Here is a 57,092-nt window from a genome sequence, read left to right as displayed (position 1 = left end):
GCCGGCATCGCGGGCCGCGAAGACGGCTTCTACGACTTCGCCACCAAATACCTGGACGACGGCGCCGAACTCGACGTCCCCGCGAAGGTCGACGAAGACGTGGCAGAGGAACTGCGGCACTTGGCAATTCGGACCTTCAAGGCTCTGGACTGCCAGGGTCTGGCGCGAGTGGACTTCTTCCTCACCGAGGACGGCCCGGTGGTCAACGAGATCAACACGATGCCCGGGTTCACCACGATCTCGATGTATCCGCGGATGTGGGCGGCCAGCGGCATCGACTACCCGACGCTGGTCGGCACCATGGTGGAGACGGCGTTGGCGCGCGGAACCGGTCTTCGCTGACTCAGCGAGGCGGGTTGGGGTCGATCGGAACCGAAGGCAACGTCCGCGCGATCACATCCGACAACGCCTGAATGGGCGTGGGGCCAGACTCTTTCGGCAGGGTGAGTGCCAGGTAGACCGGGCGGTCCACGGTGACCCAGGTGCTGCGGTCGGTCTGGGGATCCTCGAGCTGGAACCATTGAACCGCGTTGACCAGCTGGATGGGGGAGCCCACCATGAACTCCGCGGGCCGGTCGATGCCACATCGCAGGATGACCGGGTAATTGTCGGCCGCCCCACGCCAGGCCGCTGCGCCGGGCGGCACCGGGTCGGCCGCCGCCACCCGATGGAATTCACCGAGGTTCTCCGGCAATGCGCCCATCAGACTCCGGCAGCTCGGTGAATCCGCCTGCGGCGCTGGGGCGGCGGCGATGACCACGGGCTGGACCGGAGCTTTGCGGGTGGCCGCGATCGCGAGCACGGCGCCGATCGCCACCACCGCCACGATCACCGCGGCGATCAGGAAGGCGCGGGGCGGTCCGTCCCCGGTGCTGTCCTCGCTGGCGATGGGAAGTGGCTCAGTCGGCATCGGCGATAGGGCAGGTGAGGGTCCGGGTGATCCCCGCGATCTGCTGAACGCTGGGCACCACGGAGGCGGCCAGATCATCCTTGGTGGCCGAGGCGACTCGGACCACCACGTCATAGGGACCGGTCACATACTCGGCGGACAGTACGCCCGGCAGTGCGGCCACCTGCTTGGCGACGACCTCGGCGCGGCCGACCTCGGTCTGGATCAGCATGTACGCCTCCACCACCCGTCGCCTCCTCTCGATGGCCGCCCGCATGCGGCGCCGCCCTAGACTGGCATGTCCGGGTGCCGGCAAGGCCCCAACGTACCGCAGGTTGCCGTGCCGATCAGCCTGGGCGACGGGAGGAGGGCAGACCTCGTGGCCGACGGTGGCGACCCCACATTGCGCCAGCTCGGCGAGTTCCCGGTGATCGACCGCCTGGTCGCCGGACGTCGTCAACCCGCGATCGTGACGGTTGGGCCGGGAGACGACGCCGCGGTGGTGGCGATGCCGGACGGTCGCGTCGTCGTGAGCACCGACATGCTGGTCGAGGGGCGCCACTTCCGGCTGGATTGGTCCACTCCGCAGGAGGTCGGCCGAAAAGCCATCGCGCAGAACGCCGCCGACATCGAATCGATGGGCGCGCGGGTCAGCGCGTTCGTCGTCGCGTTCGGCGCCCCGCCCGACACCCCGGCGGTGCGGGCGCAGGAGTTGGCCGACGGAATGTGGCTGGAGGCCGGTCCGCTGGGCGCCGGGATCGTCGGCGGTGATCTGGTCGCCAGCCCGCAGTGGGTGGTCTCGGTGACCGCGTTCGGTGATCTGGCCGGCCGGCCACCGGTACTGCGCAGCGGCGCGCGAGCGGGATCGGTGGTTGCCGTCAGCGGTGAGCTGGGCCGCTCGGCCGCCGGATATCTGCTGTGCCACAAGGGGATTGCCGGTTTCGGCGAGCTGCGGGAGCGGCACCTGGTGCCGCGTCCACCCTATGGGCAGGGCATTGTGGCAGCGGACGCCGGCGCGCAGGCGATGACCGACGTCTCCGACGGGCTGCTCGCCGATCTCGGCCACATCGCCCACGACTCCGGTGTCCTCATCGACCTCGCCGCGGACGCGCTGCGACCCGACGTCGACGCCGTCACCGCCGCGGCCGCGGCGGCCGGTGCCGATCCGCAGGCGTTGGTGCTCTCCGGTGGCGAAGATCACGCCCTCGTCGCGTGTTTCCCCGCAGCCGTTCCGCCCGGCTGGCGGGTGATCGGCACCGTGCGAGACGGCACGCCCGGCGTGCTGGTCGACGGGCTCAGATGGGAAGGCGCGGCGGGTTGGCAATCCTTCGACTGACGGCTCGCGTTAGGTTACGTCGGTGACGACCACCGCCCGGCCGCTGGCCGAACTCGTCGACGAAGGCTGGGCGCAGGCGCTCGCCCCGGTCAGTGACCAGATCACCCAGATGGGCCAATTTCTGCGCGATGAGATCGCCGCCGGCAGAAACTACTTGCCCGCAGGCCAGAACGTGCTGCGCGCCTTCACCTTTCCGTTCAGCGAGGTGCGGGTGCTGATCGTCGGCCAGGACCCGTACCCCACGCCGGGACACGCGGTGGGTCTGAGCTTCTCGGTGGCCCCCGACGTGCGACCGGTGCCGCGCAGCCTGGCCAACATCTTCACCGAGTACACCGCGGACCTCGGCCACCCACCGCCGTCGACGGGTGATCTGACGCCGTGGTCGCAGCGTGGTGTCATGCTGCTGAACAGGGTGCTGACGGTGCGGCCGGGAACCCCGGCATCGCATCGGGGGAAAGGTTGGGAGGCCGTCACCGAATGCGCGATCCGCGCGCTGGTGGCGCGCGATCAACCGTTGGTGGCGATCTTGTGGGGACGGGATGCCTCGACGCTCAAGCCGATGCTGGGTAGCGCGCAGGCGATCGAATCTCCGCATCCGTCGCCGCTGTCGGCGTCACGGGGGTTCTTCGGATCACGGCCGTTCAGCCGGGCCAACGAACTGCTGGCCGGGATGGGTGCCGACCCGATCGACTGGCGACTGCCTTAACGCACGGCCAGATCGAGGTTTCGCGGGGAACGTCTCGAACTTCTCCGCCCACACGTCGGTGTGGGCGCACGAGCGGGATTAACCGCGGCTGACCTTGCCGGCCTTCAGGCAGGAGGTGCAGACATTCACGCGGTGCTTGTTGCCGCCGGGGCGGCTCACGGCGCGCACGGTCTGGATGTTCGGGTTCCAGCGACGGCTGGTCCGGCGATGGGAATGCGACACCGACTTGCCGAAGCCGGGGCCCTTTCCGCAGACGTCGCACACGGCAGCCATGTAGAACTCCTCTATCGAACGTGTTCCTGGGGGCCAACGACCGAAACGGGTGACCCGACAACCTGACTAGGATAGCCGTCCGGTGAACCGAACGCCAAAATGCGCCGCTGCAACGCCCGGACGACGCCCTCTGCGGCCAGCTGACCTGCAGTGATCCGGCCATCCCACGGTCCTGCGCCGCGGCGGCATCGCGGTGTCGGGTGGACTGGATAGGCTGGCGCGACGACGCCGTGTGGTGGCCAGGGATCGCGAGGAGGTGCCGATGCCGGACCGGCGGCTGGACGCATCTGCCCTGCGCGACTGGGCCTCTACCGCGGTCGGCGACCTGATCACCCACACCGACGAGATCAACCGGCTCAATGTGTTCCCGGTCGCCGACTCCGATACCGGGACCAACCTCTTGTTCACCATGCGGGCGGCGCTGACCGAGGCGGAGTCGGTGACCGGCTCGGGCGGCGTCGGTGAGTTGACCGCCGCGCTTGCCGAGGGTGCACTGCACGGCGCCCGGGGCAACTCCGGGGTGATCCTGTCCCAGATCCTGCGCGGACTGGCCGACGTGACCGCCGCGGCCGCCACCGACACCGACGGTTATCTCGCCGACATCGACGCGGTACTGCTGGGCGCGGCCCTTCGGCACGCCGTCGGGCTGGTGGTGTCGTCGATGGGTGGGCAGCTGGTGGCCGGCACCATCGTCTCGGTCCTGCAGGCTGTCGCCGACACCGTTCAGCAGTGGGCCGCCGACGGCGCGAGCCTTGCCGAATCGCTGACCGCAGGTGGCGAGGCCGCGGTCACCGCGCTGGACCGCACGCCCGAACAGCTCGACGCGCTGGCCGAGGCAGGGGTGGTCGACGCGGGCGGGCGCGGCTTCCTCGTCCTGATCGACGCGCTGACCGCCACCGTCACCGGGCATGCGCCACACCGGCACGCCTACGAACCGGGCCCGCCGCGGATCGAGACCGCGGCCGCGGAACCGGCTCCGCCGCAGTTCGAGGTGATGTATCTGCTCGCCGGCTGTGACCCGGCCGCCCTCGACCCGCTGCGCACCCGGCTGGAGCAGCTCGGCGATTCGGTCGCGATCGCCGCGTCGGCCGAACGCTATTCGGTCCACGTCCACACCGACGACGCCGGCGCCGCCGTGGAGGCCGGGATGGCGGCCGGCGCGGTGAGCCGAATCCAGATCTCGGTGTTGAGCACCGGGCCCGCCCGGGTGTCCCCGGGCAGCTGGAGTCGGGAGCGCGCGGTGCTCGCCGTCGTCGACGGAGACGGTGCCGCAGAGCTTTTCAGCCAGGAGGGCGCCTGCGTGCTGCGGCCCGAGGCTGAGCTGGAAGATCCGGTCAACGGCGTGAGCGCCCGTGAACTGCTTCGCGCGCTGGTCGATACCCGGGCCGCGCAGGTGATGGTGCTGCCCAACGGATATGTGGCGGCCGAGGAGTTGGTCGCCGGCTGCACGGCCGGAATCGGTTGGGGCATAGACGTTGTCGCGTTGCCGACCGGTTCGATGGTGCAGGGGCTGGCCGCGCTCGCGGTCCACGATCCGGGCCGCCACGCCGTCGACGACGGGTACTCGATGGCCAGGGCGGCGGCCGCGGCCCGGCATGGTTCGGTGCGCACCGCCACCGAACAGGCGCTCACGTGGGCGGGTAGCTGCGAACCGGGTGACGGGCTGGGCATCGCCGGTGACGAAGTCCTGGTGGTCGCCGACGATGTGACCGGTGCGGCCGCCGGGCTGATCGACCTGCTGCTGGTGGCCGGCGGTGAGCTGGTGACCGTGTTGACCGGTGCCGGCACCGATCCGGCCGTCGCCGAGGCGCTCGCCGCGCACATCCACCGGCGCCATCCCGGAATCGAATTCGCCACCTACGCCACCGGTCACCGCGGCGATGACCTGTTGATCGGGGTGGAGTAGTCGTGGTCAGTCTCACCGACCGTCTCGACGGAATCGTCGGCGGCAAGGCCGCCGGTCTGCTCGATGATGTGTTCGGCATCCGCACCGTCGACGGCCTGCTGCGGCACTACCCGCGCAAGTACGTCCACGGGATGTCGGTGTGGGGTGAGGACGAGGTGCCGCCGGAGGAGGGCGAGCACATCACGCTGGTCGGCGAGATCGAGAGTGCCGTCACCCGCCTGCCTCAGCGAGGACCCAAGCGCGAGTATCTGGTGATCACGCTCGGCAAGGGGCGGCGCAAAGTCACCGCGACGTTCTTCAACGCCAAGTGGCTCAAGAAGGAATTGATCGAGGGCGTCCGGCTGATGCTGTCCGGGGAGGTCGGCTTCTTCCGGGGGGCCATGCAGCTGACGCATCCGGATTTCCTGGTTCTGGAGTCGCCCAAGGGGCGAGTATTCGGCAGCAAGTCGTTGAAGACGATCGCCGACACCTCGACGTCACAGAGCGGCGAGTTGTCGATGTCGGCGTTCGAGCGCGACTTCTTCCCGATCTACCCGGCCAGCTCCAAGCTGCAGAGCTGGGACATCTACGCCTGTGTGCAGCAGGTACTCGCGGTCCTCGACCCGATACCCGATCCGCTGCCCGAAAGCGTTGTGCGCCAACGGGGTCTGATCTCCGAGGATGAAGCGCTGCGCGCCATCCACGTGGCCGAACGGGAACCCGAGCGCGAGGCAGCCCGCGAGCGGCTGCGGTTCGACGAGGCTGTCGGGATGCAATGGGCGCTCGCGCAGCGCCGCCACGGCGAGCTCTCCGAATCCGGCCCGGTCGCGCCGCGTCGCGAAGACGGCTTGGCCGCCGCGCTGATCGAGCGCCTGCCCTTCGCGCTGACGGCGGGTCAACAGGAGGTGCTCGACGTCGTCTCCGGCGAACTGGCCGCGAGCAAGCCGATGAACCGGCTGCTGCAGGGCGAGGTCGGCTCCGGCAAGACGATCGTGTCCGTGGTGGCCATGCTGCAGATGGTCGACGCGGGATACCAGTGCGCGTTGCTGGCGCCGACGGAAGTCCTTGCCGCCCAACATGCCCAGTCGATCCGCGGTGTGCTCGGCCCGCTGGCGATGGCCGGCCAACTCGGCGGTGAGGACGGGGCGACCCGAATCGCACTGCTGACCGGGTCGATGTCGGCGGCCCAGAAACGTCAGGTGCGCGACGAGGTGGCGTCCGGGGAGGCGGGCATCGTCGTCGGCACCCACGCGCTGTTGCAGGACGCCGTCGAATTCCACAAGCTCGGCTTCGTCGTCGTCGACGAGCAACACCGGTTCGGCGTGGAGCAGCGAGACCGGTTGCGCGCCAAGGCACCTGCCGGACTGACCCCGCATCTGCTGGTTATGACGGCCACCCCGATCCCGCGCACCGTCGCACTGACGGTCTACGGCGACCTGGAAACTTCGACCCTGCGCGAACTTCCGCGCGGGCGTCAGCCGATCACCACCAACACAATCTTCATCAAAGACAAGCCGCAGTGGCTGGCGCGGGCCTGGCAACGGATCACCGAGGAGGTCGGCGAAGGCCGACAGGCCTACGTCGTGGCCTCCCGCATCGACGAGGACGACAAGGCGGGTGAGCAGGAGGGCGGCCCGCCCGCCGAGACGGTCGTCAACCTGTTCAAGCATCTGGGTCACGGGCCGCTGGCCGGGCTGCGGTTGGGCCTGATGCACGGCAAGCTGCCCGCCGACGAGAAGGACGCGGTGATGGCCGCGTTCCGGGCGGGCGACATCGACGTCCTGGTGTGCACCACTGTCATCGAGGTGGGTGTGGATGTGCCGAATGCGACGGTGATGGTGGTGATGGACGCCGACCGGTTCGGCATCAGCCAGCTGCACCAGTTGCGCGGGCGGATCGGGCGCGGTTCGCACGCCAGCCTGTGCCTGCTGGCCACCAAACTCCCGGAGGGATCCAAAGCCGGCGACCGGTTGACCGCGGTGGCGAGCACGCTGGACGGCTTCGAGCTGGCGGATCTGGACCTGCAGGAGCGCCGCGAGGGAGACGTGTTGGGGCTCAACCAGTCCGGCCGTCCCATCACGCTGCGCTTCCTGTCTCTGGCGGAGCACCTCGAGGTCATCGTCGATGCGCGTGAGGTGGCCCAGTCGATCTATGCCAGGGATCCTGCGAACCCCGGCATGACGGTCCTGGCCGGCCAATTCACCGGCGGCGACCGGATCGACTACCTGGACAAGTCGTGAGACGGCGGCCCCTGATCTGGCTGGCCGTAATCGCGGCGCTGGCGGTGATCGTCTCCGTGCAGGTCACGTCCTCGACCAGTCATCCCGATGCGATGATCGCCCGCGCCGACGTGCCGACGGTGGCACCGGGAACCGACGTGCTCGACGGGATCGTCGTCATCCCGCAGCGGGTGCGCGGCAACGACTATCGGCGCGCGGCCTTCGGCGATGCGTGGGACGACAACAACTCCGCGCCGGGCGGGCACAACGGCTGCGACACCCGTGACGACGTGCTGGACCGCGACCTCGTCGACAAGACCTTCGTGTTCACCAAACGCTGCCCGCAGGCGGTCGCCACCGGCGTCCTGCACGACCCGTACACCAGCGCGACGATCCCGTTCACCCGTGGCGCGAAGGTCGGGGCGGCGGTGCAGATCGACCACCTGGTGCCGCTGGCGTACGCGTGGGACATGGGCGCGCGAAACTGGCCGGACGACATGCGGATTCGATTCGCCAACGATCCGGCCAACCTGCTGGCCGTCGACGGTCAGGTCAACCAGGACAAGGGCGACCAGCCTCCTGGCAGCTGGATGCCGCCCAATCATGCGTTCTGGTGCCAGTACGCGATGCAGTTCATCGCGGTGCTGCGAGGGTACGCACTGCCGGTGGATCAGTCCTCAGCCGACGAGTTGCGCTCGGCCGCGGGTACCTGCCCCAGTCGCTAGCGGGGCGGTCGGTTACCTCGAGATCGGGCTCACGCGGTCGTCACCGCAGGTCAAAAATCCGCACCGATTCGTGTATTCAAGCCCACACGCAGAAAATACGCATCTGCGATGCCGAATAAACTAGCGTCGGGTTTATGCAGCTCACGAGGTTTACCGACCTAGGTCTTCGGGCCATGATGCTGCTCGCCACCGGTCAGGCTCGCGAGCAGCGGGTCACCACCAGAACGGTCGCCGCCGCGGCCGGCGCGTCGGAGAATCATGTCGCCAAAGCGGTGTCGCGGCTGACCGAGCTGGGGCTGGTGCACGCCCGCCGCGGCCGCGCCGGCGGCCTGGAACTCACCGACGCCGGCCGCGAGGCATCACTGGGCTGGCTGGTGCGCCGGCTCGAAGGGGATCGCGAAGTCGTCGACTGCACCGGCCAGCCGGCCTGTCCGCTGATCGCGGGCTGCCGGCTGCGTCGGGTGCTCGCCGATGCCAAAGAGGCCTTCTACGCCGAACTCGATCGCCACACGATCGCCGATCTCGTCGGCAGCCAGATGCTGCCCGTCGTTCTGCAACTCACAACCGAAGGGAATCTGACATGACCACCACCGCAGTCGGCGCGGCCGAGGTTCAGGAACTGGAGCCGCACCACGCCGAGATCATCACGGCGACACTGCCGCTCGTCGGGGCGCACGTCGACGAGATCACGTCGGTGTTCTACCGGCGGATGTTCGGTCGTCACCCGGAGCTGCTGCGCAACCTGTTCAACCGGGGCAATCAAGCGCAGGGAGCGCAGCAGCGTGCCCTGGCCGCCTCGATCGCGACTTTCGCCACGCACCTGGTCAATCCGGACCTGCCGCATCCGAGCGAACTGCTGTCGCGCATCGGCCACAAGCACGCGTCGCTGGGCATAACCCCCGACCAGTACCCGATCGTGCACGAGCACCTGTTCGCCGCGATCGTCGAGGTGCTGGGCGCCGACACGGTGACCGCCGACGTCGCGGCGGCATGGGACCGGGTGTACTGGATCATGGCCGACACCCTGATCGCTCTGGAACGCGATCTCTACGCCGGCGCCGGGGTCGCCGCCGGAGACGTCTTCCGTCGGCTGCGGGTCACCGCCCGCGAAGACGACCCCTCCGGGGCCGTACTGGTGACGGTGGGAGCCGACGGTGTGGCCGGAGCTGGTGCGGCGCAATATGTTTCGGTAGGTGTGACACTACCCGACGGCGCGCGTCAGCTGCGGCAGTACAGCTTGGTGAACGCTCCGGGTGCGTCCGAGTTGACCTTCGCGGTCAAGCCGGTCGACGCCGTCGGGCACAACCCGGCAGGTGAAGTGTCGAGCTGGATCCGCGACTGCGTCCGGGTCGGTGATCTGCTCGACGTCACGGTGCCGTTCGGCGATCTGCCCGAGCCGCGCAGTGGCGCGCCGGTCGTGCTGATCTCCGCGGGCATCGGCATCACGCCGATGATCGGAATTTTGGAATACCTTGTCGGCCAGTCACATGCGGCACCGGTGCAGGTGCTGCACGCCGACCGCAGCGCGGTAACCCACCCGTTGCGTAAGCGGCACCGTGAACTCGTCGACATCCTGCCCGACGCCAGCCTGGACCTCTGGTACGCCGAGGACGTCGACGGCGACAACCCCCGAATCCACGAGGGGCTGATGAACCTCGACGACATCGACATCGACATCGACATCGCCGACGGCGCAGAGATCTATCTGTGCGGGAACGACGGTTTCGTGCAGGCGGTGCGCGCCCAGCTGACCGGCCGCGGCATCGCCACGGATCGGGTGCACTGCGAGTTGTTCAGCCCGAACGACTGGCTGCTGGACGCCTGAGCCACAGCGGGCTCGGCGGCGGGGCCTAGCCTGCCGGATTCGGCAGGAAGCGGGTCCCGTCGTCGAGACCGTTGAGGGTCTCGATCTCCGCTGCGGTGAGTTCGAAGTCGAACACATCGGCGTTCTCGGCGATGTGTGCCGGAGCCGACCGCGGAACGACGATATCGCCCTGCTGCAGGCTCCAGCGGATCAGCACCTGTGCCGGTGACTTCCCATGCGCTGCAGCCACTTCGGCGATCGCCGGATTGCCCGTCAGCTTCCCCTCATCGGTCGGGATGTAGGCCCCGGTGAGGATCGAACGATCGCTGTGTACCGCGCGCAACTCGGTCTGGTTGAGCAGCGGGTGCAGTTCGATCTGGTTGACCACCGGCGAGAAATAGCTCAGGTCGATGATGTCCGACAGGTTTTCTGGGGTGAAGTTCGCGACACCGATCGACTTGATCAGACCGTCCTGGCGGGACCGCATGATGCCGCCCCAGGCGTCGATGTACTTGCCGTTCTGCTCGGCCGGCCAGTCCATCAGATACAGGTCGACATACTCCAGCCCCAGCCGTTCGAGGCTGGCCCTGATGGCGTCCTGGGACGACTGGAAACCCTGGTCCTCGGTGGCGAGCTTGGTGGCGATGAACAGTTCGTCGCGGGGCAGACCCGACGCGGCGACTGCGCGCCCGACGGCCTCCTCGTTGCCCTTCGCGGTTTGGATCAGCCGATAACCCGCCGCCAGGGCGCTGGCCACCGCGCTCTCGGTCTCCTCGGCGGACAGCTCGGCGACGCCGAGGCCCAGCACGGGGAGGGTGTTGTCGTCGTTGAGCGTGACGGTGGGGATCGCGGCCGCCGGCATCGTGTCACCTGTCTGTGGAGTCGAATGAGCCGGGGACAGGACCCGTCGCAATCGGCTCCGGGGTCAACCGACTTCGGGTGACGATAGTACCCAGCGCGACATGTCGTTTGAGCAGGCCCGGCGCGCCGCCGCCGAGAACAGGTCGAATTGTCGGATTCGTCAACCGCTGATTGCGGGCGGGGCCGACAGGCCGCCGACAGTCGAGGTCCCGTACGCTGCGGCGATACCGGTACTGCGCACCAGAACCGAGGACTATCAATGACAGACACCGTGTCTGGGACCGCGCGAAGCCGGTTCCTGAAGAGGGCCTTGCCGGTCGCCAACCGCGCCGGCGTCAAAGCCATCCCGCACCTGCCGGGCGTCGTGAAGAGACTGTTGTCGGGTGGCCGCGCCATCACGATCGACGGGAACACTCTCGATCCGTCGATCCAGATGATGCTGGCCGCCCAGCGCGCGGTCGGCTTGAGCAGCCTCGCGGTCACCGGCGATCCGATCGCCACCCGCCGTCAGAACCGGGAAGCCACCGACAGCCTCGACGAGGCCGACATCCACGTCGCTCAGATCTCGCCGCTGGAGATTCCCGGCCCGGCCGGCATCATCCCGGCCCGGCACTATCGCCCCGCCGACGGCGACGGCGCGCCGCTGCTGGTCTTCTATCACGGCGGCGGGTTCGTCTTCGGCGACCTCGAAACCCACGATTCGGCCTGCCGGTTGATCTGCCGCGATGCCGGTGTGCACGTTCTGTCCATCGATTACCGGCTGGCGCCCGAGCACAAGGCGCCCGCGGCCGTCGACGACGCCTACGCCGCCTACCTGTGGGCCGTGTTGAACGCCGCGGAGTTGGGTGCCGACCCCGACCGCATCGCGGTGGGCGGCGACAGTGCCGGCGGCTGCCTGGCCGCAGTGGTGGCCCAGCTGGCCCGCGACGGTGGGGGCCGCCAGCCGAGCCTGCAGTGGCTGATCTATCCGGCGACCGACCTGCGCGGCGGAACCCGGTCACGCACCCTGTTCGCCGACGGATTCCTGCTGTCCAAGGCCAACATGGACTGGTTCGCCGACGCCTACGTCGAGGGATCCGAAGTCGACATCACCGATCCGCGAGTGTCGCCGCTGCTGGCCGACGATTTCAGCGGGCTCGCACCGGCGTTGGTCGTCACCGCGGGGTTCGATCCGCTGCGCGACGAAGGCGAGCAGTACGCGGCAAAGCTGCAGGCAGCGGGCGTACTGACCGATCTGCGGCAGATGGGTCCGATGACCCACGCATTCCTCAACCTGAATGCGCTGGGCGGCCAGGTGAGCCGGTGCAATGCCGAGATGATCTCGGCGCTGCGCGCCCACCTCGCCCGCGCCTGAAATTCGGCGGGCAGGCGCGCCGGTACTCTAGAGGCGCCAACACCGAGTCTTGACAGCGAGGATCAGCCGAGCCGTGGCCACCAACAAGAAATCCACCCCCCGCTACGACCTGAAAGCCCAGGACCGTAAGCGCAACCTGGCCATCCAGCTGGGGCTGACCGGCATCGTCGTCATCTTCGCCGTCGCACTGGTGCTGTACATCGTGATGAGTCACGACAAGAAGACCGCCGCGGCAGGCGACGCGCAGGCGGTGCGGATCACCTCGAGCCAGCTGATCAAGAAGGACGGCACCGACGAGCCCAAGGCGGTGCTGTCGCTCTACGAGGACTTCCAGTGCCCGCACTGCCGTGATTTCGAGAAGGCTTTTGGCCCGACCATCTCCAAGCTGGTCGAAGCCGGTGCCATCGCCGCCGACTACTACTCGGTCGCCATCCTCAACTCGCGGGTCAACGACAACTACTCCACTCGCGCGGCCAACGCGGCCTATTGCGTCGGCGACGCGGACAAGGAAGCGTTCCCCCGCTACCACTCCGCGCTGTTCGCCATGCAGCCCGAGGAAGGTGCGGGCGGTGCCCCTGACAACGCCCGCCTGATCGAGACCGCCCGGCAGGCCGGAGTGCCGACCGACAAGGTCTCGTCGTGCATCAACTCCGGCAAGCACAGCGACATGGTCGAGGGTCTGGCCGCGGCCTCCAAGATCACGGCGACGCCGACCATCCGCCTCAATGGCCAGGACATCAGCCCGGCCTCGCCCGAGGATCTGATCGCCAAGGTCAAGGCGATCGTCGGCAACGTGCCCGGCCTGGACAACGCTCCCGCGCCGCCGAGCCCGACTCAGCCCACGCCGGCCCCGACGTCATGAGCGTGGCGACCCCGGCTCCGGTCGAACCGACCGAACCCGTCGAGTCGAAAGACCCGTCGGGCGGGGTCGCGGTGCGACCGGCCAGCGCGTGGTGGGTGCTGATCGCCGGCGTGGTCGGTCTGATCGCGTCGGCCACCCTGACGATCGAAAAGATCGAGATCTTGGTGAACCCGGCCTACGTGCCGAGTTGCAGCATCAACCCGGTGCTGTCGTGCGGATCGGTGATGATCACGCCGCAGGCGTCGGCGTTCGGCTTCCCGAACCCGCTGATCGGAATCGCCGCGTTCGCCGTCGTCGTGGCCACCGGTGTGCTCGCCGTGGCCAAGGTGCGACTGCCGCGGTGGTACTGGCTGGGACTCACCATCGGCACGGCGCTGGCTACGGTGTTCATCCACTGGCTGATCTTCCAGACGCTGTACCGCATCGGGGCGCTGTGCCCGTACTGCATGGTGGTGTGGGCGGTCACCGTCCCGTTGTTGGTTGTGGTGTCCTCGATTGCGCTTCGTCCGCTCGCCGGGAACGTGGTTGCCCGGGTGCTCTACACCTGGCGCTGGTCGATCGTGACGCTGTGGTTTACCGGGTTGCTCCTGCTGATCCTGGTGCGGTTCTGGAACTACTGGTCCACGCTCATCTAGTCGCCCGCCGCAGGCGCGGTCACGCGGGTAGGGTATGCGGGTGATTTCCAAAGTCCTCGTGGCCAACCGCGGTGAGATTGCGATCCGAGCTTTCCGCGCTGCCTACGAAATGGGCATCGGCACGGTAGCCATTTTCCCGTACGAGGACCGCAATTCGTTGCACCGCCTCAAGGCCGACGAGGCATATCAGATCGGCGACGTCGGCCATCCGGTACGGGCGTACCTGTCGGTCGACGAGATCGTCGCCACCGCCCGGGCCGCCGGTGCGGACGCGATCTATCCCGGTTACGGCTTCCTGTCGGAGAATCCGGAATTGGCGGCCGCCTGCGCGGCGTCGGGCATCACGTTCGTCGGCCCGGATTCGTCGATTCTCGAACTCACCGGCAACAAGGCGCGAGCGATCGCCGCGGCCCGCGAGGCGGGGCTGCCGGTGCTCACGTCGTCGGCGCCGTCGGCCTCGGTGGACGAATTGGTCGCCGCGGCCCAGCAGATGGAATTCCCGTTGTTCGTCAAAGCCGTCGCCGGCGGCGGCGGGCGCGGTATGCGCCGGGTGACCGAGCCATCGGCGTTGCCGGAGTCCATCGAGGCCGCCAGCCGCGAGGCCGAGTCGGCCTTCGGTGATCCCACGGTGTTCCTTGAACAGGCAGTGGTCAATCCACGCCACATCGAGGTGCAGATCCTCGCCGACACCTACGGCAACGTCATTCACCTCTACGAGCGTGACTGCAGTGTGCAGCGCCGCCACCAGAAGGTCATCGAGCTGGCCCCGGCGCCCAACCTGGATCCCGCTCTGCGCGACCAGATCTGCGCTGACGCCGTCGCCTTCGCCCGCCACATCGGCTACACCTGCGCGGGCACCGTCGAGTTCCTGCTCGACGAGCGCGGCCGGCATGTGTTCATCGAGATGAATCCCCGGATCCAGGTGGAGCACACCGTGACCGAGGAGATCACCGACGTCGACCTGGTGTCGGCCCAGCTGCGGATCGCGGCGGGGGAGACGCTGGCCGATCTGGGGCTGAGCCAGGAGCGCATCGCGCCGCACGGCGCGGCCCTGCAGTGCCGCATCACCACCGAGGACCCCGCCAACGGATTCCGTCCCGACACCGGGCGGATCACCACCTACCGCTCGCCGGGCGGCGCGGGGATCCGGCTCGACGGCGGGACCCATCTGGGTGCGGAAGTCACCGCGCATTTCGATTCGATGCTGGTCAAGCTCACCTGTCGCGGTCGTGATTTCCCCACCGCGGTGGCACGGGCCAGGCGGGCGGTGGCGGAATTCCGGATCCGTGGCGTGTCGACGAATATCCCGTTCCTGCAAGCGGTTCTGGACGATCCGGATTTCCAGACCGGGCGGATCACCACGTCGTTCATCGACGAGCGTCCGGAACTGCTGACGTCGCGGACATCCGCGGACCGCGGAACCAAGATGCTGAAGTTCCTGGCCGAGGTGACGGTCAATTCGCCGTACCGCGACCGGCCCCGGTATTACCCGCAGGACAAACTGCCCGACATCGATATCGCGGCGAGCCCGCCGCCGGGCAGCAAGCAGCGCCTCGACGAACTGGGTCCTGAGGGATTCGCCAAGTGGCTCAAGGATTCTCCGGCGATCGGCGTGACCGATACGACGTTCCGGGACGCCCACCAGTCACTGCTGGCGACCCGCGTGCGGTCCTCGGGACTGCTCAAAGTCGCCCCGTACATCGCCAGGATGACGCCGGAGCTGTTGTCCATCGAGTGTTGGGGTGGAGCGACTTATGATGTCGCGCTTCGGTTTTTGAAGGAAGACCCGTGGGAGCGGTTGGCCTCGCTGCGTGAGGCGATCCCCAACATCTGTCTGCAGATGCTGCTGCGCGGCCGCAACACGGTCGGCTACACGCCCTACCCGGAGACGGTGACGCACGCGTTCGTCGACGAGGCCGCTCGCACTGGTGTCGACATTTTCCGAATCTTCGACGCCCTCAACAACGTCGAGTCGATGCGGCCGGCCATCGATGCCGTGCGCGCGACCGGTTCGGCGGTCGCCGAAGTGGCGATGTCCTACACCGGTGACCTGTCCAACCCGGCCGAGACGCTCTACACGCTGGACTATTGGCTGCGTCTGGCCGAGCAGATCGTCGACGCCGGCGCCCACGTGCTGGCGATCAAGGACATGGCCGGGCTGCTGCGGCCGCCGGCGGCGCACACGCTGGTCTCCGCGCTACGCAGCCGCTTCGACCTGCCGGTGCACGTGCACACCCACGACACGCCGGGCGGTCAGCTCGCCACCTACACCGCGGCCTGGCATGCCGGCGCCAGTGCGGTGGACGGCGCGGCGGCTCCGCTGTCGGGCACCACCAGCCAGCCGCCGCTGTCGGCGATCGTGGCCGCCGCGGCGCACACGCCGTACGACACCGGCATCAACCTCGACGCGGTGTGCGACCTGGAGCCGTACTGGGAGCTGCTGCGCCGGGTGTACGCCCCGTTCGAGGCCGGCCTGCCCGCGCCGACCGGCCGGGTGTATCACCACGAAATCCCGGGCGGCCAGCTGTCCAACCTGCGCACCCAAGCCATCGCGCTGGGGCTGGGCGAGCGGTTCGAGGACGTCGAGAACGCCTACGCGGGAGCCGACCGCATCCTGGGCCGACTGGTGAAGGTCACGCCGTCGAGCAAGGTGGTCGGCGATCTGGCGCTGGCCCTGGTCGGTGCGGGCATCACCGCCGAGGAGTTCGCCGAAGACCCGGGGCGCCACGACATCCCGGACTCGGTGATCGGATTCCTGCGCGGTGAGCTTGGTGACCCGCCGGGCGGCTGGCCAGAACCGTTGCGCACCAAGGCATTGGAAGGCCGTGGCGCCGCCAAGCCAGAACAGTCGCTGTCGGTCGAGGACGAGAAGGTGCTCGGCGAACCCGGTCCGGCTCGCCAGGCTGCACTGAACCGGCTGCTGTTCCCGGGCCCCACCAAGGAATTCGAGGCGCACCGCGAAGAGTACGGCGACACCTCCGGCCTGAGCGCCAACCAGTTCTTCTCCGGACTGCGCCACGGCGACGAGCACCGCATCGAGCTCGAGCGCGGCGTCGAGTTGATCGTCGGGCTGGAGGCCATTTCCGAACCCGACGAGCGCGGCATGCGCACCGTCATGTGCATCATCAACGGCCAGCTGCGTCCGGTGTTGGTGCGCGACACCAACATCGCCGAAACCGTGCCGGCCGCGGAGAAGGCCGACCGCAACAACGCCGATCACGTCGCCGCCCCGTTCGCCGGGGTCGTCACGATCGGGGTGGCGGTCGACGAGAAGGTGCAAGCGGGACAGACCATCGCCACCATCGAGGCGATGAAGATGGAGGCCGCAATCACCGCACCCAAGGGTGGCAGGGTGACTCGCGTTGCCGTCGGCAGCACCGCCCAGGTCGAAGGTGGCGATCTGCTGGTGGTGATCGGTTCGGAAGGACTGACCGGGGGAGCAGCCTGACCCGCATCGTCGGCGGCAGCGCCGGCGGACGGCGCTTGGATGTGCCGCCCCGGGGCACCCGGCCGACCACGGACCGGGTCCGTGAGGCGCTGTTCAATGTCCTTGCCGCGCGGCGGGATTTCGACGGTCTGCGGGTGCTGGACCTCTACGCCGGTTCGGGGGCGCTCGGGCTGGAAGCGCTGTCGCGCGGTGCGGCCTCGGCGCTATTCGTCGAAAGTGATTCGCGCGCCGCGGCTGTCATCAAACGAAACGTCTCGACGTTGGGTCTGCCCGGGGCGACGGTACGCCGCGGGGCGGTCGCCGCGGTGCTCGCCGCGGGCACCGACGTACCGGTGGACCTGGTGCTGGCGGATCCGCCGTACGAGGTGTCCAGCGCCGACATCGAGGCCGTGCTCGCAAGTTTGGACCGACACGGCTGGGTCGCGCCGGGCACCGTCGTGGTGGTCGAACGCGCCACGTCGTCGGCGGAACTGTCCTGGCCGGCGGGCTGGACGGCCTGGGACAACCGGCGATACGGAGATACCCGCATCGAGATCGCGGCCTGCTAGCGTCACTGCCCATGACCGGCGGCGACGACGCAGAGCGTAGCGATGAGCAGGAGCGCCGCATATGACTGGCGCGGTATGCCCGGGATCGTTCGATCCGGTGACGCGGGGTCACGTCGACATCTTCGAGCGGGCCGCAGCGCAATTCGACGAGGTGATCGTCGCGGTGCTGATCAATCCCAACAAGTCCGGGATGTTCGACATCGACGAGCGGATCGCGATGATCTCCGAGGCGTGCGCCCATCTGCCGAACCTGCACGCCGAGTCGGGGCAGGGACTGGTCGTCGACTTCGTGAAACAGCGCGGCATGACCGCGATCGTCAAAGGTCTGCGCACCGGAACCGATTTCGAGTACGAGCTGCAGATGGCGCAGATGAACAAGCACATCGCCGGGGTGGACACCTTCTTCGTGGCCACCACACCGGAGTATTCGTTCGTCTCCTCGTCGCTGGCCAAAGAGGTTGCCATGTTCGGCGGTGACGTCTCGGCACTGCTGCCAGAGTCGGTGAACCGCCGGCTGCAGGCCAAGCTGGCCCAGCGCGCCCGCTGATCTGTCACGACTGTGCGGCCCGATCCGGGGCACGCCGGGCGCCGCGAATCCGACGTCGCACTCGCTGATTCTCCAGTGGAGAGGAGTGCCTCGCCGACATGATCGTCGGCGAGACGCCCCTGACCGGTGCGGTTGCCAGAAAAGTCTGCCCGACACACCGAGCCGCCACCGCAGTCACAGGCGTAACACCAGGCACACTGGTCACTACCAACTACGCCCAGGAGGGTGGCGCCGTGTACCGAGTTTTTGAAGCGCTCGATGAATTGAGCGCGATTGTCGAAGAGGCCCGCGGCGTTCCGATGACGGCTGGTTGCGTGGTGCCGCGCGGTGACGTGCTGGAGCTCCTCGATGACATCAAGGACGCCATCCCGGGTGAACTCGACGACGCCCAGGATGTGCTGGACGCCCGCGATTCGTTGCTGCGGGAGGCCAAAGAGCACTCCGACTCGATGGTGGCGAACTCGACCGCCGAGGCCGACTCCCTGCTGAGCCATGCCCGCGCCGAGGCCGACCGGCTGCTCGCCGACGCCAAGTCGCAGGCCGACCGGATGGTCGCCGAGGCGCGTCAGCACAGCGAACGCATGGTCGCCGAGGCCCGCGACGAGGCGAGCCGTCTGGCCGCGACCGCCAAGCGTGAGTACGAAGCGGCCACCAGCAGGGCCAAGGCCGAGGCCGACCGGCTGGTGGAGAGCGGCAACATCTCCTACGAGAAGGCCGTGCAGGAAGGCATCAAGGAGCAGCAGCGGCTGGTCTCGCAGACCGAGGTCGTCCAGTCGGCCAACGCCGAGTCGACCCGGCTGATCGACACCGCCCATGCCGAAGCCGACCGGCTGCGTGGCGAGTGCGACATCTACGTCGACAACAAGCTCGCCCAGTTCGAGGACTACCTCAACGGCACGCTGCGCTCGGTGAGCCGCGGCCGTCATCAACTGCGCACCGCCGCGGGCACCCACGACTACGCGCAGCGCTGAGCGTCCCGGCCCGCGCCTACTGACGCGATCGCGCGGCGCCGGGTTTTAAGATCGGATCATGGCGACTTCACATAGTGCTCACACGAAGCGCAAACGCCGGTCGCCGCTCGTCCTCGACATCTCCCGCTTGGGCCGGCGCCCCGGCTCGATGCTGGAGCTGCACGAAACGGTGCCCAGCCCATCGCGAATCGGGCTGGACCTGGTCGCCATCGAAGCCGGCGCCGACCTGACTCTGGATCTGCGACTGGAGTCGGTATCCGAGGGGGTCCTGGTCACCGGCACGGTCTACGCACCGACCCGGGGTGAATGCTCCCGCTGCCTGACCGAAGTCACCGGCGACGTCGAGATCTCGCTCACCGAACTGTTCGCCTATCCCGACAGCACGACGGAATCCACCACCGAGGAAGACGAGGTCGGCCACGTCGTCGACCAGACCATCGACCTGGAACAGCCGATCGTCGACGCCGTCGGGCTGGCCTTGCCGTTCACCCCGCTGTGCACCGAGGACTGTGCGGGGCTGTGCCCGCAGTGCGGTGTCGCGCTGGCCTCCGAGCCCGGCCATCACCACGACGTGATCGACCCGCGATTCGCCAAGCTGGCGGGCATGTTCCCCGCAGCAGACGCCGACGCCCCCGAACCGGGGGCCGGCCCGTCGTGAGCCCGCCACGCGAAAGTCTGCTTGCCGCACTCGGCGTCGACATGCCGGAAGACCTGCTGACGCTGGCGCTGACCCACCGCAGCTATGCCTACGAGCACGGCGGTCTGCCCACCAATGAACGCCTGGAGTTCCTCGGCGACGCGGTGCTGGGCCTGACGATCACCGACGAGCTGTTCCATCGCCACCCGGAACGCACCGAAGGCGACCTGGCCAAGCTGCGCGCCAGCATCGTCAACACCCAGGCGCTGGCCGACGTGGGACGGGGCCTGACCGACGAGGGCCTGGGCGCACACCTGCTCCTGGGCCGCGGCGAAGTCAACACCGGCGGAGCCGACAAGTCCAGCATCCTGGCCGATGGCATGGAATCACTGCTGGGCGCGGTGTATCTGCACCACGGTATCGACGTTGCGCGCGACGTGATCCTGCGGCTCTTCGGCAATCTGCTGGACACGGCGCCGACGCTGGGTGCCGGCCTGGACTGGAAGACCAGCCTGCAGGAGCTCACCGCGTCGCGCAGCCTGGGACCACCGTCCTATGTGGTCACCTCCACCGGGCCCGACCACGACAAGGAGTTCACCGCCGTCGTTCTGGTGATGGACACCGAGTACGGCAACGGCGTCGGCCGGTCGAAGAAGGAAGCCGAACAGAAGGCCGCCGCCGCGGCCTGGAACGCGCTGGACAACGCTTGAGCCACAGTCGCATTCGGCGCTCCTGCGATGCCTGAGCTACCTGAGGTCGAGGTGGTCCGGCGCGGCCTGCAAGCCCACGTCGCCGGCCGGTCGATCTCCGCGGTACGAGTGCACCATCCCCGGGCGGTGCGCAGGCACGAGGCCGGTGCGGCCGATCTGACCGCCCGGTTGCTCGACGCGCAGATCACCGGCACCGATCGGCGCGGAAAGTACTTGTGGCTCACCCTGAATGACGAAACCGCACTGGTGGTGCACCTGGGTATGAGCGGCCAGATGCTGCTGGGCCCGGTACCCAACACCAATCATCTGCGGATCGCGGCACTGCTCGACGACGGCACCGCGCTGAGTTTCGTCGATCAGCGCACCTTCGGCGGGTGGCAGCTGGCCGACCTGGTCGACGTCGACGGCGCTCGGGTGCCCGAGCCGGTGGCGCACATCGCCCGCGATCCGCTGGACCCCCGGTTCGATCGCGATGCTGTCGTTACGGTGTTGCGCCGCAAGCACTCCGAGATCAAGCGGCAGCTGCTCGATCAGACCGTGGTGTCGGGTATCGGCAACATCTACGCCGACGAGTCGCTGTGGCGGGCCAAGATCAACGGCGCGCGGCTGGCCGAGAACCTGACCCGCCGTCAGCTCGGCGAGCTGCTCGACGCCGCAGGAGAGGTGATGCGTGAAGCGCTCGGCCAGGGCGGCACCTCATTCGACTCGCTGTACGTCAACGTCAACGGGCAGTCCGGGTACTTCGACCGGTCGTTGAACGTCTACGGCCGTGAAGACCTGCCGTGCCCGCGCTGCGGCACCGCGATCCGGCGGGAGAAGTTCATGAACCGCTCGTCGTTCTACTGCCCGCAATGTCAACGAAGACCGGGCCAACCGCGTCCTCGGCGTTGAACCGTCGAGATCGACGTTTTGGCGTGATTTACTCGCACTTTCCCGCCCAAGCGTCGGTTTGGGCGCAAAGGAAGGAACCATGACTGACCTGTGGGTGGAACGCACCGGCATCCGCCGCTACACCGGGCGCAGCAGCCGCGGCGCGGAGGTGTTGATCGGTTCGGAGACCGACGAGGGTGTCTTCACCCCCGGCGAGCTGCTCAAGATCGCGCTGGCCGGATGCAGCGGCCTGAGCAGCGATCAGCCGCTGCGCCGTCGTCTCGGCGACGACTATCCGGCGACGATCCGGGTGTCCGGACCGGCGGACCGGGAGCAGGAGCGCTACCCGCTGCTGGAGGAGAAGCTCGAGATCGACCTGTCCGGGCTGTCCGCCGAGGAGATCGAGCGGCTCGTGGTGGTGGTCAATCGGGCGATCGACCAGGTGTGCACGGTGGGCCGCACCCTGAAATCCGGCGCCGAGGTCCGGTTCGAGGTGGACGACGTTGGCCGATCCTGACGTCCGCCTGACCGCCTGGGTACACGGCCACGTCCAGGGCGTGGGTTTCCGCTGGTGGACCCGGTCTCGCGCGCTGGAGCTCGGTCTGACCGGGTATGCCGCCAATCAGGCCGACGGCCGGGTGCTCGTCGTCGCGCAGGGCCCGCGTGACGCATGTGAACAGCTGTTACAGCTGCTCAATAGTGGGAAAACGCCGGGGCACGTCGACACGGTTGTTGTCGATTGGTCACCGCGCGGCGAAGCCATCAGAGGCTTTAGCGAGCGGTAGTCTGGCACGCCGTGTACCTCAAGAGTCTGACCCTGAAGGGCTTCAAGTCCTTCGCCGCGGCGACGACTCTGCGCCTGGAGCCCGGCATCACCTGCGTGGTGGGCCCGAACGGCTCGGGTAAGTCCAATGTCGTCGACGCGCTGGCCTGGGTGATGGGCGAGCAGGGCGCGAAAACCCTGCGCGGCGGCAAGATGGAAGACGTCATTTTCGCCGGCACCTCCTCGCGGGCCCCGCTGGGTCGCGCCGAGGTGACGCTGACCATCGACAACTCCGACAACGCGCTGCCGATCGAGTACTCCGAGGTGTCGATCACCCGGCGGATGTTCCGCGACGGCGCCGGTGAGTACGAGATCAACGGCACCAGCTGCCGGCTGATGGACGTCCAGGAGCTGCTCAGCGACTCCGGCATCGGCCGCGAGATGCACGTCATCGTCGGCCAGGGCCGGCTCTCCCAGATCCTCGAGTCGCGGCCAGAAGACCGCCGGGCGTTCATCGAAGAGGCCGCCGGCGTGCTCAAGCACCGCAAACGCAAGGAAAAGGCGGTCCGCAAGCTCGACTCGATGGCGGCCAACCTGGCCCGGCTCACCGACTTGACCACCGAGCTGCGCCGTCAGCTCAAGCCGCTGGGCCGCCAGGCCGAGATGGCGCGGCGAGCCCAGACCATTCAGGCGGATCTGCGCGACGCCCGGTTGCGGCTGGCCGCCGACGACCTGGTCACCCGGCGGGCCGAGTTCGCCGGCGCCGACGACACCGAGACCACGTTGCGCCGCGAGCACGACGACGCCGCGAAACGGCTGGACGTCGCCGGCGCGGCGCTGGCCGAACATGAGGCCGCGGTGGCCACGCTGTCCGAACGCACCGACGCCGCCCAGCAGGCCTGGTTCCGCCTGTCGGCGCTTGCCGAACGGGTCAGCGCCACCGTCCGGATCGCTTCTGAGCGAGCGCAATACCTCGAGACCGAGCCCACCGCGAGCACCGGCCCGGACCCCGACGAGCTGGAAGCCGAGGCCGACGAGGTCGCCGCGCGGGAACAGGAGCTGCTGGCAGAGCTGGCCGAAGCGCAATCGCGGCTCGAGTTCGCCCGTGCCGAGCTCGGAGAACGCGAACGCGCGGCCGCCGAAGCCGAACGTGCCCACATGGCCGCGGTGCGCGCCGAGGCCGACCGCCGGGAAGGCCTCGCCCGGCTGGCCGGTCAGGTCGAGACCGTGCGCGCCCGGGTCGAATCGATCGATGAGGGTGTCGCGCGGCTGACCACCGCGATCGAGGAGGCCGCCGCCCGCACCCAGCACGCCAGGGCCGAGTTCGAGACCGTGCAGGGCCGGGTCGGCGAACTGGATCAGGGCGAGGTCGGCCTCGACGAACAGCATGACCGTACGATCACCGCGCTGCGGCTGGCCGACGAACGGGTGGCCGAATTGCAGGCCGCCGAGCGCAGCGCCGAACGGCAGGTGGCCTCCCTTCGGGCTCGCATCGACGCGTTGGCGGTCGGGCTCGAGCGCAAGGACGGCTCGGCCTGGCTGACGGAAAACCGTGGTGGCGCAGGACTTTTCGGGACCATTGCCAATCTCGTGAAGGTGCGTTCGGGCTACGAGGGGGCGTTGGCGGCGGTGCTGGGCGCCGCGGCCGACGCGGTGGCCGCCGAGAACTTCGACGCCGCCAGTTCGGCGGTGCGAGCACTCAAGGACGCTGACGGTGGCCGGGCGGCGATCGTGTTGGGGGACTGGCCGATTGCGCCGCGCCAGACCGGTTCGTTGCCCGAGCGCGCGGTGTGGGCGCTGGATCTGATCGAGGCGCCGGGCCGACTGCAGGGCGCCATGACGGCGATGCTCGCCGACGTCGCCGTCGTCGAGGATCTGGGTGCCGCGCTGGCTCTGGTCGCGGCGCGGCCAGCGCTGCGTGCGGTCACCCTCGACGGCGACCTGGTTGGCGCGGGGTGGGTCAGCGGCGGCTCCGACCGCAAGCCGAGCACACTGGAGATCGCCGGCGAAATCGACAAGGCCACACGCGAACTCGCGGCGGCCGAGACTCAGGTCGCCGAGCTGTCGGCCGCACTGGCCGGTGCCCTCACCGAACAGGGTGAGCGTCAGGACGCCGCCGAGCAGGCGCTTGCGGCGCTCAACGAATCCGACGCCGCGATCGCGGCGATCTACGAACAGCTCGGCAGGCTGGGGCAGGAAGCCCGTGCCGCCGAGGGGGAGTGGCGCCGCCAGCAGGCTCAGCGCGACGAACTCGAGGCCGGGCGGTTGCGCACGGTGGAAGAGCTCACCGAACTCGAGAACCGGCTGGCTGCCGCCCAGGACGGGGCGACCGAGGTCGACGACGCGCCCGAGGACCGCCAGTACATGCAGTCCGCCGCGGAGGAAGCCCGTGCCGTCGAGGTGGAGGTGCGGCTGGCGGTGCGTACCGCCGAGGAACGTGCGAACGCCGTTCGCGGGCGGGCGGATTCGTTGCGACGCGCCGCTGCGGCCGAGCGGGAGGCACGGGTTCGCGCCCAGCGCGCCCGCGCGGCCCGCGAGCACGCCGCCGCAGTCGCGGCCGCGGTGGCCGAAGCCGGTCGACGCGTGGCCGGGCACCTGTCCGGTGTTGTGGCAGCGGCATCCCGGCGCCGTGACGCCCTCGCCGCCGAACGGCAGGAACGGGCCACCGCGATGACCGCTGCGCGCGAGGAAGTCACCGCGCTGAACGGCCGGATCGCCGCGCTGACCGATTCGCTGCACCGCGACGAGGTGGCCAAGGCGCAGGCGTCGCTGCGCATCGAACAGCTCGAGCAGATGGTGTTGGAGCAGTTCGGTATGTCCGCCGACGATCTGATCGCCGAGTACGGCCCGGACGTGACCCTGCCGCCGTCGGAGCTGGAGATGGCCGAATACGAACAGGCCAAGGAGCGCGGCGAGCAGGTCTCGGCGCCCGCGCCGATGCGGTTCGACCGCCCGACTCAGGAACGTCGGGCCAAGCGGGCCGAACGCGAGCTGTCCGAACTGGGACGGGTGAATCCGCTTGCGCTGGAAGAGTTCGCCGCGCTGGAGGAACGCTACAACTTCCTGTCCACCCAGCTCGAAGACGTCAAGGCCGCCCGCAAGGATCTGCTCGACGTGATCGCCGACGTCGATGCACGCATCCTGCAGGTGTTCGCCGAGGCGTACGCCGACGTCGAGCGCGAGTTCGAGCAGGTGTTCGCGACGTTGTTCCCGGGCGGTGAGGGCCGGTTGTTGCTGACCGACCCCAGCGATCTGCTGACCACCGGCGTGGAGGTGGAGGCCCGCCCGCCTGGTAAGAAGGTCAAGCGGCTCTCGCTGCTCTCCGGTGGTGAGAAGTCGCTGACCGCGGTGGCCATGCTGGTGGCGATCTTCCGGGCCCGGCCGTCGCCGTTCTATGTCATGGACGAGGTCGAGGCTGCCCTCGACGACGTGAATCTGCGCAGGCTGATCGGACTGTTCGAGCAGCTACGGTCACAGTCACAGCTGATCGTCATCACCCACCAGAAGCCGACCATGGAGATCGCCGATGCGCTGTACGGCGTGACGATGCAGGGCGACGGCATCACCACGGTGATCTCCCAGCGGATGCGCGGCGAAGAGCTGGTCGCCAGCGCGGCACCGTAACCGTCTGCGGCTCAGCCGGATTCGATCATGAAGTGCGCGCGCACGAGCTCGCGCGCCAATGGGTAGTCGTCGAGGCTGTCGGCGAGCAGGTCTGCCAGCTCGGCCACTGACGCGGAGTCGGCGTCACGCGCCTGCAGTACGTCGTTGATCCACCACGCGGTCTCGGCGATCGGCCGCGGGTCACCGGTGAGCAGCGCCGCCGACAGTGCGTGCAGCGCCTGGTTCAACGTGTCGCGAGTCAGGTTGGCGAAGACGGTGTTCGGCGGCGATTCACGCGTCAGCGACCACCGTTCGCGCAGGAACTCGACAATCCGCCGGTGGTGGAGATCCAGTTGCGCCTGCTCGGCGCTCGCCGCCGGTGAAATCTCCGGTAGCACACCGGCAACCGTGGGCAGCCGGTCCATCGCTTCGACCGCGGCGTGCGCGTTCGGTGCCCACGCGGTGGCGCCCAGCGCCCGCGCCCGCACGTCGTCGTAACCGAATGCCGGGCCCCCGACCAACGTCGGCACCCCGGCCCCGGTGGCCGCCTCGATGAAACGGCGGGTGGTCGGCAAGGCGCCCAACACCGAGCAGCTGATGGCCACCGCGTCGTGCCCGTGGTCGGCGAGATGCTGGCTCAGGCGCATCGGCGAGGTCGCCGCGCCCAACACGGTGGTCTCCCAGCCATGCGCGCGCAACGCGCACCCGATGATCATGGCGGGCAGTTCATGGAACTCCCGCTCGGCACACGCGACCAGAACAGACCTGCCCCGCAACGGAATTGCGTTCACGTGCTCCGCGACGGCGCCGGTGGCGGCGACCGAGATCGCGGTGGCCGCGTGCTCGTCGGCGACGGACCATTCGGCGCGCTGCCACCGCATTCCGACCTCGCGCTGCGACGTGGCGATCACGTCGGTCAGTATCGTCAGGGGATCCACACCGTCAGTGAGCAATTGGGTGACAACGCCGGTGGCCTGCGCCCGGTTTCTGCTCGCCAACGCATGCTGGTAGTCGGCCAGCGCCGTCAGCTCCCGCACGTGACCGCCAGCAATGCCATGTCGTCGTGCGGATCACCGTCCAGGTACTCCAGGACGTCGCGTTCGACGGCTTCGCAGATCACCTCTCCGCCGGCGCCGGCGTAGGCGGGCAGCAATTCCAGCAACCGATGTACGCCATACAGACGCTCGTCGCGACGCGCCTCCTCGACGCCGTCGGTGAACATCAGCATGGTGTCGCCGCGCTCCAATCGCACTGCGGCAGTGTGATAGTGCACACCGAGCTTCACTCCGGCGGCGATCCCGGAGACCTCGATCTGTTCGATATCGCCGGTGGCCCGAACCACGATCGGGCCGGGGTGTCCGGCCGCGGCGATGTGCGCCTCGGCCCATTCACCGTCAGGTCTGCCCCGCACCCGCGCGCACAGTGTGGTCACGAACCGTCCCACCGCCTGCTCACACAGCACCGTGTTCAGCGTGTCCAGAACCCGATCGGGGCTGCGGTCGAAATGCGTGGAGGTGCGGATGGTTTGGCGGGCCTGCAGCGTGAGCGCCGCGGAATCCACCCCTTTGCCGCACACATCGCCGAGGGTGAGCACCACGTCGTCGCCGCTACCGACGACATCGTAGAAATCACCGCCGACCTCGAGATGCTCCACCGCAGGCCGATACCGCGCCGCAACCGAAAATCCGGTGGCCTGAGGAAGTTTCGGCGGCCGGAGGCTGCGCTGCAACGCCGCGGCCAATTGTCCGCGCTCTTCGTAGAGTCGAGCCGAATCCAGCGCGACAGCCGCGGTCGCGCCCAGCCGCTCGGCCTCCTCGATGGTCTCCTTGTCGAAGAGCCGCCCCGCCGTGCGGGCCAGCACGAACGCGCCCAATGTCGTGCCCCGGGCGGTCAGCGCCAGGGTCAGCACGTCAGCCGGACGCAGTGCGGCCAGTTCCTCGGCGAGGGCGCGGTGCCGCAGGCGGGTGCCGATCTCGGCGAGGGACATATCGTGACCGACGTGGCCATGGAGTCGCTGGCCGGTGCGCAGCACCTGATCCAGACCGCGCTCGGACGGCGACGACCGGGCGATCACATCGGTGAATCCGACGTTGGCCCCGCCGTAGACGGTCAGTCCACCGGTCCGGTGATCCGGCATGGCCAGTACCGCCCAGTCCGCCAGGCGTGGCTGGACCGCGCTCAGCAGATTCAGGACGGTGCGCCGCAGATTCAGCGATCCGTTCATCGCGGTCTCGACGTCGCGGTGCGCGACGTCGGGTGCGAACTGGTTTGCCATTGCCTCCACGCTAGCGGGGATCTTCGCCGCAGGGCCAGGCCTGGCCGTTAGAGGGAGCCGACGGCGTGAGCTAATCTGTTCGCCGAGGTTCAAGCAGCAGCCTTCCGATAGTTGTCGCCCGCCGGCCGGGCACCGATCGTCGAAGGGTGGCTTTGGACGCTTACGATTCCCGCCAGTACTGGCTGGGGAGAACCGCCGTCATCAGTGCTTCCGGGGCACTCGATCTGCTGACGTCGCCGCGTCTCGAGCAACTCGTCACCAGCACACTCGAGCAGCGCCCAGACGCTCTGATCGTGGACCTGACCGAGGTGAGCTTCCTCGGCTCGGCCGGCATGCAGGTGCTCGTCGACGCCTACGAGGCGGCATCTCCGGAGATCGGATTCGCGGTCGTCGCCGACGGGCCAGGCACCAGCAGGCCGCTGAAGCTGATCGGACTGACCGAGGTCTTCGACGTCGTCGCGTCCTTGCAGATCGCGGTCGACCGACTCAGCCGAGGCGCGTGAGGTCCAGGCGTTTCAGCGCGGAAAGATCATCCGCACCGCAGCCGTGCAGGCAGACGCGCAGCTCTTCGACGAAGCCGTGCAGCGCATCCAGCGCGGCGGCCGGTGACTCGATCGCGGGGGCCAACAACGGGCGGGCCAGGGCCACCACATCGGCGCCCAGCGCCAGTGCCGTCGCGGCATCGACCCCGGTGCGGATCCCGCCGGAGGCCACCAGCGGCATGCCCGGCAAGGCGGCCCGAACTTCGGTGAGCGCCTGTGCGGTTGGCACTCCCCATTCGGCGACGGCCGGGTAGCGCACCTCGCCGTAGCGCACGAGCTGTTCGACTCGGGCCCACGACGTGCCGCCGGCGCCGGCGACGTCGACCGCGGCGATCGGCAGGCCCCGCAGCCGCTCGGCGGCCGCAGCGCCGATCCCGTGGCCGACCTCCTTGACAAGGATCGGACAGGGCAGCGCCTCGGCCAGCCTGCGCAACCGGTCCAGCGACCCGCTGAAGTCGGTGTCGCCGTTGGCCTGCATCGCCTCCTGCAGCGGATTGGTGTGCACGGCCAGCGCGTCGGCGCCGATCCGGTCCAGTGCCGCGGCGATCTTGGGGATCGCGGATTCCGAGAGCTGAGCCAGGCCGATGTTGCCGACCAGCAGGACGTCGGGGGCGAGGTCGCGGACCTCGAAGCTGGCGGCTGTGACCTCATCGTCGAGCATGATGCGCTGTGAACCGAGCATCATGCCGATCCCGAGCTTCTGCGCGGCCTCGGCAAGATTGCGGTTGATGGTGCGGGACAGCTCGGCCCCGCCGGTCATCGCCCCGATCAGGACCGGCGCGCGCAGCTGCGCACCAAGAAAGCCGGTGCTGAGGTCGATGGTCCCGAGGTTGGTCTGGGTCAGGGCGTTATAGGGAAGCCGATAGCGCTCGAAGCCGGTGGTCACCGTCTCGTATTGCACCGGCCCGTGCAGGCAGGCGTCGATGTGGCGCAGCTTGCGGCTCGCCATACCCAAACCGATCCCCGGGTCGCTGCGCTCTCCCCGGCCGGATCCCGCGTCATCCATCGTCACGAGATACCCCGTACCCCAGGGGTGGCGCGGCCCATCGCCATGCCCTGAAACAATGGCACGGTGTCAGAGGGTCTCTGGATCGCTATCGCGGTCATCGCCGTCCTGCTCGTCGCTGCACTCATCATCGGTCTGGTCCGCTATCGGCGGCGCCAAATCAGTCTGCGCCGCAGCTCAGAGAGTCCCACACCAATTGACCGATCCGGCGGCTACAGCGCGTCGAGCGGCATTTCGTTCACACAATCGTCAGTAACGACAGCGCCCCCCAAAGCGCCGGTGACGCCGCCCACGATCGACACCACCGGATTGCCCGGGGTCGGTGACGATGCCGCGCTACCGCGAGACTCCATCAAGCGCCCGATCGAGGATGTGCGGCTGCCCGAACCGCCGGTGGCCGAACCGCCGGTCATCGAAGAGCCTGCCGTCGACGAGACCCCCGCGCCGGCAACGGTCACCCCGGCGGCCCCTGACCTCAGCGGCATCGCGCCCACGGAAGGCCGCCTCGAGCGCCTCCGCGGGCGGCTCGCCAAGTCACAGAACGCGCTGGGCCGCAGCATGCTCGGTCTGCTCGGCGGCGGCGATCTCGACGAGGAGTCCTGGGAAGAGGTCGAGGACACCCTGTTGATCGCCGACCTGGGCCCGGTGGTGACCGGCTCGGTGATCGAACAGTTGCGCAGCCGGCTGGCTGCCACCACCGTGCGCACCGAGGCCGACGCCCGCGCCGTGCTGCGCGACGTGCTGATCGCCGAGCTCAACCCGGGGCTGGACCGCTCGATCAAGGCACTGCCGCATGCCGACAAGCCGTCGGTGCTGTTGGTCGTCGGCGTCAACGGAACGGGCAAGACCACCACGGTGGGCAAGCTGGCCCGCGTCCTGGTCGCCGACGGGCGCCGGGTGGTCCTCGGCGCGGCCGACACGTTCCGCGCGGCGGCCGCCGATCAATTGCAGAGCTGGGCGTCGCGGGTCGGTGCCGAAGTCGTGCGCGGCCCGGAGGGCGCCGACCCGGCCTCGGTGGCCTTCGATTCGGTGGACAAAGGAATCGAAGCCGGCGCCGACGTCGTCGTCATCGACACCGCCGGGCGACTGCACACCAAAACCGGCCTGATGGACGAGCTCGGCAAGGTCAAGCGGGTGGTGAGCAAACGTGCGGCGGTCGACGAGGTGCTGCTGGTGCTCGACGCGACGATCGGCCAGAACGGTCTGGCGCAGGCCCGGGTCTTCGCCGAGGTCGTCGACATCACCGGGCTGGTGCTCACCAAACTCGACGGCACCGCCAAGGGCGGCATCGTCTTCCGCGTGCAGCAGGAGCTCGGGGTGCCGGTGAAGCTTGTCGGATTGGGCGAAGGCCCCGACGATCTCGCACCGTTCGAGCCGGCCGCGTTCGTCGACGCGCTGCTCGGATAGCCCGGAAATCGTTCTGAGCGGCGCGAATTGCGGGATGTAACACCCGCGAAACGCAGACTGCCGATCCGTTCACATGCGCGAAACACCTAGGCGTCTCCGCTGAAACAACCACTGCGCATTGTCTTGGCCTAGGTCAACGGTGCCTAACCGTGGCATGGGTGAAGGAGAAACTGCGAGTGGATGGATTCCCGGTGATGGGCGTGCCGGACACCGGCGACACAGCATGGATGCTAGCGAGCTCCGCGCTCGTCCTGCTGATGACGCCAGGCCTGGCCTTTTTCTACGGCGGCATGGTGCGTGCCAAGGGCGTGCTCAACATGATCATGATGAGCGTCAGTGCCATGGGTGTGGTCACGGTGCTGTGGGTGCTGTACGGCTACTCATTGGCATTCGGCAACGACAAGTTCAACCTGTTCGGTGACCCCAGCCAGTATTTCGGCCTCAAGGGGCTGATCGGCGGCACCTACCTGCAACTGAAGCCGGAGGATGCGGCCGTCTCGATCCCGCTGGCCGGAACCATTCCACAGGTCGTCTTCGTGGCCTTCCAGCTCATGTTCGCGATCATCACGGTCGCCCTGATCTCCGGTGCGGTCGCCGATCGCCTCAAGTTCGGCGGCTGGCTGGTGTTCGCGGGTCTGTGGGCCACCTTCGTGTACTTCCCGGTCGCGCACTGGGTGTTCGCCTTCGACGGCGTCACCGGTGAGACGGGCGGCTGGATTGCCAACAAGCTCAAGGCAATCGACTTCGCCGGTGGAACCGCGGTGCACATCAACTCCGGTACCGCGGGCCTGGTCCTGGCGATCATCCTGGGCAAGCGCCTGGGCTGGCCCGGCACCCCGATGCGGCCGCACAACCTGCCGTTCGTGATGCTCGGCGCCGGTCTGCTGTGGTTCGGTTGGTACGGCTTCAACGCGGGTTCCGCGGTGGGCTCCAACGGAATTGCCGGTGTCACCTTCATCACCACCACGGTCGCCACGGGCGCCGCCATGCTGGGCTGGCTGCTCACCGAGCGGATTCGTGACGGACACGCCACCACCCTCGGTGCGGCATCAGGCATCGTGGCCGGCCTGGTCGCGATCACCCCGTCCTGCTCGTCGGTGAATGTGGTTGGCGCGCTGGCGATCGGCGCGGGCGCGGGTATCGTCTGTGCCCTCGCGGTGGGCTTGAAGTACAAGCTGGGCTTCGACGACTCGCTCGACGTGGTCGGCGTGCACCTCGTCGGTGGTCTGTTCGGCACCCTGATGGTGGGCCTGGTGGCCACCGCGGAGGCGCCGGCGGCGGTTTCCGGCCTGTTCTACGGCGGTGGCTTCGATCAGTTGATCAAGCAGGCCATCGGTGCGTTCGCGGTTCTGGGGTACTCCGCCATCGGGACAGCTATCTTGGCCTTGATCGTGAAGTACACCATCGGACTGCGGCTTGATCGCGAGGAAGAGGCATCCGGTATCGACGAAGCCGAGCACGCGGAAACCGCGTACGACTTCGCGACCGCCGGCACCGGCTCGGTTCTCGGTCGTCACGGCGCGGAGGAATGAGGGAAATGAAGCTGATTACTGCGATCGTCAAGCCGTTCACGCTGGAAGACGTCAAGACCGGTCTGGAGCAGACGGGCATCCTCGGGATGACCGTCAGCGAGGTCCAGGGGTACGGACGTCAGAAGGGTCACACCGAGGTGTACCGGGGCGCGGAGTACTCCGTCGACTTCGTGCCCAAGGTGCGCGTGGAGGTCATTGTCGATGACTCCGCGGTCGACAAGGTCGTGGACGTCATCGTGCAGGCCGCACGAACCGGCAAAATCGGCGACGGCAAGGTGTGGGTCAGTCCGGTGGAGACCGTGGTTCGGGTCCGCACCGGTGAGCGTGGGTCCGACGCTCTCTGACGCAGACGTTGTGAGGTTCTTCGCGGCCGCACCGAATGAGCGTTAGTCGAGCGTCGGCCGTTGGAGGACTGAGATGACAAAGCAATCAAGAGATTCCGCCGCCGGCGCCTCCCGATGGGAGGCACCGGCGGCGGGTTCGTCGAAACCCGCGAAAGATCTGGCCGCCGCCAGCAAGCAACTGCTGGAAGGCGGCCAGCGCCACCTGGATTCGGCGGCATTGCGCGACGCGCTACTGGACCTGCACGAATTCTGGCTGACCACCAAGGCCACCGAGATCGGCATCACGGCCACCAGCGGGTTCGCCATCGTCGCCACCGGCGGGTTGGGCCGCCGCGAGTTCGTGCCGTACTCCGACCTCGACCTGATGCTTGTGCACGACAACATGCCCGCCGAGATCGTCACCCAGGTGGCCGAACTGCTGTGGTACCCCCTGTGGGACGCCAACATTCGTCTGGACCACAGTGTCCGCACGGTGCCCGAGGCCCTCGCGGTGGCCAACGAGGACATCTCGGCAGGGCTGGCCATGCTGGAGGCGCGACACATCGCCGGTGATGCCGAACTGTCCCAGCTGTTGATCGGCGGGGCGCGACGGCAATGGCGCACCGGAATCGCTTCCCGCTTCGAGGAACTCGTCGAGCTCACCCAGGCCCGCTGGCAGCGCAGCGGGCAGATCGCACATCGCGCCGAACCGGACCTCAAATGCGGTCGGGGTGGGCTGCGCGACGTTCAGCTGCTGAATGCGCTGGCGATCGCCCAGTTGGCGGACGTGTACCCGAGCCACTCGCTGGTGTCGCCGACCGGCTCACTCGGCGGTGCGCACCTGGCGCTGCTCAATGTGCGCACCGAACTTCACCGGTCGTCCAAGCGCGGCCGCGATCAGCTGCTGGCCCAGTTCGCCGACGAGATCGGCGCCGCCTTGCGCATCGGCGACCGTTTCGATCTTGCCCGGGTGCTCTCCGACGCGGCGCGCACCATCAGCTACTACGTCGACGCCGGGTTGCGCACCGCGGCCAATGCCCTTCCCAAGCGCGGTCTTTCGGTGCTGCGGCGGCCGGCCCGCCGTCCGCTGGACGAAGGGGTGGTGGAATTCGCCGGCGAGGTGATCCTGGCGCGTGACGCCCGTCCGGAACGCGATCCCGGTCTGATCCTGCGGGTGGCGGCGGCCTCGGCCACCACCGGACTGCCGATGTCGGCGTCGACGCTGAACAGGCTGGCCGCGTCGGCTCCCGAGCTGCGCACGCCGTGGCCGCGCGATGCGCTCAAGGACCTGCTGGTGCTGCTGGCCGCAGGCCCGACGACGGTGGCCACCATCGAGGCCCTCGACCGCACCGGTTTGTGGGGACGGTTGTTCCCGGAGTGGGGAGCGGTGCGCGACCTGCCGCCCCGCGACGTCGTCCACATCTGGACCGTCGATCGCCATCTCGTCGAGACGGTCTCGCGGGCAAGCACATTCACCACGCGGGTATCCCGCCCCGACCTGCTGGTGCTGGGCGCACTGCTGCACGACATCGGCAAGGGCCGCGGCGGGGACCACAGTGTGATCGGTGCCGAGCTGGCCGTGCAGGTCGGCACCCGGTTGGGCCTGTGGCCGTCCGACATCGACGTGCTGTCGGCGATCGTGCGCTACCACCTGCTGCTGCCGGACGTCGCGACGCGGCGGGACCTGCAGGATCCCAAGACCATCTCCGGTGTCATCGACGCGCTCGGTGGCGACCCGGTGCTGCTCGAGCTGCTCGATGCACTGGCCGAGGCGGATTCGCTGGCGACCGGGCCCGGGGTGTGGGGGGACTGGAAAGCTTCGCTGATCGGCGACCTGGTCCGGCGTTGCCGGTTGATGCTGGCCGGCGAGCCCCAGCCGCACGCGGATCCGATCGATCCGCATCATCTTTCACTGGCGGCTGACGGCGGCGTGCACGTCGAGATGACGCCGGGGGACAGTGTGCACACCTTCAACGTCGCGATGATCGCCCCGGACCGGCGCGGCTTGCTGTCGAAGGCGGCCGCGGTGCTGGCGCTCAACTCGCTGCGCGTGCATTCGGCGTCGGTGAACAGCACCGGCGGTGCGGCGATCAACACCTTCGTGGTGTCGCCGCGCTTCGGTGCCCCGCCTGCGGCAGAACTTCTCCGGCAGCAGTTCATCCTCGCGCTCAGCGGCGAGCTCGACGTGATGTCGGCGCTGGAGAAGCGTGACGCCGACGCCGCGCAGTACGGCACCGGCAGGGTGGGGGAGCACAAGCCGGCCGTGCCGATCAACGCGGTGCCGGCCCCGCCGCGCATCCTGTGGCACGACGGCAGCGGGGAGGGTCAGCTGATCGTCGAGATCCGCACCACCGACCGCACCGGGCTGCTCGCGACGCTCACCGGTGTGCTGGAGCGGACCGGCGCCGACATCGCCTGGGCCAAGATCACCACGCTGGGATCGTCGGTGGTCGACGCGTTCGGAATCTCGGTCCCGACGTCGCTATCGGTCGCCGAGGCCCGCGCGAAGCTGGAGAACGACCTCTACGCGGTACTTCCGACACCGCCGCCCGCCAAGCCGGCCGAGGTGGCCGGGTAGTCGTGCGCGAAACCGACACCATGGTCGTGGTTGGCGACGGGGGCGCGACCATGGCGTCGATCTCGGCGCCCGACCTCGCCCGCTAGGCTTACTGCGTGTTTGAATCCCTGTCCGACCGGTTGACCGGTGCGCTCTCGGGCCTGCGCGGCAAGGGTCGGCTGACTGACGCCGACATCGACGCCACCACTCGCGAGATCAGGCTGGCGCTGCTCGAGGCCGACGTTTCGCTGCCGGTCGTGCGTGCCTTCGTCAACCGCATCAAGGAGCGGGCGCGCGGCGCCGAGGTCTCCGGTGCGCTCAACCCCGCCCAGCAGGTCGTCAAGATCGTCAACGAGGAGCTCATCGGCATCCTCGGCGGGGAGACCCGTCAGCTGGCCTTCGCCAAGAACCCGCCGACCGTCATCATGCTGGCCGGCCTGCAGGGCGCCGGTAAGACCACGCTGGCCGGCAAGCTGGCCAAGTGGCTCAAGGGCCAGGGCCACACCCCGCTGCTGGTGGCCTGCGATCTGCAGCGCCCCGGCGCGGTCAACCAGCTCAAAATCGTCGGCGAGCGCGCCGGCGTCAACGTCTTCGCCCCCCATCCGGGCACCGCACCCGACGCCGCGGACACCGAGGGCGCCGGCCCCGGTGATCCGGTCGCCGTCGCCGCTGCCGGCCTGGCCGAGGCGCAGAGCAAGCACTTCGACGTCGTCGTCGTCGACACCGCGGGCCGGTTGGGCATCGACGAGGTGTTGATGGAGCAGGCCGCCGCCATCCGCGACGCCGTGCACCCCGACGAGACGCTGTTCGTCCTCGACGCGATGATCGGTCAGGACGCGGTGGCCACCGCCGAGGCGTTCGGGTCCGGTGTCGGGTTCACCGGCGTCGTGCTGACCAAGCTCGACGGCGACGCCCGCGGTGGTGCAGCCCTGTCGGTCCGCGAGGTGACCGGCGTGCCGATCCTGTTCGCGTCGACCGGTGAGAAGCTCGAGGACTTCGACGTCTTCCACCCCGACCGGATGGCCAGCCGGATCCTCGGCATGGGCGACGTGCTGAGCCTGATCGAGCAGGCCGAGCAGGTCTTCGATCAGCAGAAGGCCGAGGAAGCCGCCGCCAAGATCGGCTCCGGCGAGCTGACGCTCGAGGACTTCCTCGAGCAGATGCTGATGATCCGCAAGATGGGGCCGATCGGCAACCTGCTGGGCATGCTGCCCGGCGCGGGCCAGATGAAGGACGCGCTGGCCACCGTCGACGACAAACAACTCGACCGGCTGCAGGCGATCATCCGCGGCATGACGCCGCAGGAACGGGCCGACCCGAAGATCATCAACGCCTCGCGCCGACTGCGCATCGCCAATGGCTCCGGTGTCACGGTGTCCGAGGTCAACCAGCTCGTCGATCGCTTCTTCGAGGCGCGAAAGATGATGTCGCAGATGGCCGGTGCGATGGGCATGCCGTTCGGGCGTCGTTCATCGAAGAAATCGGCCAAGGGCAAGAACAAGCAGGCGGGCAAGAAGAAGGGCGGTCGGGGGCCGACGCCGCCGAAGCAGAATCCGTTGCTGGCCGGTGCCATGCCCGGTGGCTTCCCGGACCTGTCCGGAATGCCGGAGGGACTGAACGAATTGCCGCCCGGTCTGGCCGATTTCGATCTGTCCAAGCTGAAGTTCCCGGGCAAGAACTAGCGTGCCGGCTCTCCACGTTCGGGGCCGCGGTCTGCCCGACGGCGAGCTGGTGGAGTGGTGGATCGTCGACGGTGTCTTGCGCACCGAGCAGGTCGCCGATGCGGAGACAATTTTCGACGGTGGCTGGATCCTGCCCGGCTTGGTGGACGCGCACTGCCATGTCGGGCTGGGGGAGCACGGCGAGATTCCGCTGGACGAGGCGATCGCCCAAGCCGAGCGTGAACGCGAGGTCGGCGCGCTGTTGTTGCGCGACTGCGGATCTCCGACCGACACCCGCAGCCTCGACGATCACCACGACCTGCCACGGATCATCCGGGCCGGGCGACATCTGGCCCGCCCCAAGCGGTATTCGCGCGGCTTCGCCATCGAACTCGAGGACGAGTGGCAGCTGCCCGAGGCGTTGGCGGCTCAGGCCCGTGCCGGCGACGGGTGGGTCAAGCTGGTCGGCGACTGGATCGACCGCTCGGTGGGGGACCTGGCGCCGCTGTGGTCCGACGACGTGCTGCGCGCGGCGATCGCCGCCGTCCACGACGAGGGTGCGCGGGTCACGGCGCATGTGTTCAGCGAGGACGCGTTGCCCGGACTGATCGGTGCGGGCATCGACTGCATCGAGCACGGCACCGGGTTGACCGACGACACCATCGCGATGATGGTCGAGCACGGCACCGCGCTGGTGCCCACGTTGATCAACATCGAAAACTTCCCCGGATTCGCCGACGCCGCAAGCAAATACCCGACCTACGCCGCCCACATGCGCGACCTCTACGCCAGCTGCTACCCGAGGGTGGCCGCGGCCAGAGAAGCCGGCGTGCCGATCTATGCGGGCAGCGATGCCGGCAGCACGATCGTCCACGGCCGGATCGCCGACGAGGTCGACGCCCTCACCCGCATCGGGATGAACCCGACCGACGCGCTCGGCGCGGCGTGCTGGGATGCGCGCAGGTGGTTGGGCAGGCCGGTGCTCGACGACGGCGCGCCGGCGGACCTGGTGTGCTACACCGAGGATCCGCGCGGCAGCGCCGACATCTTGTCGAACCCCGACCGGGTGATCCTGCGCGGCCGGGTGTACTAGATCAGGCGGCGATGGCCGCGGCCGGGGCCGGGGCCTTGGACGCGACGATCACCCCGAAATCGCTTGACTGCCAAGACCACATGAAGCCGGCGATGGACACCGGTGCGCTGCCGGCGGCCAGGTTGCCGTCGTTCAGGTAGATCTTGCCGGTGCTGACATCCACTCCGGTCACGACCACCCAGTGGTTGGCCTCGGGTGCGGGCGTCTCGACGTCCTGACCGGACGCGTTGACGATCAGGCCGGCGTCGACGACGACGGCCACCGCCTTGCCTGCGGCCAACGCGGCTTCGACATCGCCGAGCGCGCGCTGGCCGTCGACCTGGGTGGCTTTGTTCGGGGCTTCGCCCGGCTCGGGGTCGTCGACGTAGGACTTGTAGGTGGCGTCGATTCCGTACTTCTTCAGCAGCGCAACGCCGTCGTAGTTGTAGAGGCCGATGAATCCGGTCTCGGCCCGGGTGCCCACGTACATCGGCTTCGTCGGGTCAACTGTGCTGGGCGTGGCCTTGCCGATCGCGATCATCTCCTGCTCGGTGAACTGTGGGCCGCCGAGCTGAGCGATGATGGCGGCATCGGCGAGCAGCACACACGAATTGTCGACGTCCTGGGTCTGCCAGTACTGCGCCTGATCGGCGGGGGTCCCGTACTTCCCGGTGCCGGAAATCTTGACGACGATGTCTTTTTCGATGGTGTCGGGCTTGGCCACCCCCAGTGCGACCGCCATCGAGTGCAGCGCCAGCTGCAGCTGGCCGAGCAGGCCCGGCAGCCTGGCGGCGGCACCGTTGCTCACGCTGACCGTGAACTCGTCGGTGATGCCGGGCGTAATCAGTTCGTCGCGCGCGACGTAGGTGTACTGCCCGGTCTTGGGATCGAGGGTGACCGTGCCGTACTTGGGTTGTTCGGTGACGGTGTAGGTCGGATCGAATCCGTTGTTGCTGCTGCCGTTGACGGCGCCGTCGACCTGTTTCTTCGGGCCCGCTTGGGCGCCCTGCGTGGGCGACGCGGTCGGCGCCTTGTTGAAGAACGTGTAGTCGATCTGGCGGGCGATGTCGCTCAGTACCGACTGGACAGTCGGAATCTTCGGTGTGGCAGACGCTTTGGGTGTCGCATCGGTGGTCGTCACCAGCGACAGGGATGGCTTGGAATCCGTTGGCGTCGCCAGGCCCTGCGCTGACGGCGATGTCACGGCGCCACCGCCGGCCGTCACCTTCGGTGACGGCTTACCGATCGCCCGGCGTGAGGAGCCCGTCGACTGATGCTTGTTCGCCGCGCTGGTGGAGGTGTCCGACGCCGAATGTGACGTCGACCCGGACGATCCGGTGTCTGCATATGCCACCGCGGTGCCGGCCACCATCGCAGCGCCGAGACCCGCGGTGAGGGTTCCCGCCGCCAGCCAGGCAGCGAATTTGTGTGCGGCTCTGCGCCTGCGCGTCTGACCCGTGCTGTAGTCCATCAACGATCCCCGTCCCGACATTCAACGCTGATAAGGATGGCCGACATGTGCCGACCTGAGAGTAGAGCTAATTAGCTCGAGTGGTCGTCAATTCGGGAATATTGCTGAATTGTTGATCTTTCCGTTGTCAAGCGGATAGCGCCGCGTTTGCGGTGGTTCACGCGGGGTAGTGACTGAAGCCCCAGTCGAGCAGTTGCGCGGCTTGGTTCCACAGGTCGTCGTCGCCGTACATCTCCACGACGATCAGCCGGTGCCCGCCCCGCTGCGCCATTCCGACATAGGTTTCGCGGGCCAGATCGGTGTAGCCGCTCTTGCCGCCGATGAAGCCGGCGTAGGTGCGCAGCAGGCGATCCTGGTTCTTGATCTCCCGGTAGCCCGACCGGCCGGGGAATAGTGCCGAGGTTTGGTGGACGATCTGCACAAACAAGGGGTACCGCAACGCTTCCCGATAGATCAGCGCCAGGTCGTGCGGTGAGGTCACCGACTCCCAGCCCGGCCCGTCCAACCCCGACGGCGATCCGGCCCTCGTGCTGCGGGCGCCCAGTTGATAGGCCTTGGCATTCATCTTCTGCACTGCCGCCTGCTGACCGCCGAGCATGTCGGCCAGCAGATTGGCGGCGTCGTTGCCCGACACCAGCAGCAGGCCGTCGAGCAGTTGGCGTGCGGTGTAGATCTGGCCGGGCACCAGCCCGACGCACGAACATTCGACTTGCGTGTTGGCCGCCGTCGCCCGGATCGCGGCATTGGGCGCCAACTGGTCGAGCACGACCATCGCCAGCAGCGGCTTGATGGTGCTCGCCGGCGCGTGCGCGCTGTAGGGTTCGCGGCTGCCCAGGATCTGGCCGGTGTCGAGGTCGGCGACCAACCAGGCTCGCGCCGGACCCTCGGGGGGAGCGGTCACCGCGCCGGCCGGCTGCGGGGTGGGTGCGGCCGCGGCGGGCGCCACCAGCACCAGGGACATGGCGATGCCCAATATCGCGACGAATGGGCGGGCCGGCATGAGTGCCCACGCTAACCAGACTGCGCCTCGGCAACGACGCGGGCGAGTCTCGAATGTATTGCGATGGGGTGCGACAGGTTTAGCGTGCGGCGACCAGGGTCGTGATGATCGCCCAGATGCCGGCTAAAGGGAGTGCTGTTAGGTAGGTCACAGTAAAGTATTCGGCACACCATTGCCAGGGATGTTGGCACCGATCAGCTGGGGAGAGACTGTGAAGATCGCGAAAATGGCCGGGGTGGCCGCCACTGTTGTCACGTTGGGCCTTGCCGGCGTCTGCGCCGCACCGGCGTGGGCGACGGACAGCGTGCGGGTGTTCGGTGAGCAGGAAACCTTGAACGGACCCAACGGGCTGCCCTACATCGGCTACGCCGTGGGCAAGCTCAGGCCCAGTTCGGATCCGGTGCCACACAATGGCACGTTGTATTCGGCCAAGCTGACGATCGACGGGTTTGGGGGCAGTTACCCGCCGTTCATCGAGCGATTCGGTGCCCGGGCCGAGTCCGGCGATTTCTACCCCTCTATCTGGGGTGCGTCGAATGCCGGAAAGCTCTACTTCGACGTCGTGGGCGACATCCCGAACAGCGTTGTCTTCAACGACGGCACCCGCGACCTCCTGGCCTGGGTGCCGGGTGACCCGGGCAGCACCGCGGCGCCTGTCGTCGTGCCGGATTCCGACGAGAATTTCCAGGTCGCGCCGGATAACCAAGCACCCGCCGGTGCCCCGCCGTCGGGGGACAACTCCGCGATTGTGGCGACCCCGAACGACCTGGCCCCGGCGCCGTACCAGATCACCGAAGGTGAGGCCGCTCAGCCCGGGTTCAATGCGGGTGGCGGACACCGCTAGCCGGACGAACTACAGCGCGGCGACGCTCTCGGACGGGTTCTGGGCGAAGCCCCAATCCAGCAGTGCCGCCGCCTGATCCCAGTAGGTCGGGCCACCTTCGTGGATCAGCCCGTACATCATGGCGATCACCAGCCGGCGGCCGCCGCGGTCTGCGGCGCCGACGAACGTCTTTCGGGCTGCGTCGGTGAAGCCGGTTTTGCCGCCGATCGCACCGGGATAGCGGGCCAGCAGTTCGTCCTGATTCACCAGCGGCTTGTCCCCGATCTCGCCGGGGAACATCGCGACCGGCTGGGCGGTGATCTGTGCAAACACCGGATTGGCCATCGCGGCGCGGAAGATCGCGGCAAGGTCATGCGGAGTGGTCCAGCCCGGGCCGCCCGCTCCGTCCAGGCCGGACGGCGTGGTCGCGTGGGTGTTGGTCGCCCCGATCGCCACGGCCTTGGCGTTCATCTTGTCGACCGCCGCCTGGTAGCCGCCGAGCATGTCGGCCAGGGTGTTGGCGGCGTCGTTGCCCGACACCAGCAACAGCCCGTCGAGCAGCTGACGGGCGGTGTAGCTACGACCGGGCCGCACACCGGCGCAGTTGCATTCGACGAGGGTGTCGGAGTTGTTGGCCACCACCGTCGCATTCAGATCGGGCAGCTCGTCCAGCGCGGTGAGGGCCAGCAGTGTCTTGATCGTGCTGGCCGGCGGGTGCGCGGCGTACATGTCACGGCCGGCCAGCACCTGGCCGGTGTCCATGTCGGCGATGATCCACGCGGGCGCGGGTCCATCGGGGATCGGCACCGAGCCCGGTGGCTGATCGATGGTGTCCGCGTTGGCAATCCCTGCCGTCGCCGTCAACACGGTGAGCGCCGTGGTCAGGCTCGCGAGAAGTCTGCGCATGGGCCCTGAGCCTAACCCGCTCGGTCAGTAGACGTCGCGTACGTACCGGTGGGCTTTGATCAGTTCGTTCACGTAGGAGTGCGCGGCGGCGGCGTCCATGTCACCGGCCTCGGCGACGATCTCGTGCAGGGCGGCGTCGACGTCCTTGGCCATCCGCTCGGCGTCCCCGCACACATACAGGTGCGCTCCGCTGTCGAGCCACCCGAACAGCTCCCGCGCGTTGTCCTTCATGCGGTGCTGGACGTAGGTTTTCGGCCCGGCACTCTCGCGCGAGAAGGCCAGATCCAGTCGGGTCAGTGCACCGGATTCGTGGAATCGCGTGAGCTCGTCGCCATAGAGGAAATCGGTGTGCCGCCGCCGGTCGCCGAAGAACAGCCACGATCTGCCCGGCGCAGCGGTCGCCTGGCGTTCGTGCAGGAACGCGCGGAACGGTGCGATGCCGGTTCCCGGTCCGACCATGATGATCGGTACATCCGGGGCGGGTAGCCGGAAATTGTGGTTGGGCCGCAGGTGAATTCGCACGGACTGCCGACCGGAGACTCTGTCGGCCAGAAAGGTGGAGGCGACGCCTCCGCGGGCTCGGCCGCGACAGTGGTAACGCACGGTCGCCACCGTCAGATGCAGCCGATCCGGATGGACCAGGGGACTCGAGGCGATCGAGTAGTCGCGAAACTGTAAGGGCCGCAACGATTCCAGTACCTCGTCGACCGACAGTTCGGTGAGATGTAGCAGGTCGAGCACGTCGCGGCCGTACAACCAGGACGACACCACCGCAGGGTCGGGGGAGCGCAGCGCCGCCGCGGCCTCGGTGTCGCCGGTACGGGCCGCGACCAGCGCCTGCAACGCCCGTGACGGAGAGCAGATGTCGAGGTGGCCCGCGAGCAGTTCGCCGAGCGGCTGATCGCTGCCCGCGGCGACGTAGGCGCCGTCGACTCCGAGTTGGGCCAGCACGGCCTCGACGAGCGCGGGATTGTTGACCGGATGCACGGCCACCGAATCGCCGGCCTGATAGGTGATTCCGGAATCCGCGAGGTCCAACTCGATGTGGCGGACCTCCTTGTCGGACTCCGGTGCCGTCAGCGGCCGGTTCACCAGGGCGGTCGAGGTGAAGGGATTCGCGTCGGTCCACGGGCTGGCTTCGTGACGGCGGTGCGGTGCCGCCTTCGGGGCGGTGGGTTCTGCTGCGGCGGGTGCGGCGGCGGCCGCCTCGATGAGGATCTTGGCGATGTCGGCGATCCACTCGCGGGCGTCGCCCTCCCGGTAGCAGTCGTATTCGGCGCGCGCGGCCAGCGCATGGGCACCCAGTTCGGCGAGGCGGGCATCGATGATCCGGCCGGCGTTGCAGAACATTTCGTAAGAGCTGTCGCCCAGCGCCAGGACCGCGTATCCCAGCCCGTCGAGCCGGGCGTCGGATGCCGCCAGCTCCTCCCAGAACACGGTGCCGTTGTCGGGGACCTCGCCCTCACCGAACGTCGAGGCCACCACGATCATGTGGGTCGCGGCCCGGACCTCGTCAAGAGCCACCTCGTTGAGCTCGGTCTCGGTGGCGTCGATCCCGGCGTCTTTGATCGCGTCGGCGAGTTGCATGGCGATGTACTCGGCGGTGCCCATGTCGCTGGCGTAGCCGATGATCACCGAGAAACCGGGTCGCTCCAGCACACCTGCTCCGATCTGATTTGGTTAGGCAAACCTTAGTAGAAAGTGTCCCGCAGGTGTGGACCACGCCCGCCGCGCCCGCCGATCAGGTGTTGAATCACGCGCATGCTGAGCCTTGAAGAGATGTCGGATCGGATGGAGATCCAGCAGCTGCTGGTCGACTACTCGACGGCGATCGACAGCCGCCGCTTCGACGACCTCGATCGTGTTTTCACCCCGGACGCCCACATCGACTACACCGAACTCGGCGGGATCGCGGGCACCTTTCCCGACGTCAAAGCCTGGCTGGCCGAGGTGCTGCCCAATTTTCCGGCCTATTTCCACATGCTCGGAAACTTCGACATCCGGCTCGACGGCGACACCGCGACATCGCGGACGATCCTGTTCAACCCGATGGCGCTCGGCGACGACGGCCAGATCATGTTCTGCGGGCTCTGGTACGACGACGCGTTCGTGCGTACCCCCGACGGCTGGCGGATGACACGGCGCGTCGAGCAGAAATGCATCCAGAAGATCGTCTGATCCGGCCGGAGCCAGGTCGCGCGATTAACACCTGACCAGGGCCGTCTGGCACAATCGGTGGCTGTCCGACCGCGGCTTCCGTTATGGATGGGCCGCCGGCTGGTCACGCACGCGAGGCAAAACCGGATCCGGCAATTCCGCCGGCATCGCTGAATTGCAGCGTGATACCCACAGGAGTAGTTCATGGCTGTCAAGATCAAGCTCACCCGGCTTGGCAAGATCCGCAACCCCCAGTACCGCATCGCTGTCGCCGACGCGCGCACCCGCCGCGACGGCCGCTCGATCGAGGTCATCGGCCGCTACCACCCGAAGGAAGAGCCGAGCCTGATCGAGATCGATTCCGAGCGCGCTCAGTACTGGCTGTCTGTTGGCGCCCAGCCCACCGAGCCGGTTCTCAACCTGCTGAAGATCACGGGTGACTGGCAGAAGTTCAAGGGTCTGCCCGGTGCCGAGGGCACGCTGAAGGTCAAGGAGCCCAAGCCCAGCAAGCTGGACCTGTTCAACGCCGCGCTGGCCGAGGCCGACGGCGCCCCCGGTGGCGAGGCCACCCAGGCCAAGAAGAAGAAGGCCCCGGCCAAGAAGGCCGACGCCGCTGAGGCCGAGCCCGCCGCTGAGCCGGTCGCCGAGGCTGCCGAGTCCACTGAGGCCGCCGCAGAATGAGTTCGGTCGTCGTCGACGCCGTGGAGCATCTGGTCCGCGGGATCGTCGACAATCCTGACGATGTCCGCGTCGACATGGTCACCAACCGGCGGGGACGCACGGTTGAGGTCCACGTCCACCCCGAGGACCTCGGCAAGGTGATCGGCCGTGGCGGTCGCACCGCGACCGCGTTGCGCACCCTGGTCGCCGGTATCGGCGGCCGGGGTATCCGCGTCGACGTGGTGGACACCGACCAGTAGCTGACGATGGAACTCGTCGCCGGGCGGGTGGCCAAGGCTCACGGCATCACCGGGGAACTGGTGGTCGATGTCCGCACCGACGACCCCGAAGAGCGGTTCGCAGTCGGAAACCGGTTGCGGCTGCGGCCATCTCGCGGTGAGGGCGGTCAAGACGTGGTCGTCGAGTCGGTCCGGCCGCACGGCGGTCGACTGCTCGTGCGGCTGCGCGGGGTGTCCGACCGCAATGCGGCCGACGCATTGCGCGGCCACCTGTTCGTCGTCGACTCCGCCGAACTTCCTCCCATCGATGATCCCGACGAGTTCTACGACCATCAGCTCGAAGGGCTGACGGTGCGGACCGTCGACGGCCGCGTCGTCGGCTCGATCAGTGAAGTGCTGCACACCGCGGGCGCGGAACTGCTGGCGGTGCGCGGAGCCGACGGAACCGAAGTGCTGGTGCCGTTCGTCGGAGCGATCGTCGTGTCGGTGTCGCTGGCCGACGGGATCGTCGAAATCGACCCTCCCGACGGCCTTTTGGATCTGGACGGCCTGGAATAGGGTGCGCGCCCGTGCGGATTGACGTCATCTCGATCTTCCCCGAGTACCTCGACCCGGTACGACAGTCGTTGCCCGGCAAGGCGATCGAGTCCGGCATCGTGGACTTCGCCGTGCACGATCTGCGTCGTTGGACCCACGACGTGCACCACTCGGTGGACGACGCCCCGTACGGCGGCGGCCCCGGCATGGTGATGAAGGCCCCGGTCTGGGGTGAGGCACTCGACGAGATCTGCACCGAGGACACAGTTCTCGTGATCCCGACCCCGGCGGGACGGCTGTTCACCCAGAACGACGCCCAAGCCTGGACGGCGGAGCGGCATCTGGTGTTCGCCTGTGGCCGTTACGAAGGCATCGACCAGCGGGTCGCCGAGGACGCGCGGCGGCGAATACGGGTCGAGGAGGTCTCGATCGGGGACTACGTGCTGGCCGGTGGTGAGGTCGCGGCGCTGGTGATGATCGAGGCGGTGGTCCGGCTGCTACCCAACGTGATGGGCAATCCGCGCTCGCACCAGGACGATTCGCACTCGCCGGAAAAAGACGGTCTGCTCGAAGGCCCGAGCTACACCCGTCCGCCGACCTGGCGTGAGCTACCGGTCCCGGAGGTACTGCTCTCCGGGGACCACGGCAAGGTCGCGGCGTGGCGCCACGAACAGGCGCTGCAGCGGACGCGGGAGCGTCGCCCGGACCTGCTCGGTGGTTCGGCGGGCAGAAGCGAAGCGACCCGGGATCGGTGACTGAGAGCACGGCGCGGCGCAGGTTACCGAAGCTCGCGGCAGGGTATTGAGAACAGCGTGAATCGTCCATCCACCGGCGCTCCGCCAGCACCGGCGGCTGCGCAGGTGACGGGCCGGCAGCGCAACTTCGTCTTCCTCGCCGTGGTGCTCGGCATGCTGCTGGCCGCCCTCGACCAGACCATCGTCGCAACCGCACTGCCCACCGTCGTCGCTGATCTCGGCGGAGCCGGTCACCAGTCGTGGGTCGTCACCAGTTACCTGCTGGCCTCGACGATCGTGACCGCAGTCGTCGGCAAGCTCGGCGACACCTTCGGCCGCAAACCGGTCTTCCAGGCCGCCGTGCTGTTCTTCCTCGCCGGCTCGGTGCTGTGCGGCTTGGCCGGATCGATGACGATGCTGGTCGCCTCGCGCGCATTGCAGGGCATCGGCGGCGGCGCGATCACCGTCACCGCCGTCGCGGTCATCGGCGAAGTGATCCCGCTGCGTGAACGCGGCCGCTACCAGGGCGCGCTGGGCGCGGTGTTCGGTGTCACCACCGTCGTCGGCCCGTTGTTGGGCGGGCTGTTCACCGACCACCTGGGGTGGCGGTGGGCGTTCTGGGTCAACGTGCCGGTCGCGGTGGTGGTGCTCGCGGTGGCGGCGGTGGCGATTCCGGCGCTGGGCCGTACCTCCCGGCCGGTCATCGACTATCCGGGCATCGTGCTGGTCGGTCTCGGCGCGGCCGGTCTGACCTTGGCCACCAGCTGGGGTGGCACCACCTACCCGTGGGGTTCGCCGACGATCATCGGCCTGTTCGTCGGCTCGGTGGCGATCCTGGTGGCCTTCGTGTTCGTCGAAAAGCGGGCCGCGGAGCCGATTCTGCCAATCCGGCTGTTCGCCGACCCGGTGTTCACGGTGTGCTGCGTGCTGTCGTTCGTCGTCGGATTCGCGATGCTCGGGGCGCTGACGTTCCTGCCGACCTACATGCAGTTCGTTGACGGCGTATCGGCCACTGTGTCCGGCCTGCACACCCTGCCGATGGTCGCCGGCCTGCTGGCCACCTCGCTGACCAGTGGTGTGATCGTCGGCCGCACCGGGCGCTACAAGATCTTCCCGGTCGCGGGCACCGCGATCATGGCGGTCGGGTTCGTCCTGCTGTCGCTGATGGACGCGCACACCTCGACGCTGGTGCAGTCGCTGGACCTGCTGATCCTTGGCGCCGGCATCGGGTTGAGCATGCAGGTGCTCATCCTGACCGTGCAGAACACCGTCGACTTCACCGACCTGGGCGTGGCCACCTCGGGCGTCACGTTCTTCCGCACCATCGGCAGTTCGTTCGGCGCCGCGATCTTCGGCTCGCTGTTCAGTAACTTCCTGGCCGACCGGCTGCCTGCGGCCCTGGCGGCCAGCGGTGCCTCGCCCGAGGTCGCGCAGTCACCGCAGGCGTTGCACAAGCTGTCGCCCGCGGCGGCTGCGCCGATCGTCGACGCCTACGCCGACTCCCTGAGCAAGGTGTTCCTGTTCGCGGCGCCGGTCGCGATCGTCGGGTTCGTGCTGGCGCTGTTCCTCAAGCAGGTGCCACTGCGCGACGCGGCCGCCACCGGCAGCACCGACCTCGGCGAAGGCTTCGGCATGCCGACCACCGAACCGGCCGAGAAAGTGCTGGAGGTCGCGGTCAGCCGGCTGCTGCGGGAAAGTCGCGGCCAGCACCTGCCTGCCCTGGCCCGGGCGGGCGGCACCCGCCTCGACGTCCCGTTGATGTGGGCCGCGTTGCGGATTTACCGGCATGCGCAGGTGGCCGGCACAGCGGACCTCAGCGTTGTGGCCGCCCACCACCGGGTGCCGGTCGAGATCCTCGAGCCGACGTTCGACCGGCTGGTCGCGAACGGCTACGCCCAGCGCAGCGGCGATCAGCTCTGGCTCACCCCGGCCGGCGCCGCGGAAGTGAATCACGCCCGCAACATGCTCGCGAGCTGGATCACCGACACCCTCACCCGGTCGCCCGCGTTCGAGGGCCGGCCCGACCGCATGCAGGTGCAGGGTGCGATCGAGCGGATCGCCCGCAGTGTGCTCGAACAGAACGACGACGAGAGCGCCCAGGCAACCCGCCCGCTGGTGCTCGGACCGCGACGCGCCGCCAGCCCGACCGCGCCGACGACGCGGCTCGCCAGCCCGATGGCGAACACGACCGCGGTGGCAGCGACCGTCGGCAATGAACCGACCCGGCCATTCCGGGCTCGGGCCGAATTCCGGCAGCCGCCGCCGAGACCGCCGCGTCGCTGACAGCGGGGTGCCGTCAGATCCGCCCGCTGGGGAACATCGTCTTGACGGCTTGGGTCATCGTGTTGCGCGCGGTCGCGTCGTCGACCGGCTGCAGGGAGGCCATGGCCAGCACGAAACGCCGATCCGGTCCGATCACCCCGGTAGACATGTGCAGCCAGTTGCCGCCGTTCCAGCAGCACATCCAACCTTGTTTGACCGCAACGGGTTCCGCGAACAGCCCGTCGGGGATGCCGAACCGCTGCGGGTAGCCGTCGGAGCCGGTCGGGGTGGATGCCGAGAGGTCGCCGAGGATGACCGCGGCCTGCGAGGCGGGCAGGCCGCCTGCACCGTCGAGCAGCATGTCGTAATACCGCACCAGGTCGGCGGTGGTGCTCATGGTGTTCCACCAGTTGCCGTCATACGGCGCACTCGTCGAGGTCAGCCCGTATCGCGCGGTGACCCTGCTGATGATCGCGCTGCCGCCGCTCTCGCCCCAGAACACTTCGGCCGCGCTGTCGTCGGACGACCGCAGCATGACGTCGAAGGACTGCTGCTCTGCCGGGGTGAGCTGGCGCTGACCCTTGGCCACCTGCAGCAGTAGGTCGTCGGCGATGAACAGTTTGCTCACCGAGGCGACCGGGAAGGGAGCGTCGTCACCGCCCTTGAGGACCCGTCCGGTGGTGCGGTCGAGCAGAGTGAAACTGATGTCCGCGCCGTCCTGCGCGGCCTCCGAGGCCGCCTCTTTGGCGCGCACATCGAGGTTGGTCGAGGGGTCCGGCGGCGCATCGGGCAGCGGACTGAGGGCAGGCGCCTGCGCGACGGCGTTCGGATCAGCGGACAGCAGGTTCACCGGGCGGGCGGCTGCGTCGCTCGGGCCGGCGTTCACCTGAGCGGACGAGGCGGCCACCAGAACGCCGATCACTGCCGCCGCGGTGCCGGTGACCAGCATCGACAGATGCCGTCGCATGTCCATCTCCTCGGAAACCGGTGCAACTCTGAGATCCGGGGTGCCGCGTTGCCGCCCGACCTTGGTCCAGGTTAACGGTACCTTTTCTACACCGCGTGTTCAGTTCGTCGGCAGATCAGCGGCGCCTCGGCGGGTCGCGCGATTTCACTGCTCGCGGTGCGTCTGGCACAATTGAGCAGTTGCCGCGCGGGCTGGGAGTTTTCCGCCTGCTGCGCCAAACATCACGTGCCCGAATCCATCGGCCCGGCGATCGCCAGCGCTTCCCGCGCAGGCAGGTGGCTGCGCCGCGAACCGCAAGGAAGTGTCACCGATGAACACGCTGGACTTCGTCGACCAGGCGTCGCTGCGCGACGACATCCCGACCTTCAGCCCCGGGGACACCATCAATGTCCACGTGAAGGTTATCGAGGGCAACAAGCAGCGCGTTCAGGTCTTCAAGGGCGTTGTGCTCCGTCGTTCGGGCGGTGGCATTCGCGAGACCTTCACCGTGCGCAAGGAAAGCTACGGCGTCGGTGTCGAGCGCACCTTCCCGGTGCATTCGCCCAACATCGACCACATCGAGGTGCTGACCCGCGGCGACGTGCGGCGCGCCAAGCTGTACTACCTGCGCGAGCTGCGGGGCAAGAAGGCCAAGATCAAGGAAAAGCGCTGAGCTTCGACGTGTGGGAGTCACTGACCGGTCAGCCGGTCTGACTACGCTGACGACGTGACCGACAACACGGGCTCGAACGACTCCACGCCGGACAACCTCACCGCGACGGACGGGGCGGACGACAGTCCCGCCGACGCGGCCCCGGAGACCGGGGAAAAGAACCCGGAGACCGGGGAAAAGAAGAAGTCGGCGCTGCGCGAAGGCGCGATCCTCGTCGCCATCGCGCTAGTCCTGTACTACGTGATGCTGACGTTCATCGCGCGTCCGTACCTGATTCCCTCCGAATCGATGGAACCGACGCTGCACGGCTGCCCCGGCTGCGTCGGCGACCGGATCATGGTCGACAAGGTCACGTATCGGTTCGAGGACCCCCGGCCCGGTGACGTCGTCGTCTTCAAGGGTCCGCCGAACTGGAACGTCGGATACAAATCCATCCGGTCCAGCAACACCGCGGTCCGCTACATCGAGAACGCCTTGTCGGTGGTCGGTTTCGTGCCGCCCGACGAGAACGACTTGGTCAAGCGTGTCATCGCCACCGGAGGCCAGACGGTGCAATGCCGTGCAGACACCGGACTGACCGTCGACGGCAAGCCGCTCACCGAGCCGTATCTCAACGCCCAGACGATGATGGCTGATCCTGCCGTCTACCCGTGCCTGGGCAACGAGTTCGGTCCGGTGAAGGTGCCGGACGGCCGGTTGTGGGTGATGGGTGACAACCGCACTCATTCGGCGGACTCCCGCGCACACTGCACCAGCACCCCCGCTGATGCCCAGAAGGGCATTCTCTGCACCGGTGATCCGATGGCCGGCACGGTCCCGGTGAGCAATGTCATCGGCAAGGCGCGGTTCATCGCGTGGCCGCCGTCTCGGTGGGGTGGTGTGTCCTCGTTCGACCCGCAGCAGGGTTGATCTGTGCCGGCGATGACATGGCCGCCGCGGACGGTGATTCGCAAATCGTCGGGTCTGCGAACGCTCGAATCCGCTTTGTATAGAAGCGGTTTGGGTCCGGTCGCCGGGGTCGACGAAGTCGGCCGTGGCGCGTGTGCGGGCCCGCTCGTGGTGGCGGCCTGCGTGCTGGGGCCCAACCGGATGGAGAGCCTCGCGGCTCTTGACGACTCCAAGAAGCTCACCGAGAAGGCGCGCGAAGAACTGTTCCCGCTCATCAGGCGCTACGCGCTGGCGTACCACGTGGTGTTCATTCCGGCCCCCGAAGTCGACCGGCGCGGCGTGCACGTGGCCAATATCGAGGGGATGCGGCGCGCGGTGGCGGGGCTTTCGGTGCGGCCGGGCTATGTGTTGTCCGACGGGTTCCGGGTGCCGGGGCTGCCGATGCCGTCGTTACCGGTGATCGGCGGGGACGCCGCGGCGGCCTGTATCGCCGCGGCCAGTGTGCTGGCGAAGGTCAGCCGCGATCGGCTGATGGTGGCGATGGACGACGAGCACCCGGGCTACGGGTTCGCCGACCACAAGGGGTACAGCACCCCGGCGCACAGTGCGGCGCTGACCGACCTCGGCCCGTGCCGTCAGCACCGGTTTTCCTACATCAATGTCCGGCGGGTGGCACGTGCCGGTGGTACCGAGATGGTGATGGAGTGCCCACCCCCGCAGCGCGACGATCAGGTGTGAGTCAAGATGGATAGCACCACGACAAGACAAAGAGGACAGCTGAACCGATGAGTGCCGAAGATCTCGAAAAATACGAGACCGAGATGGAGCTCTCGCTGTACCGCGAATACAAGGACATCGTGGGGCAGTTCAGCTACGTCGTGGAGACCGAGCGTCGCTTCTACCTGGCCAACACTGTGGAGCTGGTGCCGCGCAACACCGATGGTGAGGTCTACTTCGAGCTGCGCCTGTCCGATGCGTGGGTGTGGGACATGTACCGCCCGGCACGGTTCGTCAAGCAGGTCCGGGTGATCACGTTCAAGGACGTCAACATCGAAGAGGTCGAGAAGCCCGAGCTGCGGCTGCCCGAGTAGCTCGGGGTCGGCGCTGCGGGGACTCTTGTCAGTGCAGCGATGCGTCGATGGCGCCGGGCGACAAGATTTTCTCCAAGACCAGCATCGCGCTGCCGATGTTGCCTGCCTTGTCACCGTACGTCGACGGGACGACCTGAAGGTGCCGGGTAGCCAGCGCGGTTGCGTTGCCGTACAACGTTTCTCGTAACCCGGCGACAAACACGTCGTACGCGCCGGACATGTCGCCGCCAACGACGAGAACCTCGGGGTTGAGCAGGTTCACCGCGGCGGCGATCACCTCACCGACGTGGCGGCCACTTTCGCGCAGCAGCCGGCGCGCTTCGCCGTCGCCGTGGTTGGACAGTTCGACGACGTCGCGGATGTGGTGGACCTGCCGGCCCTGCTCCTGCAGCGTGCGTACCAATGCCCATCCGCCGGCGATCGCCTCCAGGCAGCCGGTGTCGCCGCAGCGGCACGGTATGCCCGCAGCCGCGACGGTCTTGTTGTGGCCGAACTCGCCTGCCGCGCCCACAGCGCCGCGCTGGAGTACGCCGCCGCACACGATCCCCGCGCCGAGGCCGGTGGATGCCTTGATGAGCAGCAGATCGTCGTGAATTCTCAAGGGCCCGCGGCGTTCCGAGAGCGCCTGAACGTTGGTGTCGTTGTCGAGCACGATCGGTGCCGTCGTCAGCTTCCGGAAGTACGGCTCCAACGGAACGCCGTCCCAACCGCTCATCACCGGAGACGCCAGGCTGCAGCCGCGCTGCTGGTCGACCGTGCCGGGTAGCGACACCCCGACGCCGAGCACGTCACCCGCGGCCCGGCCACTCTCGTCGAGCAGTACCTCGAGGCGCTTGACCAGGTCGGGCATCAGATCATCGGGGCCGATGCGGATCTCGGAGTCCATATCGGCCAGGGCGTGAATGTCGCCGGCCAGGTTGCATACCGCGAGCCGGGTGCGGCTGCGGCCGACGGCGGCCGACAGGACCACACCGGCTTCGGCGTTGAACCGCACCAGCGCTGGTGGGCGACCGCCGGTCGACGGTCCCTCCTCGCCTTCGGAGACCAGCCCGCGGCGGGCCAGGGCGGCGATGCGGCTGCCGACCGCCGTCCGGGACAGGCCGGTCAGCTCCCGAACTTCGGCTCGGGTGGTGGCGGTACCGGCACGTATCAGCGCGAAAACGTCCCCCGTCGTTGCGGGGGCAGCGGAACGCCTGGTTACCGGCATCTTTCCATTGAACCAAGATCAATCGGCCAGGCAAAGCAATGGAGACACCCATCACTTTGACCAGATTTAGACAAAAGTCGGTTGGTTCTGTGGTTTAAGTGGCGGTAGGGTCGGGGGACAGGGACCGAGCGCTGCACCGCGGCAGCATCCGCCACCGCACAGAAAGTCGATAGCACCCGTGACCCTTACGCTCCGACCCGCCGCACCGGCGGTGTCTCCCGCGCTCTGCCCGACCAGGACCGGGCTGGGCATTCTTGCCCTGGCATTCGGTGCCTTCGGAATCGGCACCAACGAATTCGTCGCGATGGGCCTGCTGCCCGAGATCGCCGGCGGCCTGCGGATCTCTGAACCGACCGCCGGCCACATCATCTCCGCCTACGCGCTCGGCGTCGTGGTAGGTGCGCCCGTCATCGCCGCGCTGACCGCGAAATTCAATCGCAAGCTCGTGTTGATGACCCTGATGGCGTTGTTCGCCGTCGGCAACGTGCTGACCGTGCTGGCGCCCAGCTACGGAGTCCTGATCGCCGCCCGCTTCATCGCAGGCCTTCCGCATGGCGCGTTCTTCGGTGTCGCGGCACTGGTGGCAGCGCAATTGCTTGGGCCCGAGCGGCGGGCCAAGGCTGTTGCGCAAGTGATGACCGGCCTGACCGTGGCGACCGTGATCGGAGTGCCGCTGGCATCCTGGCTCGGCCAATTGCTCGGCTGGCGAAGTGCGTTCGCGCTTGTCGTCGGCATCGGACTGGTGACGTTCGTTGCGATCTGGATGTGGCTTCCCGACCTGGCCGCGTCCCGCAGCACCAGCCCCCGGGCCGAACTCGGCGCGCTGCGACGCCCGCAGGTCTGGTTGGCGCTGGCGATCGGCATGGTGGGCTTCGGTGGCATGTTCGCCGTGTACACCTACATCGCAACCACCCTGACCGATGTCACCGGTGTCTCCCGCTCGTGGGTTCCGTTGGGGCTGATGGTTTTCGGTGCCGGCATGGTGGTCGGAAATCTGGCCGGCGGCCGAATGGCGGACCGGTCGGTGATCCGCGGACTGTACGTGTCGATGACGGCGCTTGCGCTGGTGCTCGCGGCATTCGTGGCCGGCGCACACAACCCGTTCACCGCGATGGTGCTGCTGTTCGGCATCGGTGCCAGCGGAGCGGCGATCGCGCCCGCGCTGCAAACCCGGTTGATGGATGTTGCCGCCGAGGCGCAGACGCTGGCCGCCGCGCTGAACCATTCGGCCCTGAACATCGCCAACGCGTCGGGGGCGTGGATCGGCGGACTGGTGATCGCCGCAGGATATGGCTACACCGCGCCGGCCGCCGCGGGTGCGGGGCTGGCGGTCGTCGGTCTGGTGGTGCTGAGCATCTCGGTTGCTCTGCAGCGTCGGTCTGCGGCGGTGTCCTCATGATCCGCGTCATGCTGGCATTTCTGCTGAAGCGGCGGGCGCCGATGTGTGTGGATCTGTATCTGCCTGCGCGGCAACGCGTCACCATTGTCGTGGGGCAGCGGGCGGCCCGTCGGGAGGCGAGTTGATGGCCGAACACGTGATCTTTCGCCACGACCCCGACCGTCAGCCTCAGCTGACCTTCCGGGGCGTACCCAGCGGCTGCGCAGGCGGAGCGAACACGATGTCCGAGGCCCGTGCGTCCTACCGGACCTGCCTGTCGGCCCGGCTGCACGTCGACCGTCGCGCCCTGCCACCCGTGGTCGAGCACATCGAAGGTTCGGTGGGCGGCATGTCGGTGCGCACCAAAGTGGGTGCGGTGCATCGGGATACGGCAAGTGACCGAATGCTGCTGCAGATCCTGCTGACCGAGCAGACCGGGCTGCGCGAGGAGGTGGCGCGGCTGGCCGCGCTGGGCGCCGAACCCGTCGTCGTGCTGGCCGAACCCGACTATGCGCTCGAAACGCTGCTGGACCAGATGTCGGCGCGGGACGCAATTGTGGTCGCACATTCCGACGGCAACGGCTCGGTGGACTGGAGTGTCCTGTTCGGGCCGGAATCATCTGTTCAACAGGGTGTTCCGAGTGTCGTGGTGGACGAAAACCTACGGACAACGCCGGTAGCGACGGTCACCCGGGCGCACCCGCACGCCGCGCTGGTCGTGCGGCACCAGCGGACCACACACATCGCGTCATGACCGCCTTGCTCGATCACGGGATTTGTCACCCGTCGGCGGGGAACACTGATGGACACAACGTCCCCGAAGGGAGGACCGTGCGCGCGACACCGCAATGCTGGCTCACCGATATGGACGGCGTCCTGGTCCGCGAGGATCACGCGCTGCCGGGGGCCGCCGAGTTCTTGGCGCGCCTGATCGATAAGCAGCGACGATTCCTGGTGCTGACCAACAACTCGATCTACACCCCGCGTGATCTCGCGGCGCGGCTGGCGCGCTCGGGGCTCGACGTGCCGGAGTCGGCGATCTGGACCTCGGCGCTGGCCACCGCGGCATTCCTGGATGATCAGCTGCCGGGCGGGTCGGCATATGTGATCGGCGAGGCGGGGCTGACCACCGCACTGCACGAGGCGGGCTACACGCTGACCGATACCGGTCCGGATTTCGTGGTGCTCGGCGAGACGCGCACCTATTCTTTCGAGGCGATCACGAAGGCAGTCCGGCTGATCGGCCAGGGCGCCCGGTTCATCGCCACCAACCCCGACGTGACCGGGCCGTCGGCGGAGGGTCCGCTGCCCGCCACGGGATCGGTGGCCGCGATGATCACCAAGGCGACCGGGCGTGAACCGTATTTCGTGGGCAAACCCAACCCGATGATGTTCCGCAGTGCGCTGAACCGGATCGAGGCGCATTCGGAGAGCACGGTCATGGTCGGTGACCGGATGGACACCGACGTGGTGGCCGGTATCGAGGCCGGTCTGGAAACCATTCTGGTGCTTACTGGTTCGACGACCGTCGAGGACATCGAGCGCTACCCGTTCCGGCCGGCTCGGGTGTTGCCATCGATCGCGGAGGCGATCGAGCTGATCTGACCCGCCGGCGATGGCGTGCGCTGTGCCAGAGATTCACGCGCTGAGTCCGGTCGAGCTCGGCATCCTCGAAGATCTCGGCTATACCGTCGTGCAGCACTAGCTCCGGTCCGTGGCGGTCTGTCTACGGCGGCGGCGGCTTCATCAGCAGTCGTTGCCCGCTTGCAAGAGAACGTGTTTGAGGCGCGGTGCGGGCACGGCGTGGACGTTGTAGCCGGGATCGTCATCAGCCCAGGCGATTTCGCTGCAGTCCCGAAACCCGCCCCGGTGTCGGCTGCGCTGTCCGGGTGCCGTTCAACCATCCATCGAGCGAACTGTTGCAACCCACGAGGTTGACGTCACCGAACTTCACGGCCGAGGCCGGCGGTCTGGTGGAGCCGTCCGTCGACCTTGGGGAAGAGCAGTAGGAGACCGAGGGCAAGGACAACGCCGAAACATCGACCGTGCTCACTTGGGCGAGACTATGCGCAAGAGTTGACGTAGGCCGCACATAGTGG

General features: G+C 68.1%; 57 protein-coding genes (2 of these 57 cut by a window edge). 43 read left to right on the top strand and 14 right to left on the bottom strand.

Translation table 11 applies throughout. From position 1 onward, the window contains the following. Positions 1-342, top strand: partial view of a D-alanine--D-alanine ligase family protein gene (locus tag AB4879_RS15460; protein ID WP_370508253.1) — the 3' end only. It extends 762 nt beyond the left edge of the window; the window shows 342 of its 1,104 coding nt (coding positions 763-1,104); its start codon lies off the left edge, out of view; it ends in the stop codon at positions 340-342. Position 343: 1 nt separating this feature from the next. Here the strand turns inward: AB4879_RS15460 and AB4879_RS15455 are convergent, their stop codons facing one another. Beyond that, positions 344-910, bottom strand: a complete 567-nt coding sequence (locus AB4879_RS15455) for a DUF3515 domain-containing protein (protein ID WP_370508252.1) — start codon at positions 908-910, stop codon at positions 344-346. Continuing rightward, positions 900-1,136: an Lrp/AsnC ligand binding domain-containing protein gene (locus AB4879_RS15450; RefSeq protein ID WP_102806900.1), complete on the bottom strand. Its 237-nt coding sequence runs from the start codon at positions 1,134-1,136 to the stop codon at positions 900-902. Before AB4879_RS15450 ends, AB4879_RS15455 begins: the two co-directional genes overlap by 11 nt. A 132-nt stretch (positions 1,137-1,268) precedes the next feature. On the opposite strand from AB4879_RS15450, the gene AB4879_RS15445 reads away from it, so the two are divergent. Together AB4879_RS15445 and AB4879_RS15440 are read left to right on the top strand one after the other, a co-directional pair. Beyond that, positions 1,269-2,225, top strand: coding sequence for a thiamine-phosphate kinase (locus AB4879_RS15445; protein ID WP_233209259.1), 957 nt, complete (start codon positions 1,269-1,271; stop codon positions 2,223-2,225). Positions 2,226-2,247: 22 nt separating this feature from the next. Next, positions 2,248-2,931, top strand: coding sequence for a uracil-DNA glycosylase (locus tag AB4879_RS15440; RefSeq protein WP_370508251.1), 684 nt, complete (start codon positions 2,248-2,250; stop codon positions 2,929-2,931). Between the two features lie 78 nt (positions 2,932-3,009). Here AB4879_RS15440 and rpmB read toward each other — a convergent pair whose 3' ends face one another. After that, on the bottom strand, positions 3,010-3,204 hold the full coding sequence (gene rpmB, locus AB4879_RS15435; protein WP_036339124.1) for a 50S ribosomal protein L28: 195 nt from the start codon (positions 3,202-3,204) through the stop codon (positions 3,010-3,012). A 262-nt stretch (positions 3,205-3,466) separates the two neighbouring features. Here rpmB and AB4879_RS15430 point away from each other — a divergent pair, with 262 nt between their 5' ends. From AB4879_RS15430 to AB4879_RS15410, 5 genes are all read left to right on the top strand, one after another. Further along, positions 3,467-5,110: a DAK2 domain-containing protein gene (locus AB4879_RS15430; protein WP_370508250.1), complete on the top strand. Its 1,644-nt coding sequence runs from the start codon at positions 3,467-3,469 to the stop codon at positions 5,108-5,110. 2 nt (positions 5,111-5,112) lie between these two features. Then, a complete protein-coding gene (gene recG, locus AB4879_RS15425; protein WP_370508249.1) occupies positions 5,113-7,329 on the top strand; it encodes an ATP-dependent DNA helicase RecG in 2,217 nt (738 codons plus the stop codon). Then, positions 7,326-8,033, top strand: coding sequence for an HNH endonuclease family protein (locus tag AB4879_RS15420; RefSeq protein ID WP_370508248.1), 708 nt, complete (start codon positions 7,326-7,328; stop codon positions 8,031-8,033). Before recG ends, AB4879_RS15420 begins: the two co-directional genes overlap by 4 nt. Before the next feature lie 134 nt (positions 8,034-8,167). Next, positions 8,168-8,617 carry an Rrf2 family transcriptional regulator gene (locus AB4879_RS15415; protein ID WP_102806895.1) on the top strand — a complete coding sequence of 150 codons (450 nt, stop codon included), beginning with the start codon at positions 8,168-8,170 and terminating at the stop codon, positions 8,615-8,617. Next, on the top strand, positions 8,614-9,858 hold the full coding sequence (locus AB4879_RS15410) for a globin domain-containing protein (protein ID WP_370508247.1): 1,245 nt from the start codon (positions 8,614-8,616) through the stop codon (positions 9,856-9,858). Before AB4879_RS15415 ends, AB4879_RS15410 begins: the two co-directional genes overlap by 4 nt. A 25-nt stretch (positions 9,859-9,883) precedes the next feature. Here AB4879_RS15410 and AB4879_RS15405 read toward each other — a convergent pair whose 3' ends face one another. Next, entirely contained in the window at positions 9,884-10,699 is an 816-nt protein-coding gene (locus AB4879_RS15405; RefSeq protein WP_370508246.1) for an aldo/keto reductase, read from the bottom strand. 258 nt (positions 10,700-10,957) lie between these two features. Between AB4879_RS15405 and AB4879_RS15400 the strand changes: the two genes are divergently transcribed. The 13 genes from AB4879_RS15400 (at position 10,958) to smc (ending at position 25,667) form a co-directional block, all read left to right on the top strand. Then, positions 10,958-12,052 (top strand): alpha/beta hydrolase, encoded by a 1,095-nt coding sequence (locus AB4879_RS15400; RefSeq protein WP_370508245.1) that lies wholly within the window; start codon positions 10,958-10,960, stop codon positions 12,050-12,052. A 73-nt stretch (positions 12,053-12,125) separates the two neighbouring features. Continuing rightward, positions 12,126-12,914 carry a thioredoxin domain-containing protein gene (locus AB4879_RS15395; protein ID WP_102806891.1) on the top strand — a complete coding sequence of 263 codons (789 nt, stop codon included), beginning with the start codon at positions 12,126-12,128 and terminating at the stop codon, positions 12,912-12,914. Next, positions 12,911-13,549: a vitamin K epoxide reductase family protein gene (locus tag AB4879_RS15390; RefSeq protein ID WP_102806890.1), complete on the top strand. Its 639-nt coding sequence runs from the start codon at positions 12,911-12,913 to the stop codon at positions 13,547-13,549. Before AB4879_RS15395 ends, AB4879_RS15390 begins: the two co-directional genes overlap by 4 nt. A 40-nt stretch (positions 13,550-13,589) precedes the next feature. Continuing rightward, complete coding sequence (locus tag AB4879_RS15385) at positions 13,590-16,997, top strand: pyruvate carboxylase (protein ID WP_370508244.1); 3,408 nt, start codon at positions 13,590-13,592, stop codon at positions 16,995-16,997. Further along, positions 16,994-17,545, top strand: coding sequence for a 16S rRNA (guanine(966)-N(2))-methyltransferase RsmD (rsmD, locus tag AB4879_RS15380; RefSeq protein WP_370508338.1), 552 nt, complete (start codon positions 16,994-16,996; stop codon positions 17,543-17,545). The genes AB4879_RS15385 and rsmD overlap by 4 nt, the downstream gene beginning before the upstream one ends. A 61-nt stretch (positions 17,546-17,606) precedes the next feature. Beyond that, positions 17,607-18,092 carry a pantetheine-phosphate adenylyltransferase gene (gene coaD, locus AB4879_RS15375; RefSeq protein WP_102806889.1) on the top strand — a complete coding sequence of 162 codons (486 nt, stop codon included), beginning with the start codon at positions 17,607-17,609 and terminating at the stop codon, positions 18,090-18,092. A gap of 233 nt (positions 18,093-18,325) precedes the next feature. Further along, positions 18,326-19,063 carry a cell division protein SepIVA gene (gene sepIVA / locus AB4879_RS15370; RefSeq protein ID WP_036339102.1) on the top strand — a complete coding sequence of 246 codons (738 nt, stop codon included), beginning with the start codon at positions 18,326-18,328 and terminating at the stop codon, positions 19,061-19,063. Positions 19,064-19,121: 58 nt separating this feature from the next. Further along, positions 19,122-19,721 (top strand): DUF177 domain-containing protein, encoded by a 600-nt coding sequence (locus tag AB4879_RS15365; protein WP_370508243.1) that lies wholly within the window; start codon positions 19,122-19,124, stop codon positions 19,719-19,721. Between the two features lie 41 nt (positions 19,722-19,762). Continuing rightward, positions 19,763-20,410, top strand: coding sequence for a ribonuclease III (rnc, locus tag AB4879_RS15360; protein ID WP_370508337.1), 648 nt, complete (start codon positions 19,763-19,765; stop codon positions 20,408-20,410). A 27-nt stretch (positions 20,411-20,437) separates the two neighbouring features. Further along, positions 20,438-21,301, top strand: a complete 864-nt coding sequence (gene mutM, locus AB4879_RS15355; RefSeq protein WP_102806887.1) for a DNA-formamidopyrimidine glycosylase — start codon at positions 20,438-20,440, stop codon at positions 21,299-21,301. 79 nt (positions 21,302-21,380) lie between these two features. Further along, positions 21,381-21,797 (top strand): OsmC family protein, encoded by a 417-nt coding sequence (locus AB4879_RS15350; RefSeq protein WP_036339094.1) that lies wholly within the window; start codon positions 21,381-21,383, stop codon positions 21,795-21,797. Further along, positions 21,784-22,065 carry an acylphosphatase gene (locus AB4879_RS15345; RefSeq protein WP_036339092.1) on the top strand — a complete coding sequence of 94 codons (282 nt, stop codon included), beginning with the start codon at positions 21,784-21,786 and terminating at the stop codon, positions 22,063-22,065. Before AB4879_RS15350 ends, AB4879_RS15345 begins: the two co-directional genes overlap by 14 nt. 11 nt (positions 22,066-22,076) lie before the next feature. Beyond that, entirely contained in the window at positions 22,077-25,667 is a 3,591-nt protein-coding gene (gene smc, locus AB4879_RS15340) for a chromosome segregation protein SMC (protein ID WP_370508242.1), read from the top strand. An 11-nt stretch (positions 25,668-25,678) separates the two neighbouring features. On the opposite strand, the gene AB4879_RS15335 is transcribed toward smc, so the two are convergent. Together AB4879_RS15335 and AB4879_RS15330 are read right to left on the bottom strand one after the other, a co-directional pair. Further along, on the bottom strand, positions 25,679-26,683 hold the full coding sequence (locus tag AB4879_RS15335) for a B12-binding domain-containing protein (RefSeq protein WP_370508241.1): 1,005 nt from the start codon (positions 26,681-26,683) through the stop codon (positions 25,679-25,681). Continuing rightward, a complete protein-coding gene (locus AB4879_RS15330) occupies positions 26,671-27,921 on the bottom strand; it encodes a PP2C family protein-serine/threonine phosphatase (RefSeq protein WP_370508240.1) in 1,251 nt (416 codons plus the stop codon). The genes AB4879_RS15335 and AB4879_RS15330 overlap by 13 nt, the downstream gene beginning before the upstream one ends. A gap of 146 nt (positions 27,922-28,067) precedes the next feature. Here AB4879_RS15330 and AB4879_RS15325 point away from each other — a divergent pair, with 146 nt between their 5' ends. Next, the gene (locus AB4879_RS15325; RefSeq protein ID WP_370508239.1) at positions 28,068-28,424 is read left to right on the top strand and encodes an STAS domain-containing protein; all 357 of its coding nucleotides are present in this window, start codon (positions 28,068-28,070) and stop codon (positions 28,422-28,424) included. On the opposite strand, the gene fni is transcribed toward AB4879_RS15325, so the two are convergent. Then, a complete protein-coding gene (fni, locus tag AB4879_RS15320; protein WP_370508336.1) occupies positions 28,408-29,469 on the bottom strand; it encodes a type 2 isopentenyl-diphosphate Delta-isomerase in 1,062 nt (353 codons plus the stop codon). The two genes, AB4879_RS15325 and fni, sit on opposite strands and share 17 nt — an antisense overlap. A gap of 66 nt (positions 29,470-29,535) precedes the next feature. Here fni and ftsY point away from each other — a divergent pair, with 66 nt between their 5' ends. The 6 genes from ftsY (at position 29,536) to AB4879_RS15290 (ending at position 38,042) form a co-directional block, all read left to right on the top strand. Further along, positions 29,536-30,876, top strand: a complete 1,341-nt coding sequence (gene ftsY, locus AB4879_RS15315; protein ID WP_370508238.1) for a signal recognition particle-docking protein FtsY — start codon at positions 29,536-29,538, stop codon at positions 30,874-30,876. Positions 30,877-31,052: 176 nt separating this feature from the next. Beyond that, positions 31,053-32,408 carry an ammonium transporter gene (locus AB4879_RS15310; protein WP_370508335.1) on the top strand — a complete coding sequence of 452 codons (1,356 nt, stop codon included), beginning with the start codon at positions 31,053-31,055 and terminating at the stop codon, positions 32,406-32,408. A 5-nt stretch (positions 32,409-32,413) separates the two neighbouring features. After that, a complete protein-coding gene (locus AB4879_RS15305; RefSeq protein ID WP_036339085.1) occupies positions 32,414-32,752 on the top strand; it encodes a P-II family nitrogen regulator in 339 nt (112 codons plus the stop codon). A 73-nt stretch (positions 32,753-32,825) separates the two neighbouring features. After that, positions 32,826-35,309 carry a [protein-PII] uridylyltransferase gene (locus AB4879_RS15300; RefSeq protein WP_370508236.1) on the top strand — a complete coding sequence of 828 codons (2,484 nt, stop codon included), beginning with the start codon at positions 32,826-32,828 and terminating at the stop codon, positions 35,307-35,309. 95 nt (positions 35,310-35,404) lie between these two features. Then, entirely contained in the window at positions 35,405-36,970 is a 1,566-nt protein-coding gene (ffh, locus tag AB4879_RS15295; protein ID WP_102806881.1) for a signal recognition particle protein, read from the top strand. A 1-nt stretch (position 36,971) separates the two neighbouring features. Continuing rightward, positions 36,972-38,042, top strand: a complete 1,071-nt coding sequence (locus tag AB4879_RS15290) for an amidohydrolase family protein (protein ID WP_370508233.1) — start codon at positions 36,972-36,974, stop codon at positions 38,040-38,042. Between the two features lies 1 nt (position 38,043). Here AB4879_RS15290 and AB4879_RS15285 read toward each other — a convergent pair whose 3' ends face one another. Further along, entirely contained in the window at positions 38,044-39,492 is a 1,449-nt protein-coding gene (locus tag AB4879_RS15285; RefSeq protein WP_370508232.1) for a hypothetical protein, read from the bottom strand. 157 nt (positions 39,493-39,649) lie between these two features. Next, positions 39,650-40,492: a D-alanyl-D-alanine carboxypeptidase family protein gene (locus AB4879_RS15280; protein WP_370508231.1), complete on the bottom strand. Its 843-nt coding sequence runs from the start codon at positions 40,490-40,492 to the stop codon at positions 39,650-39,652. A gap of 211 nt (positions 40,493-40,703) precedes the next feature. Between AB4879_RS15280 and AB4879_RS15275 the strand changes: the two genes are divergently transcribed. Next, complete coding sequence (locus AB4879_RS15275; protein ID WP_102806977.1) at positions 40,704-41,336, top strand: DUF1942 domain-containing protein; 633 nt, start codon at positions 40,704-40,706, stop codon at positions 41,334-41,336. Positions 41,337-41,345: 9 nt separating this feature from the next. On the opposite strand, the gene AB4879_RS15270 is transcribed toward AB4879_RS15275, so the two are convergent. Continuing rightward, positions 41,346-42,221 carry a D-alanyl-D-alanine carboxypeptidase family protein gene (locus tag AB4879_RS15270; RefSeq protein WP_370508229.1) on the bottom strand — a complete coding sequence of 292 codons (876 nt, stop codon included), beginning with the start codon at positions 42,219-42,221 and terminating at the stop codon, positions 41,346-41,348. A gap of 24 nt (positions 42,222-42,245) precedes the next feature. Next, positions 42,246-43,880, bottom strand: coding sequence for a sulfite reductase subunit alpha (locus AB4879_RS15265; RefSeq protein ID WP_370508228.1), 1,635 nt, complete (start codon positions 43,878-43,880; stop codon positions 42,246-42,248). Positions 43,881-43,982: 102 nt separating this feature from the next. Here AB4879_RS15265 and AB4879_RS15260 point away from each other — a divergent pair, with 102 nt between their 5' ends. From AB4879_RS15260 to AB4879_RS15235, 6 genes are all read left to right on the top strand, one after another. Further along, a complete protein-coding gene (locus tag AB4879_RS15260; protein WP_083116790.1) occupies positions 43,983-44,399 on the top strand; it encodes a nuclear transport factor 2 family protein in 417 nt (138 codons plus the stop codon). A 183-nt stretch (positions 44,400-44,582) separates the two neighbouring features. Further along, the gene (gene rpsP, locus AB4879_RS15255) at positions 44,583-45,059 is read left to right on the top strand and encodes a 30S ribosomal protein S16 (RefSeq protein WP_102806875.1); all 477 of its coding nucleotides are present in this window, start codon (positions 44,583-44,585) and stop codon (positions 45,057-45,059) included. Continuing rightward, positions 45,056-45,298, top strand: coding sequence for an RNA-binding protein (locus AB4879_RS15250; RefSeq protein ID WP_005148848.1), 243 nt, complete (start codon positions 45,056-45,058; stop codon positions 45,296-45,298). Before rpsP ends, AB4879_RS15250 begins: the two co-directional genes overlap by 4 nt. Before the next feature lie 6 nt (positions 45,299-45,304). Further along, positions 45,305-45,835 (top strand): ribosome maturation factor RimM, encoded by a 531-nt coding sequence (rimM, locus tag AB4879_RS15245; protein ID WP_370508227.1) that lies wholly within the window; start codon positions 45,305-45,307, stop codon positions 45,833-45,835. 11 nt (positions 45,836-45,846) lie between these two features. After that, positions 45,847-46,569, top strand: a complete 723-nt coding sequence (gene trmD, locus AB4879_RS15240; protein WP_370508226.1) for a tRNA (guanosine(37)-N1)-methyltransferase TrmD — start codon at positions 45,847-45,849, stop codon at positions 46,567-46,569. 153 nt (positions 46,570-46,722) lie between these two features. Further along, the gene (locus tag AB4879_RS15235; RefSeq protein ID WP_370508334.1) at positions 46,723-48,831 is read left to right on the top strand and encodes an MDR family MFS transporter; all 2,109 of its coding nucleotides are present in this window, start codon (positions 46,723-46,725) and stop codon (positions 48,829-48,831) included. Positions 48,832-48,844: 13 nt separating this feature from the next. Here the strand turns inward: AB4879_RS15235 and AB4879_RS15230 are convergent, their stop codons facing one another. After that, positions 48,845-49,777 (bottom strand): hypothetical protein, encoded by a 933-nt coding sequence (locus tag AB4879_RS15230; RefSeq protein ID WP_370508225.1) that lies wholly within the window; start codon positions 49,775-49,777, stop codon positions 48,845-48,847. Between the two features lie 310 nt (positions 49,778-50,087). Here AB4879_RS15230 and rplS point away from each other — a divergent pair, with 310 nt between their 5' ends. From rplS to AB4879_RS15210, 4 genes are read left to right on the top strand one after another with little or no spacing between them, the layout of a single operon-like run. After that, positions 50,088-50,429 (top strand): 50S ribosomal protein L19, encoded by a 342-nt coding sequence (rplS, locus tag AB4879_RS15225; RefSeq protein WP_036339053.1) that lies wholly within the window; start codon positions 50,088-50,090, stop codon positions 50,427-50,429. 54 nt (positions 50,430-50,483) lie between these two features. Beyond that, positions 50,484-51,338 (top strand): signal peptidase I, encoded by an 855-nt coding sequence (gene lepB, locus AB4879_RS15220; protein ID WP_102806872.1) that lies wholly within the window; start codon positions 50,484-50,486, stop codon positions 51,336-51,338. 12 nt (positions 51,339-51,350) lie between these two features. Further along, positions 51,351-52,055, top strand: coding sequence for a ribonuclease HII (locus AB4879_RS15215; protein WP_199189851.1), 705 nt, complete (start codon positions 51,351-51,353; stop codon positions 52,053-52,055). Positions 52,056-52,102: 47 nt separating this feature from the next. Further along, entirely contained in the window at positions 52,103-52,408 is a 306-nt protein-coding gene (locus AB4879_RS15210) for a DUF2469 domain-containing protein (RefSeq protein ID WP_370508224.1), read from the top strand. Between the two features lie 28 nt (positions 52,409-52,436). On the opposite strand, the gene AB4879_RS15205 is transcribed toward AB4879_RS15210, so the two are convergent. Then, complete coding sequence (locus AB4879_RS15205) at positions 52,437-53,615, bottom strand: ROK family protein (protein WP_370508223.1); 1,179 nt, start codon at positions 53,613-53,615, stop codon at positions 52,437-52,439. Positions 53,616-53,793: 178 nt separating this feature from the next. Here AB4879_RS15205 and AB4879_RS15200 point away from each other — a divergent pair, with 178 nt between their 5' ends. The 4 genes from AB4879_RS15200 to AB4879_RS15185 all read left to right on the top strand — a co-directional run bounded on the left by AB4879_RS15200 (position 53,794) and on the right by AB4879_RS15185 (position 56,598). Next, entirely contained in the window at positions 53,794-55,014 is a 1,221-nt protein-coding gene (locus tag AB4879_RS15200) for an MFS transporter (protein ID WP_370508222.1), read from the top strand. Then, entirely contained in the window at positions 55,011-55,139 is a 129-nt protein-coding gene (locus AB4879_RS15195; protein ID WP_286145625.1) for a hypothetical protein, read from the top strand. Before AB4879_RS15200 ends, AB4879_RS15195 begins: the two co-directional genes overlap by 4 nt. Beyond that, the gene (locus AB4879_RS15190; protein ID WP_370508221.1) at positions 55,139-55,747 is read left to right on the top strand and encodes a hypothetical protein; all 609 of its coding nucleotides are present in this window, start codon (positions 55,139-55,141) and stop codon (positions 55,745-55,747) included. The genes AB4879_RS15195 and AB4879_RS15190 overlap by 1 nt, the downstream gene beginning before the upstream one ends. Positions 55,748-55,824: 77 nt before the next feature. Further along, positions 55,825-56,598 carry an HAD-IIA family hydrolase gene (locus AB4879_RS15185; protein WP_370508220.1) on the top strand — a complete coding sequence of 258 codons (774 nt, stop codon included), beginning with the start codon at positions 55,825-55,827 and terminating at the stop codon, positions 56,596-56,598. A 458-nt stretch (positions 56,599-57,056) separates the two neighbouring features. Here the strand turns inward: AB4879_RS15185 and AB4879_RS15180 are convergent, their stop codons facing one another. Then, positions 57,057-57,092: the 3' portion of a hypothetical protein gene (locus tag AB4879_RS15180; protein ID WP_370508219.1), read on the bottom strand. Its footprint extends 282 nt past the window's final position; 36 of the gene's 318 nt are visible here — the last part of the coding sequence; its start codon lies beyond the right edge, outside the window; it ends in the stop codon at positions 57,057-57,059.

The sequence above is a fragment of the Mycobacterium sp. SA01 genome (assembly GCF_041287105.1).
GTDB lineage: Bacteria > Actinomycetota > Actinomycetes > Mycobacteriales > Mycobacteriaceae > Mycobacterium.
This window is presented reverse-complemented; position numbering and strand designations above follow the sequence as displayed.

Excerpts from the sequence above, each read along its gene's own strand:
- AB4879_RS15455 (WP_370508252.1), bottom strand. The coding sequence starts at position 910 with ATGCCGACTGAGCCACTTCCCATCGCCAGCGAGGACAGCACCGGGGAC.
- rpmB (WP_036339124.1), bottom strand. The coding sequence starts at position 3,204 with ATGGCTGCCGTGTGCGACGTCTGCGGAAAGGGCCCCGGCTTCGGCAAG.
- AB4879_RS15430 (WP_370508250.1), top strand. The coding sequence starts at position 3,467 with ATGCCGGACCGGCGGCTGGACGCATCTGCCCTGCGCGACTGGGCCTCT.
- AB4879_RS15415 (WP_102806895.1), top strand. The coding sequence starts at position 8,168 with ATGCAGCTCACGAGGTTTACCGACCTAGGTCTTCGGGCCATGATGCTG.
- AB4879_RS15410 (WP_370508247.1), top strand. The coding sequence starts at position 8,614 with ATGACCACCACCGCAGTCGGCGCGGCCGAGGTTCAGGAACTGGAGCCG.
- AB4879_RS15405 (WP_370508246.1), bottom strand. The coding sequence starts at position 10,699 with ATGCCGGCGGCCGCGATCCCCACCGTCACGCTCAACGACGACAACACC.
- AB4879_RS15400 (WP_370508245.1), top strand. The coding sequence starts at position 10,958 with ATGACAGACACCGTGTCTGGGACCGCGCGAAGCCGGTTCCTGAAGAGG.
- AB4879_RS15390 (WP_102806890.1), top strand. The coding sequence starts at position 12,911 with ATGAGCGTGGCGACCCCGGCTCCGGTCGAACCGACCGAACCCGTCGAG.
- coaD (WP_102806889.1), top strand. The coding sequence starts at position 17,607 with ATGACTGGCGCGGTATGCCCGGGATCGTTCGATCCGGTGACGCGGGGT.
- AB4879_RS15365 (WP_370508243.1), top strand. The coding sequence starts at position 19,122 with ATGGCGACTTCACATAGTGCTCACACGAAGCGCAAACGCCGGTCGCCG.
- rnc (WP_370508337.1), top strand. The coding sequence starts at position 19,763 with ATGCCGGAAGACCTGCTGACGCTGGCGCTGACCCACCGCAGCTATGCC.
- mutM (WP_102806887.1), top strand. The coding sequence starts at position 20,438 with ATGCCTGAGCTACCTGAGGTCGAGGTGGTCCGGCGCGGCCTGCAAGCC.
- AB4879_RS15350 (WP_036339094.1), top strand. The coding sequence starts at position 21,381 with ATGACTGACCTGTGGGTGGAACGCACCGGCATCCGCCGCTACACCGGG.
- AB4879_RS15330 (WP_370508240.1), bottom strand. The coding sequence starts at position 27,921 with ATGGCAAACCAGTTCGCACCCGACGTCGCGCACCGCGACGTCGAGACC.
- fni (WP_370508336.1), bottom strand. The coding sequence starts at position 29,469 with ATGGATGACGCGGGATCCGGCCGGGGAGAGCGCAGCGACCCGGGGATC.
- AB4879_RS15305 (WP_036339085.1), top strand. The coding sequence starts at position 32,414 with ATGAAGCTGATTACTGCGATCGTCAAGCCGTTCACGCTGGAAGACGTC.
- AB4879_RS15300 (WP_370508236.1), top strand. The coding sequence starts at position 32,826 with ATGACAAAGCAATCAAGAGATTCCGCCGCCGGCGCCTCCCGATGGGAG.
- AB4879_RS15285 (WP_370508232.1), bottom strand. The coding sequence starts at position 39,492 with ATGGACTACAGCACGGGTCAGACGCGCAGGCGCAGAGCCGCACACAAA.
- AB4879_RS15280 (WP_370508231.1), bottom strand. The coding sequence starts at position 40,492 with ATGCCGGCCCGCCCATTCGTCGCGATATTGGGCATCGCCATGTCCCTG.
- AB4879_RS15270 (WP_370508229.1), bottom strand. The coding sequence starts at position 42,221 with ATGCGCAGACTTCTCGCGAGCCTGACCACGGCGCTCACCGTGTTGACG.
- AB4879_RS15260 (WP_083116790.1), top strand. The coding sequence starts at position 43,983 with ATGCTGAGCCTTGAAGAGATGTCGGATCGGATGGAGATCCAGCAGCTG.
- rpsP (WP_102806875.1), top strand. The coding sequence starts at position 44,583 with ATGGCTGTCAAGATCAAGCTCACCCGGCTTGGCAAGATCCGCAACCCC.
- AB4879_RS15250 (WP_005148848.1), top strand. The coding sequence starts at position 45,056 with ATGAGTTCGGTCGTCGTCGACGCCGTGGAGCATCTGGTCCGCGGGATC.
- rimM (WP_370508227.1), top strand. The coding sequence starts at position 45,305 with ATGGAACTCGTCGCCGGGCGGGTGGCCAAGGCTCACGGCATCACCGGG.
- AB4879_RS15235 (WP_370508334.1), top strand. The coding sequence starts at position 46,723 with ATGCTGCTGGCCGCCCTCGACCAGACCATCGTCGCAACCGCACTGCCC.
- AB4879_RS15230 (WP_370508225.1), bottom strand. The coding sequence starts at position 49,777 with ATGCGACGGCATCTGTCGATGCTGGTCACCGGCACCGCGGCGGCAGTG.
- rplS (WP_036339053.1), top strand. The coding sequence starts at position 50,088 with ATGAACACGCTGGACTTCGTCGACCAGGCGTCGCTGCGCGACGACATC.
- AB4879_RS15215 (WP_199189851.1), top strand. The coding sequence starts at position 51,351 with ATGACATGGCCGCCGCGGACGGTGATTCGCAAATCGTCGGGTCTGCGA.
- AB4879_RS15210 (WP_370508224.1), top strand. The coding sequence starts at position 52,103 with ATGAGTGCCGAAGATCTCGAAAAATACGAGACCGAGATGGAGCTCTCG.
- AB4879_RS15205 (WP_370508223.1), bottom strand. The coding sequence starts at position 53,615 with ATGCCGGTAACCAGGCGTTCCGCTGCCCCCGCAACGACGGGGGACGTT.
- AB4879_RS15195 (WP_286145625.1), top strand. The coding sequence starts at position 55,011 with ATGATCCGCGTCATGCTGGCATTTCTGCTGAAGCGGCGGGCGCCGATG.
- AB4879_RS15190 (WP_370508221.1), top strand. The coding sequence starts at position 55,139 with ATGGCCGAACACGTGATCTTTCGCCACGACCCCGACCGTCAGCCTCAG.